The organism is Acinetobacter sp. YH16042, assembly GCF_013417245.1.
In the GTDB taxonomy this organism is placed as follows: Bacteria; Pseudomonadota; Gammaproteobacteria; order Pseudomonadales; family Moraxellaceae; genus Acinetobacter; species Acinetobacter amyesii.
The window spans coordinates 1-57671 of sequence record NZ_VPEJ01000014.1; the positions used below are offsets into that span (position 1 = coordinate 1).

The 57671-nt window shown below is 40.6% G+C and carries 53 protein-coding genes, 2 rRNA genes and 4 pseudogenes (1 of these 59 running past the window's edge); 29 read left to right on the plus strand and 30 right to left on the minus strand.

What is annotated here, in order from left to right; genetic code table 11:
- Together FTV37_RS10800 and rrf are read left to right on the plus strand one after the other, a co-directional pair.
- Positions 1-106 (plus strand): 23S ribosomal RNA (locus FTV37_RS10800); the annotation flags it as partial.
- Positions 107-295: 189 nt separating this feature from the next.
- Positions 296-410 (plus strand): 5S ribosomal RNA (rrf, locus tag FTV37_RS10805).
- Positions 411-534: 124 nt separating this feature from the next.
- Here rrf and FTV37_RS17915 read toward each other — a convergent pair.
- Positions 535-660: pseudogene (locus FTV37_RS17915) on the minus strand (hypothetical protein); the annotation flags it as partial.
- A 32-nt stretch (positions 661-692) separates the two neighbouring features.
- On the opposite strand from FTV37_RS17915, the pseudogene FTV37_RS10810 reads away from it, so the two are divergent.
- A pseudogene (locus FTV37_RS10810) lies at positions 693-1033 on the plus strand (IS3 family transposase); the annotation flags it as partial.
- A gap of 141 nt (positions 1034-1174) precedes the next feature.
- Here FTV37_RS10810 and FTV37_RS10815 read toward each other — a convergent pair.
- From FTV37_RS10815 to FTV37_RS10825, 3 genes are read right to left on the minus strand one after another with little or no spacing between them, the layout of a single operon-like run.
- On the minus strand, positions 1175-1816 hold the full coding sequence (locus FTV37_RS10815) for a hypothetical protein (RefSeq protein ID WP_180063836.1): 642 nt from the start codon (positions 1814-1816) through the stop codon (positions 1175-1177).
- 18 nt (positions 1817-1834) lie between these two features.
- Positions 1835-2263 (minus strand): ClpXP protease specificity-enhancing factor, encoded by a 429-nt coding sequence (locus FTV37_RS10820; RefSeq protein WP_180041717.1) that lies wholly within the window; start codon positions 2261-2263, stop codon positions 1835-1837.
- Between the two features lie 27 nt (positions 2264-2290).
- The gene (locus tag FTV37_RS10825; RefSeq protein ID WP_180022871.1) at positions 2291-2944 is read right to left on the minus strand and encodes a glutathione S-transferase N-terminal domain-containing protein; all 654 of its coding nucleotides are present in this window, start codon (positions 2942-2944) and stop codon (positions 2291-2293) included.
- 164 nt (positions 2945-3108) lie between these two features.
- On the opposite strand from FTV37_RS10825, the gene FTV37_RS10830 reads away from it, so the two are divergent.
- Positions 3109-3351, plus strand: coding sequence for a hypothetical protein (locus FTV37_RS10830; protein WP_180063837.1), 243 nt, complete (start codon positions 3109-3111; stop codon positions 3349-3351).
- Between the two features lie 64 nt (positions 3352-3415).
- Here FTV37_RS10830 and rpsI read toward each other — a convergent pair whose 3' ends face one another.
- The gene (gene rpsI / locus FTV37_RS10835; protein ID WP_078190115.1) at positions 3416-3802 is read right to left on the minus strand and encodes a 30S ribosomal protein S9; all 387 of its coding nucleotides are present in this window, start codon (positions 3800-3802) and stop codon (positions 3416-3418) included.
- A gap of 12 nt (positions 3803-3814) precedes the next feature.
- Positions 3815-4243 carry a 50S ribosomal protein L13 gene (gene rplM, locus FTV37_RS10840; RefSeq protein ID WP_004722943.1) on the minus strand — a complete coding sequence of 143 codons (429 nt, stop codon included), beginning with the start codon at positions 4241-4243 and terminating at the stop codon, positions 3815-3817.
- 662 nt (positions 4244-4905) lie between these two features.
- On the opposite strand from rplM, the gene pdxA reads away from it, so the two are divergent.
- The 4 genes from pdxA to FTV37_RS10860 all read left to right on the plus strand — a co-directional run bounded on the left by pdxA (position 4906) and on the right by FTV37_RS10860 (position 8463).
- On the plus strand, positions 4906-5889 hold the full coding sequence (gene pdxA / locus FTV37_RS10845) for a 4-hydroxythreonine-4-phosphate dehydrogenase PdxA (RefSeq protein WP_180063838.1): 984 nt from the start codon (positions 4906-4908) through the stop codon (positions 5887-5889).
- 69 nt (positions 5890-5958) lie between these two features.
- Positions 5959-6768, plus strand: coding sequence for a pilus assembly protein PilJ (locus tag FTV37_RS10850; RefSeq protein WP_180063839.1), 810 nt, complete (start codon positions 5959-5961; stop codon positions 6766-6768).
- A 30-nt stretch (positions 6769-6798) separates the two neighbouring features.
- Positions 6799-7611: a 16S rRNA (adenine(1518)-N(6)/adenine(1519)-N(6))-dimethyltransferase RsmA gene (gene rsmA, locus FTV37_RS10855; RefSeq protein WP_078190111.1), complete on the plus strand. Its 813-nt coding sequence runs from the start codon at positions 6799-6801 to the stop codon at positions 7609-7611.
- 6 nt (positions 7612-7617) lie between these two features.
- Positions 7618-8463 (plus strand): symmetrical bis(5'-nucleosyl)-tetraphosphatase, encoded by an 846-nt coding sequence (locus FTV37_RS10860; RefSeq protein ID WP_180063840.1) that lies wholly within the window; start codon positions 7618-7620, stop codon positions 8461-8463.
- A gap of 53 nt (positions 8464-8516) precedes the next feature.
- Here the strand turns inward: FTV37_RS10860 and FTV37_RS10865 are convergent, their stop codons facing one another.
- From FTV37_RS10865 to hflX, 6 genes are all read right to left on the minus strand, one after another.
- Entirely contained in the window at positions 8517-8963 is a 447-nt protein-coding gene (locus FTV37_RS10865; protein WP_180009211.1) for a DUF2147 domain-containing protein, read from the minus strand.
- Positions 8964-9116: 153 nt separating this feature from the next.
- Positions 9117-9566, minus strand: a complete 450-nt coding sequence (locus tag FTV37_RS10870) for a DUF2147 domain-containing protein (protein WP_180009209.1) — start codon at positions 9564-9566, stop codon at positions 9117-9119.
- Between the two features lie 60 nt (positions 9567-9626).
- On the minus strand, positions 9627-10079 hold the full coding sequence (locus FTV37_RS10875; RefSeq protein ID WP_111884999.1) for a DUF2147 domain-containing protein: 453 nt from the start codon (positions 10077-10079) through the stop codon (positions 9627-9629).
- Positions 10080-10327: 248 nt separating this feature from the next.
- Complete coding sequence (locus FTV37_RS10880; RefSeq protein WP_180009207.1) at positions 10328-11002, minus strand: LrgB family protein; 675 nt, start codon at positions 11000-11002, stop codon at positions 10328-10330.
- A gap of 11 nt (positions 11003-11013) precedes the next feature.
- The gene (locus FTV37_RS10885) at positions 11014-11385 is read right to left on the minus strand and encodes a hypothetical protein (protein WP_180009205.1); all 372 of its coding nucleotides are present in this window, start codon (positions 11383-11385) and stop codon (positions 11014-11016) included.
- Between the two features lie 43 nt (positions 11386-11428).
- Positions 11429-12763: a ribosome rescue GTPase HflX gene (hflX, locus tag FTV37_RS10890; RefSeq protein ID WP_180009203.1), complete on the minus strand. Its 1335-nt coding sequence runs from the start codon at positions 12761-12763 to the stop codon at positions 11429-11431.
- Between the two features lie 412 nt (positions 12764-13175).
- Between hflX and FTV37_RS10895 the strand changes: the two genes are divergently transcribed.
- On the plus strand, positions 13176-14000 hold the full coding sequence (locus FTV37_RS10895) for a 1-acyl-sn-glycerol-3-phosphate acyltransferase (RefSeq protein WP_180009229.1): 825 nt from the start codon (positions 13176-13178) through the stop codon (positions 13998-14000).
- A gap of 44 nt (positions 14001-14044) precedes the next feature.
- Here FTV37_RS10895 and FTV37_RS10900 read toward each other — a convergent pair whose 3' ends face one another.
- Entirely contained in the window at positions 14045-15664 is a 1620-nt protein-coding gene (locus FTV37_RS10900; RefSeq protein WP_257224302.1) for a phospholipase D family protein, read from the minus strand.
- Positions 15665-15768: 104 nt separating this feature from the next.
- On the opposite strand from FTV37_RS10900, the gene FTV37_RS10905 reads away from it, so the two are divergent.
- Complete coding sequence (locus tag FTV37_RS10905) at positions 15769-16779, plus strand: metallophosphoesterase (RefSeq protein ID WP_180041733.1); 1011 nt, start codon at positions 15769-15771, stop codon at positions 16777-16779.
- A gap of 293 nt (positions 16780-17072) precedes the next feature.
- Here FTV37_RS10905 and FTV37_RS10910 read toward each other — a convergent pair whose 3' ends face one another.
- Entirely contained in the window at positions 17073-18386 is a 1314-nt protein-coding gene (locus FTV37_RS10910; protein WP_180026703.1) for an MFS transporter, read from the minus strand.
- 145 nt (positions 18387-18531) lie between these two features.
- Positions 18532-19173 carry a hemolysin III family protein gene (locus FTV37_RS10915; RefSeq protein ID WP_180011623.1) on the minus strand — a complete coding sequence of 214 codons (642 nt, stop codon included), beginning with the start codon at positions 19171-19173 and terminating at the stop codon, positions 18532-18534.
- Between the two features lie 107 nt (positions 19174-19280).
- Here FTV37_RS10915 and FTV37_RS10920 point away from each other — a divergent pair.
- A pseudogene (locus tag FTV37_RS10920) lies at positions 19281-20484 on the plus strand (SAM-dependent methyltransferase).
- A gap of 11 nt (positions 20485-20495) precedes the next feature.
- Positions 20496-20921, plus strand: a complete 426-nt coding sequence (locus tag FTV37_RS10925; protein ID WP_373683575.1) for a GNAT family N-acetyltransferase — start codon at positions 20496-20498, stop codon at positions 20919-20921.
- Positions 20922-21001: 80 nt separating this feature from the next.
- Here FTV37_RS10925 and FTV37_RS10930 read toward each other — a convergent pair whose 3' ends face one another.
- The 3 genes from FTV37_RS10930 to FTV37_RS10940 form a co-directional block, all read right to left on the minus strand.
- On the minus strand, positions 21002-21340 hold the full coding sequence (locus FTV37_RS10930) for a hypothetical protein (protein WP_180063843.1): 339 nt from the start codon (positions 21338-21340) through the stop codon (positions 21002-21004).
- Positions 21341-21524: 184 nt separating this feature from the next.
- A complete protein-coding gene (locus FTV37_RS10935; RefSeq protein ID WP_180063844.1) occupies positions 21525-23657 on the minus strand; it encodes a 3-hydroxyacyl-CoA dehydrogenase NAD-binding domain-containing protein in 2133 nt (710 codons plus the stop codon).
- A gap of 307 nt (positions 23658-23964) precedes the next feature.
- Positions 23965-25170 (minus strand): acetyl-CoA C-acetyltransferase, encoded by a 1206-nt coding sequence (locus FTV37_RS10940; RefSeq protein ID WP_180063845.1) that lies wholly within the window; start codon positions 25168-25170, stop codon positions 23965-23967.
- A 204-nt stretch (positions 25171-25374) separates the two neighbouring features.
- On the opposite strand from FTV37_RS10940, the gene FTV37_RS10945 reads away from it, so the two are divergent.
- Positions 25375-25644 carry a hypothetical protein gene (locus FTV37_RS10945; protein ID WP_180005121.1) on the plus strand — a complete coding sequence of 90 codons (270 nt, stop codon included), beginning with the start codon at positions 25375-25377 and terminating at the stop codon, positions 25642-25644.
- Positions 25645-25693: 49 nt separating this feature from the next.
- Here the strand turns inward: FTV37_RS10945 and FTV37_RS10950 are convergent, their stop codons facing one another.
- The gene (locus FTV37_RS10950) at positions 25694-26704 is read right to left on the minus strand and encodes an AraC family transcriptional regulator (protein ID WP_078190094.1); all 1011 of its coding nucleotides are present in this window, start codon (positions 26702-26704) and stop codon (positions 25694-25696) included.
- Between the two features lie 210 nt (positions 26705-26914).
- On the opposite strand from FTV37_RS10950, the gene FTV37_RS10955 reads away from it, so the two are divergent.
- The 5 genes from FTV37_RS10955 (at position 26915) to FTV37_RS10975 (ending at position 34454) form a co-directional block, all read left to right on the plus strand.
- A complete protein-coding gene (locus tag FTV37_RS10955) occupies positions 26915-28036 on the plus strand; it encodes a CaiB/BaiF CoA-transferase family protein (RefSeq protein WP_180063846.1) in 1122 nt (373 codons plus the stop codon).
- A gap of 216 nt (positions 28037-28252) precedes the next feature.
- Entirely contained in the window at positions 28253-29491 is a 1239-nt protein-coding gene (locus FTV37_RS10960) for a carbohydrate porin (RefSeq protein WP_257224306.1), read from the plus strand.
- A 170-nt stretch (positions 29492-29661) separates the two neighbouring features.
- Complete coding sequence (locus FTV37_RS10965) at positions 29662-32067, plus strand: glucose/quinate/shikimate family membrane-bound PQQ-dependent dehydrogenase (protein WP_180063848.1); 2406 nt, start codon at positions 29662-29664, stop codon at positions 32065-32067.
- Between the two features lie 265 nt (positions 32068-32332).
- Entirely contained in the window at positions 32333-33976 is a 1644-nt protein-coding gene (locus FTV37_RS10970) for a nitrite/sulfite reductase (RefSeq protein WP_078190090.1), read from the plus strand.
- The gene (locus tag FTV37_RS10975) at positions 33969-34454 is read left to right on the plus strand and encodes a DUF934 domain-containing protein (RefSeq protein WP_168379542.1); all 486 of its coding nucleotides are present in this window, start codon (positions 33969-33971) and stop codon (positions 34452-34454) included. The genes FTV37_RS10970 and FTV37_RS10975 overlap by 8 nt, the downstream gene beginning before the upstream one ends.
- A gap of 69 nt (positions 34455-34523) precedes the next feature.
- On the opposite strand, the gene FTV37_RS10980 is transcribed toward FTV37_RS10975, so the two are convergent.
- The 3 genes from FTV37_RS10980 to FTV37_RS10990 all read right to left on the minus strand — a co-directional run bounded on the left by FTV37_RS10980 (position 34524) and on the right by FTV37_RS10990 (position 36990).
- Positions 34524-34973 (minus strand): VOC family protein, encoded by a 450-nt coding sequence (locus FTV37_RS10980; RefSeq protein ID WP_180063849.1) that lies wholly within the window; start codon positions 34971-34973, stop codon positions 34524-34526.
- Between the two features lie 206 nt (positions 34974-35179).
- Positions 35180-36355 carry an acetyl-CoA C-acyltransferase gene (locus FTV37_RS10985; RefSeq protein ID WP_180063850.1) on the minus strand — a complete coding sequence of 392 codons (1176 nt, stop codon included), beginning with the start codon at positions 36353-36355 and terminating at the stop codon, positions 35180-35182.
- Positions 36356-36468: 113 nt separating this feature from the next.
- Positions 36469-36990 (minus strand): GspH/FimT family pseudopilin, encoded by a 522-nt coding sequence (locus tag FTV37_RS10990; RefSeq protein WP_180063851.1) that lies wholly within the window; start codon positions 36988-36990, stop codon positions 36469-36471.
- A 378-nt stretch (positions 36991-37368) separates the two neighbouring features.
- Between FTV37_RS10990 and omp38 the strand changes: the two genes are divergently transcribed.
- Positions 37369-38421, plus strand: coding sequence for an outer membrane protein Omp38 (gene omp38 / locus FTV37_RS10995; RefSeq protein ID WP_180063852.1), 1053 nt, complete (start codon positions 37369-37371; stop codon positions 38419-38421).
- A gap of 433 nt (positions 38422-38854) precedes the next feature.
- Positions 38855-40976, plus strand: a pseudogene (locus tag FTV37_RS11000) (TonB-dependent receptor).
- Between the two features lie 65 nt (positions 40977-41041).
- On the opposite strand, the gene FTV37_RS11005 reads toward FTV37_RS11000, so the two are convergent.
- Positions 41042-42106, minus strand: a complete 1065-nt coding sequence (locus tag FTV37_RS11005; RefSeq protein WP_180063853.1) for an aldehyde reductase — start codon at positions 42104-42106, stop codon at positions 41042-41044.
- Between the two features lie 346 nt (positions 42107-42452).
- A complete protein-coding gene (locus FTV37_RS11010; protein WP_180008171.1) occupies positions 42453-43208 on the minus strand; it encodes a hypothetical protein in 756 nt (251 codons plus the stop codon).
- A 435-nt stretch (positions 43209-43643) separates the two neighbouring features.
- On the opposite strand from FTV37_RS11010, the gene rlmF reads away from it, so the two are divergent.
- Together rlmF and bfr are read left to right on the plus strand one after the other, a co-directional pair.
- Positions 43644-44618 carry a 23S rRNA (adenine(1618)-N(6))-methyltransferase RlmF gene (rlmF, locus tag FTV37_RS11015; RefSeq protein WP_180008172.1) on the plus strand — a complete coding sequence of 325 codons (975 nt, stop codon included), beginning with the start codon at positions 43644-43646 and terminating at the stop codon, positions 44616-44618.
- Between the two features lie 347 nt (positions 44619-44965).
- Positions 44966-45430 (plus strand): bacterioferritin, encoded by a 465-nt coding sequence (bfr, locus tag FTV37_RS11020; RefSeq protein ID WP_067762676.1) that lies wholly within the window; start codon positions 44966-44968, stop codon positions 45428-45430.
- 57 nt (positions 45431-45487) lie between these two features.
- On the opposite strand, the gene FTV37_RS11025 is transcribed toward bfr, so the two are convergent.
- Positions 45488-46021, minus strand: a complete 534-nt coding sequence (locus FTV37_RS11025) for a peroxiredoxin (RefSeq protein WP_373683576.1) — start codon at positions 46019-46021, stop codon at positions 45488-45490.
- Between the two features lie 193 nt (positions 46022-46214).
- On the opposite strand from FTV37_RS11025, the gene FTV37_RS11030 reads away from it, so the two are divergent.
- From FTV37_RS11030 to FTV37_RS11055, 6 genes are all read left to right on the plus strand, one after another.
- On the plus strand, positions 46215-46976 hold the full coding sequence (locus FTV37_RS11030; protein ID WP_180063855.1) for a YqiA/YcfP family alpha/beta fold hydrolase: 762 nt from the start codon (positions 46215-46217) through the stop codon (positions 46974-46976).
- Between the two features lie 86 nt (positions 46977-47062).
- Positions 47063-48355 carry an adenosylmethionine--8-amino-7-oxononanoate transaminase gene (gene bioA / locus FTV37_RS11035; protein WP_180063856.1) on the plus strand — a complete coding sequence of 431 codons (1293 nt, stop codon included), beginning with the start codon at positions 47063-47065 and terminating at the stop codon, positions 48353-48355.
- The gene (locus FTV37_RS11040; RefSeq protein ID WP_180022675.1) at positions 48352-49509 is read left to right on the plus strand and encodes an 8-amino-7-oxononanoate synthase; all 1158 of its coding nucleotides are present in this window, start codon (positions 48352-48354) and stop codon (positions 49507-49509) included. The genes bioA and FTV37_RS11040 overlap by 4 nt, the downstream gene beginning before the upstream one ends.
- Before the next feature lie 7 nt (positions 49510-49516).
- The gene (bioC, locus tag FTV37_RS11045; RefSeq protein ID WP_180063857.1) at positions 49517-50305 is read left to right on the plus strand and encodes a malonyl-ACP O-methyltransferase BioC; all 789 of its coding nucleotides are present in this window, start codon (positions 49517-49519) and stop codon (positions 50303-50305) included.
- On the plus strand, positions 50302-50946 hold the full coding sequence (gene bioD / locus FTV37_RS11050) for a dethiobiotin synthase (protein WP_180063858.1): 645 nt from the start codon (positions 50302-50304) through the stop codon (positions 50944-50946). The genes bioC and bioD overlap by 4 nt, the downstream gene beginning before the upstream one ends.
- 39 nt (positions 50947-50985) lie before the next feature.
- Positions 50986-51444: a nucleoside deaminase gene (locus FTV37_RS11055; RefSeq protein ID WP_180063859.1), complete on the plus strand. Its 459-nt coding sequence runs from the start codon at positions 50986-50988 to the stop codon at positions 51442-51444.
- Between the two features lie 104 nt (positions 51445-51548).
- Here the strand turns inward: FTV37_RS11055 and FTV37_RS11060 are convergent, their stop codons facing one another.
- The 5 genes from FTV37_RS11060 to FTV37_RS11080 form a co-directional block, all read right to left on the minus strand.
- Positions 51549-51962, minus strand: coding sequence for a biopolymer transporter ExbD (locus tag FTV37_RS11060; protein WP_078190075.1), 414 nt, complete (start codon positions 51960-51962; stop codon positions 51549-51551).
- 18 nt (positions 51963-51980) lie between these two features.
- Positions 51981-52406, minus strand: a complete 426-nt coding sequence (locus FTV37_RS11065; RefSeq protein WP_078190074.1) for a biopolymer transporter ExbD — start codon at positions 52404-52406, stop codon at positions 51981-51983.
- Between the two features lie 14 nt (positions 52407-52420).
- Positions 52421-53275 (minus strand): MotA/TolQ/ExbB proton channel family protein, encoded by an 855-nt coding sequence (locus FTV37_RS11070; protein ID WP_373683577.1) that lies wholly within the window; start codon positions 53273-53275, stop codon positions 52421-52423.
- Positions 53276-53312: 37 nt separating this feature from the next.
- Positions 53313-54011, minus strand: coding sequence for an energy transducer TonB (locus FTV37_RS11075; protein ID WP_180063861.1), 699 nt, complete (start codon positions 54009-54011; stop codon positions 53313-53315).
- 149 nt (positions 54012-54160) lie between these two features.
- Positions 54161-56872 (minus strand): TonB-dependent receptor, encoded by a 2712-nt coding sequence (locus tag FTV37_RS11080; RefSeq protein ID WP_180063862.1) that lies wholly within the window; start codon positions 56870-56872, stop codon positions 54161-54163.
- 773 nt (positions 56873-57645) lie between these two features.
- Here FTV37_RS11080 and FTV37_RS11085 point away from each other — a divergent pair.
- A protein-coding gene (locus tag FTV37_RS11085) for an ABC transporter substrate-binding protein (protein ID WP_180063870.1) crosses the window boundary here: on the plus strand, positions 57646-57671 show its beginning. 1702 nt of this gene lie beyond the right edge of the window; only the first 26 of its 1728 coding nucleotides appear in the window; it begins with the start codon at positions 57646-57648; its stop codon lies beyond the right edge, outside the window.

Consider the following 57671-nt stretch of genomic DNA (forward strand, 5'->3'; position numbering starts at 1 on the left):
ATGTCCACTAAAGAGCCGTTGAAGACTACGACGTTGATAGGTTGGATGTGGAAGTGCGGTGACGCATGAAGCTGACCAATACTAATTGCTCGTGAGGCTTGACTATACAACACCCAAACAGTTGTATATATAGCATCAATTGATTCGATATTAAGCAAAATAACCTGATTTAGTTAACGCTTAAGAACAAAATACTGCAACTCAGATATGATCTGTTAATAACTCATTTGGTAGAAAACTTAGCACGAAGAGCACTGCTCTGAGATTAGACTAAGCAAGTATCCATAACAGTTGTGCTGGCGACCATAGCAAGAGTGAACCACCTGATCCCTTCCCGAACTCAGAAGTGAAACCTCTTAGCGCTGATGGTAGTGTGGGGTTACCCATGTGAGAGTAAGTCATCGCCAGCTCATTATTCGAAACACCCCCTGATATCTCAGGGGGTGTTTTTTTATGTGTGGAGAAAAAAGATAGAAGGGGGCGAAAATAAAGCGTTGGAAATCCAACGCTATAAATCGACCTAAAACGATAAAATTATCTTAACTGACGTCGTGCATGCTTTAATGCAGTTCTTAACCCTTCTTCTAAAGTTGGATGATAAAAGGGTTTATTTAAAATTTCATGAATGGTTCGTTCTTCTGAAATCATCCAAGCTAACATAAGCCAATGACTGCATAATTTGAATTGTGGGCGGGTATCCAACGAATATCATGGTCCATTCTGACCAAGGCTCACAGCACTGTAGTCGTGATTTTAGAGCGCTATTATTGATGAATAACTGCATCCAAAGCATGTCTAGACGAGGCCTTGCGCAGTATATTGCTCATGGGATAATGCAGTAACAGAAAGCTTCTTTCACACATTTAAAGGTCATGTGGTACATGGCAGTGTATTTTTGACCCGAAAAGAAGCCAATGTTGTCTTGTTTGACTATATTGAGATTTACTACAATCGAGTGAGAAGGCACTCTGCAAATGGTTGGTTAAGCCCAGAAGCCTTTGAGCAGAAATATTTTAAGAATTTAGAGGGATAGGTTGTCCACGATACTGCCTGGGATCATTATTTGGCTACCTTTATCGGGTAAATTTTATATTTAAAATATCAATATCCTAAATATTCGATTAAAAAAAACCTGCTTAAAAAGCAGGTCATAGATTTAGAGAAATGAAGTCAATTAAGCAAGAATATTACATGCTGCAGATGCCAAAATCCATAGAATCACCACTGCAACTACTGGCTCTACAATTTTTGACCAAGTCGGTACTTGTACTTCAGTTGTTACGTCTTCTTGTGTATGTTGTTGATTAACCATTTGATTGAACTCCTTCATTGATGCCTCTAATGATATCTCTTCTTGAAGATTTGGTTTAGAACCAAGGAGCTCTGTTAGGTTGTTTGTTGACCAAACCCAATCATCCGCTTGACCAGAAAGATGTTCAATTTGTCCGTTGAGTAATTCTCGAATACTTTGCGGTGAATGTGAGCCTGTATCATGAAGTTGTTTTAATTCATTTAATTGTAAATGAAAAACTTCTGTAGTTAGGTTTTCGAGTTCAGAGCGTTCTAATGTTGATGCATTTGAAGGGTTGGTGGTGAGATGACGTGAAACTTCCTGAATATAGAGTTCATCAGGCTGAGTAATTTCTTGATAAACCTTTTCACCATTAATGCGTAGCTGATGAATCAATTCACCTAAGGTTAAAGCATTAATTTCACGTAAATGTTGTCGTTTTTCTTCACGATTTAAATGACTTAAAAGCGTAGGCTTTTGAGATTCTATTTGTTCGACAAAATATTGTACTAAATCAAAAGCCATTATTCGCTTCCTTATTCTTTAATCGAGCAACCTTAAACCCGGTTTTTTCTTCGGTTGCTCTTGTTGTTCTTGGTCGTTTGATTTTAAAGCATTTTGATCATTCTGAATACCTTCATATTCTTGAGGATCGAAGAACATGCCTTGACCATTTTCACGTGCATAGATGCCTAGAACAGCAGAAAAGGGGATATAGAGGTTTTGCGAAACGCCACCAAAGCGTGCAGAGAAAGTAATCGTCTCATTACTCATGTGTAGCGCATGCGTTGCATGAGGTGCGATATTCAGGACAATTTGGCCATCTTGAATATATTGAACTGGCACCATCGTACCATTCTGTGTCGCATCGACAAGTAGGTAGGGGGTAAGTTGGTTTTCACAAATCCATTCATAAAGTGCCCGTGTTAAGTATGGACGTGTTGGAGTGAGTTGTAGTTCCTGTTCAGACATAATGCTTACTCGAATATTTATGGAAAATTAATTTTTTACTAAAAGCTCGCTATAGCGATTTTTTTCCTGCAATGTCATTGATTTGATAAATGCTGGACGGCTAAAGATGCGCTGGCAATAGAGAAATATAGGGCGGCATTGCTGTTTGGGAAGCTCAATCCCCATGGCTTTTAGGCGCAGAAATATAGGTGCGAGCATACAGTCTAACATGCTAAATTGTTCAGACATAAAATAAGGATAATGCTGAAACAAGGGGGTTAGTGAAATGAGTGTATCACGTAATTGTTTTTGTGCTTTTTGTTTGGCTTTTTCATCGAGGGTATCGGGATGGCGAAGCATAATATCGGCAAGTCTTAACCAATCTTGTTCGAAGCGCCATACATATTGACGTTGCTCTGCACGAGGCATGGGTGCATCTGCATACAGTTTATTTTGACGATATCGGTCATCCAGATATTCGGCAATAATACTGCTTTTATAGAGTTTTAGGCCATTTTCAATCATCATCGGAAGTTGATTGTAGGGATTTAAACTCGCAAGATCTTCGTCTTCATCATCAGCAATAATTAAATTATGTTTGATTTGCTTCTCTGCAAGTACATAGCGTATCCAGTGTGAGCGAAAGTCATCCGCATGACTGTAAAGCGTAATCCCTTGGAGAGGTGCATTTTCGACTGACATAATCCGAGACGATGAGAAATGAATAAGATAGGATACTAAAATTAGACAGTAAAATCACGGAGACTTTAGCAATATCAATGCAGCTACAGTGAAAATTACAGTTTTGTTTTATTTGATTTTATCTGATAGCTTTTCATATCATTCATTTACCTGATCATCACCGCATGATGACCATTGCACTTGTACAAAAATTATTATTTTTCGCTTCTGTTATTTTTATGGGCATTGGCTTTTATACGGCACTCGCTGGAGGTTATGCTTCTGATTATGGAGCAGAGGATGATAGTCCTGAACAAAAAAGCAAAATGACCATTTGTACAATTACACTAACACTGTCGGTTATATGCTTTATTGCGAGTTTGAGTCTCTTTGTTTATCGGATCGTTATTCTATTTGATTTATCTTGATAAAAATCAAGACATAAAAAAACCTTGGCATAAGCCAAGGTTTTTGTCCGATTCGGTAAACGAATTAACGTTTAGAGAATTGAGGACGTTTACGAGCTTTACGTAAACCAAGTTTCTTACGTTCAACTTCACGAGCATCACGAGTAACGAAACCAGCTTGACGAAGAGCAGGTTTAAGAGTTTCGTCAGAAGCAATCAATGCACGAGTAATACCGTGACGGATAGCGCCTGCTTGACCGCCGATACCACCACCAGCAACAGTGATGTAAAGGTCATATTTCTCAGTAGCTTCTAAAAGCTCAAGTGGTTGATTAACAACCATACGAGCAGTTTCACGACCGAAATATTGTTCTAAAGAACGGTTGTTGATTACGAGTTTACCAGTACCAGCTGATAGGAAAACACGTGCAGTTGCGGTCTTACGGCGACCTGTACCATAGTTAGTAGCCATGTGCTGTATCCCTTAGATGTCCAAAACTTGTGGCTGTTGAGCAGTATGTGGATGCTCAGTACCAGCGTACACTTTCATTTTCTTGATCATTGCATAACCAAGAGGACCTTTTGGCAACATGCCTTTTACAGCACGTTCGAAGATTTCTTCTGGTTTGTGAGCAACTAATTTTTCGAAATTAGTTTCACGAATACCACCAGGGAAACCAGTGTGGCGATAATATTTCTTATCAAGTGATTTTTTACCAGTCACTTGAACTTGCTCAGCATTGATAACAACGATGTAGTCACCAGTGTCAACGTGAGGAGTATAAGAAGTTTTGTGCTTACCGCGTAAACGACGAGCGATTTCAGTCGCAAGGCGACCTAAAGTTTTGCCAGAAGCATCAACAACGTACCAGTCGTGTTGAACTTCAGCTGGCTTAGCGCTGAGAGTTTTCATTAAACCACTACCTATTATAGTTGGTTTGGACTATGGAAGCTGTCCAAACAAAAGGAGACGCGATTCTATACGAATACGTGAAGAATCACAAATGAAAATATAAAATTTCAAGCGCTCTATTGTAGTATATTTCTTCAGCAATAAACAGCAGATAATCCAGAAATTATAAAAAAAGCGGATGAAAGTAAATCATGTCGAATTCTAATCTGTTAAAAAACACATCTGAACCCTCATTTTGGCGACATTGGTGGTATTTAATGGGCTTATGTAGCGCCTTGGTTTTAAGCCCAACTTTTTTGTATTTGGTGTATTTGCATGGGGCGGATGGCGCAATCATCGTTTTGTTGATGATGCTCACGTTATTTTTCCTTAGTTATTTATTTGTTTATCTGCTGATTGGATTATTGCTTCTGGGTGGTATGTCTTTTTGGCTGATAACGAAGAATCCACAACATGTGTCAGCAGTTCAGCGCGGCATTATGATTCTTATTTGCATTGATTTGGATCATTGGCATTTCAGGTTTTGCTTTCGGTTTCATTCCATACAATGTCGCACAACGCGCTTATTTTTGAGTTTTGTCAGGTATTTTTAGTCAATAAAATTAGGTCTGTCATGTGCATCACACAGTATAATAATGTTATTGCACACACAGGATAAACCCATGCTGCCTTTATATATCACGAGCGGTGAACCCGCAGGTATCGGACCTGATATTTGTTTGAGCTTAGCCAATCGAATAGATGAAAGGCCAATTGTGGTTCTTATTGATAAAGATTTGCTACTCAAGCGCGCTCAACAATTAAAGCTCGAAGTTGAACTGATCGACTATGTTGGGCAGGATGAGTCGGCAGCTCTAGGTCAGCTTTATGTGGAACATGTACCTGTGACTAAACCAGTTATTGCAGGTCAGTTAGATGTGAATAATGCAGCTTATGTGTTGGAGCAATTACGACGTTCTGCAGATTATGCGATGTCAGGCAAAAGTGTTGGTGTTGCCACAGCGCCTGTGCAAAAGTCGATTATCAATGATGCTGGTATCCATTTCAGCGGACATACGGAGTTTTATCAGGAATTTGCAGGTGTACCACGTGTTGTGATGATGCTAGCAACCAAAACCTTGCGTGTTGCTTTAGCGACGACCCATCTAGCTTTACGTGATGTGCCAGATGCCATTACTCAAGAACGCTTGCATCAGGTCATTGATATTCTGATTCATGATTTAAAAACCAAATTTAAGAAAGATCATCCGCATATTTTAGTCTGCGGTTTAAATCCGCACGCGGGTGAAGATGGCTATTTGGGCAGGGAGGAGATTGAAGTGATCAATCCGGTGCTAGAGCGTTATCGCGCTCAAGGGGTGAATATGAGCCTGAGCTTACCTGCTGATACCTTATTTACCCCTGAAAATTTAAAAGATGCCGATGCGGTTTTGGCGATGTATCACGATCAGGGCTTACCTGTGTTAAAGTCGCAGGGCTTTGGCGAAGCCATCAATATCACTTTGGGCTTACCGTTTATTCGGACTTCAGTGGATCACGGCACAGCACTGTCACTGGCTGGAACTGGTCTTGCTAAAAGTTCGAGTTTACAGGTGGCGGTTGATTTGGCTTTAGAATTAGCACGTGCGAAAAATAACGAAACTTAATAATAAATGTTTGAATTTTATATGAATATTAGTAAAAAATTATCAAAAACAATACAGGAAAATAACAAGATGCTTAGGGCGAAATCGATCATTCGCCCATTTTTTGGGATTGCGTTAGCGTTGATGCTGTCAGCATGCTCAACGCTCGCTACAGATCATCATTCTTGTGAATTAAAAGTATTATCGCTGCAAATTCCAAAACAGACGGAAGGATTTATACGTTTTGCATCACCGGCTGCCGTGGATGGCTTTAAACATAATCAGCAAAAATTTAATCAAGCGCTGACTGCGGTGCATAAAAAATATGCGAATCGTGATGGTGCTGATAAAATGCTTCAAGATGGACAGGCAATCAATGCTAATATTGATCTGCTTGTACAGCATCAAAATAGCCTGAGTGCGCTATATGAATCTCAACTTCTTGTAAGTGAAACCATTCCGGGTATTCAAGCTGAATATAACCTTCTGGCTGATATGATGGCTAGAGCAAACAATTCAGCAATGCAAGCGATTATTGCTAAAAATCAAGTCTTTATTTCGGGACGGCTGTTGGATTCTTTGCTGAATTTAACTGATGTGAATTCTATTCATCCAGACGATTTAGATGACTTTTTAGCAGATTTTGAAACTTTCAATATTTATTTGAAGGCTCAACTGAATGGTAATCCTGAACTGGGTGTAGAGCGCGTAAACAATGCTGAAATGCGCGAAAGTTTGCTCTCCATTCAGGCTGAAACTGAAGAAATGATGAAATCTGAAACAATGGCTTTGTTGAAACAAAAAGAGCCATTGCTCAGTGTAATTAAAGCGGCTCGGGATAATGTGACCAAGTCCGAAGAAATTTTTGCTCGCTTGAGTGAATTTGAATCAAGTCAGTAATCGTTGTAATAAACCTATGCGGAGAATTTTATGTATCAAATTAATGCCCTAAACCCAAAAGATGAAGGGCATCACACGCGTAAGCGGTTTGGACAGAATTTCTTACATGATCAACGTGTTATTGCCAAAATTGTACGTTCGGTAAATCCGCGTACTGGTGACAATATTGTCGAAATTGGTCCCGGTCTTGCTGCGCTTACATCGCCGTTAATTGGTGAATGTGATGCTCTAACTGTGGTTGAGCTGGATCGTGACTTAGCCGCAGGTTTGCCGGGCCGTGTGCCGCATCCTGAGCGCTTGACCATTGTTGAAACTGACGCGCTGAAATATGACTTTACCGAGCTGTTTGCCGAAGGCCGTCCACTGCGTGTGGTTGGTAACTTGCCGTATAACATCTCGACACCGTTGTTATTCCATCTCTTGGAATTCGGGGACAAAGTCAAAGACATGCACTTCATGTTGCAAAAAGAAGTTGTGGACCGTATTACCGCTTCACCGAATACTAAAGAATACGGCCGTTTATCGGTGATGATCCAATACTTCTGCAAACCGACATTTTTATTTGAAGTACCGCCGGGCTCATTTAATCCGCCGCCAAAAGTCACCTCTGCGGTATTCCGTTTAGAGCCTTATGCTGTTAAACCGATTGTGGCGAAAGATGAAAAAGCGCTTGCGCGTTTGGTTTCACATGTCTTTACTCAGCGCCGTAAGACCTTGCGTAACAGCTTAAAAGGCATGCTGGTTGAAGATGGTTTTGAAAATGCAGGGGTTGATCCAATGGCGCGTCCGGAAACTCTAACACTTGCAGAATTTGTCGCATTAGCAGATCAAATGGTGGCTTAAATAATTATGACTCGCTCTATTCGCTATAACTATGTCATTGGTGATGTTCAAGGCTGTTTTGAAGCATTAAAAGCTTTACTGAAAGAGATCAAGTTTGATGCAGACCAAGATTTTATATGGTTTGCCGGTGATCTCGTCGCACGGGGTGAAAACTCGGTAGGCGCTTTGCGGTTCATCAAAAAATTAGTGGATAGTGAAGTTGCGGCGACGGTACTGGGCAATCATGATCTGACTTTGCTGGCATGCGCTCGTGGTATTAAGGATATCAATCCTAAAGACAATATCGATGATGTGATTCACGCTTTAGAAAGTGATGATTTGATTGATTGGTTACGCAAGCAGCCGCTGTGTCTATTTCCGAATGAGCAAACCATTTTGACTCATGCGGGTATTCCTTTGAATTGGACTGCGCAGCAAACCGCAGACTTGGCAAAGGAAGTGGAAGCGGTGATTGGTCATGACGACTTTGATGTGGTCGATGCGTTTCTTCAAGTGATGTACGGTAAAGAGCCGAACCTATGGTCGGATGATTTGTCTGGTCATGCGCGCTTACGCTGTATTACCAACTATTTGACCCGCATGCGCTTAACCGATGCAGAAGGTCGATTAGAGTTCAGTTTTAAAGATTCACTCGATGACCCTATGCCGAAGGGTTTTAAGCCATGGTTTGAGTTTGAGTCACAAGCAGCTCAGACCCATCAAATTCTTTTTGGTCATTGGGCTGCTTTACAAGGAAAAAGCATTTCAGCAAAAATCCAAAATGTGGATGGCGGATGTGTTTGGGGCAATCAGTTGATGGCCTATCGTTTAGAAGATCAGCGCATGTTTGCGGTCGATAATCCTGTAATGTAAGTATTTAAAAATAAAAAAGCCGCATTGATGCGGCTTTTTTATTGGTGTGAGGATTAGTCTAAACGAATCCAAGTTTGGTTACGGCCAAGTACTGAAACACCAATACTTGCACGTAAAGTGAGACGTTTCCCCGTGCTATTCAAACGAATTTTTGCATCGTAAAGTTTACCTGCCAATGGGTCGATAACACGGCCTTTTTCATAATTATTTGTGTCATTAACTTGTTTTAAACCTTTAATAATCTCCATACCGAGAATTGGTTGGTTGGTATAAGGCGCAGGGCACTTATTACAGTTTTTTTGCGGTGTATAGCCCGGACGTGGCGTAATTTTAATAATTTTACCGGTATATGTATTATTTGATTCTTTGTGAATCGAAATAATCGCTTTGGCCGCCCCTGTTTTATCGTCAATTTGTTGCCACGTGCCGGCAATGTCATTTGCAAATGCGACATTCATCAAACCCAATGTGCATAGGCTGAATAATATTTTTTTAAACATAATCGCTTTTCCCCGAGAAGCGTGATTTATGAACATGTATGTTAGAAAGTTTATGAGAATAGTCAACTTTAATTTAAAAATAATTTGAAGATGTTCGGCATAAAAAAGCCACCCTGAAGGGTGGCTTTTTTTTAACTTATTTTTAAGTGAGGGTTAATTGATGCGAATCCAAGTTTGGCTACGTCCCAAAGTCGATACACCCATATAAGCACGTAAAGTCAAACGTTTGCCTGAAGCATTCAGACGAATTTTAGTATCGTAAACTCGTCCCGCTAAAGGATCAATAATACGTCCTTTTTCGTAATTGTTGCTGTCATTCACCTGTTTTAAACCTTTTAAGACATCCATGCCTAAAATAGGTTGATTGGTGTAAGGAGCAGGGCATTTATTGCAAAGTTCACGTGGAGTGTAACCTGGGCGTGGAGTGACTTTAACAATTTTACCTGTGTAGGTTTGATTGGCTTCTTTACGAATTTCAATTACCGCTTTAGGTGAGCCTGTTTTATCGTCGATTTGTTGCCAAGTACCTGACAAATCTTGTGCGAAGGCAGAACCACTCATTACAGCAGCTAAGAATAAGAGGCTCACTTTTAATTTTTTCATCAGATATTCCCTGTAGGTGGTTCACCTATATCAAATCAATGAACTAAATAAAGTTAAAATTTATTCAGCGCGAATCCATGTCTGTGTACGACCAATTGCGGAAATCCCTAGATATCCACGTAAATGTAAGCGTTTACCATTGGCAGAAATTTTGCCTTTTAAGCTATAAATTTTGCCTGCTAAAGGATCAATAATTTTCCCTTGAGAGTAAGTGTTTTCGCTTTCAAGTTTTAGCCCCTTAAACACATCCATGCCTAAAATAGGTTGGTTGGTATAAGGTGCAGGGCAATTCACACATTTTTCCTTTGGTGTATAACCCGGACGAGGCGTCACTTTGACAATTTTTCCGGTATAGGTGTCTTTGGCATCTTTTCGAATTTCGATCAGTGCTTTAGGAGAGCCGGTTTTATCGTCAATTTGTTGCCAAGTCCCTGTAAGATCTTGAGCATAGAGTGCAGAGCTTGTTACTACAGCACCGAATAATGCAGCCCATTTCAAGCTTTTTTCGATCATATTAATAATCCTTTATCAATACACTTTGTGAGGGTTTATTGATCATACTAGGTAATATTTGAACTTAGAGCAACTACTCTAAGCATAAATATTTACATTTTATGCGGGAAAGTTGACATGTTGCACAAAAGTGCCTTTACCAAAAATGTAACATCCACAGCACATCATTCAATGTGTTGTGGTGTACCATAGAATTTATATTAAGTTTGTTTTTTATACAAAACAATCATTTTAAAGTGATTGCTCAGTCACATATTTTGTAGATAGAGTATGAAGGTTGGCAGCCAGATCGCTGTAAATACTGCATTGACGGCCATACCAAAAGCGGCATAGCGCCCCGCAACACTTCCGCGCTGCCAAGCTTGTGCAGTTCCAATAGCATGTGCAGCAAGTCCCAAAGCGAGTCCTGAGGCACGCTCATCATGAATGTTTTTGAGTATGATGGGTGAAAATGCTGCACCAATCACCCCTGATAAAATTACAATCAAAATCACCAAAGGAATCGGGGAATGCAGCAGCGTGGCAATGTTGATGGCAATAGGGGTCGTCACAGCTCGTGTAGCAAAAGCCATAATGGTTGGATCAGACAGATGCAGTAAATAAGCCAGCCCCATAGGGAGGGCAACGGCACTGATACTGGCAAAGACTAAAATCCCGCCCACGGCTTTTAATGGTAAGTCATCGTAACGCATCGCTGCTAAAGGAATGGCCAAGGCCACTGTGACATAGCCGAGTAAGTTATTGAACAGTGGATTCACCTGTGCCATATAACTTTCATAGGAAATGCCAAAAAGATAGAGCATACCAATGACGAAAAACATCCCAATCACAATCACGGGGATTTGCGGTAATTTTTTATTAATGGGTTTTGCGACAAGATAGGCGATCAGGGTAATGATGAATCCAGAGATGATTGAAAGCATGTTGATTCTCCTTATAGCCATTTCTTAGACATTTTTGCGTAGACCCACAGCGGTATGAGGGTGCTGACAAAGAGAACAATCAAAAACATTGGAATTTCATCACCTAAATGCATCATCATCAGCAATGAGCCTGCACTAATGGGTAAGAAGGCAAAGGCACTTTCTTTCATGATTTTATTATTGGTGTCGACCAAACTGGCCGGAATTTTGTTGAATTTTCTCCAAAATGAAAGCACGATCAGTAAGCTAATCAGTCCGACGAGATTGCCTAATTCGGGGTGATTGAATTGCTTCATGACCCAGACCGCGCCTTCACGGAAAAGAATAATTAATGCAATAGTGCCTATCCAGGCTTTCCAGTCGATGCGCTTGATCCAGTCCATTTTTGTCTTTCGTTAAAATTATACAAATCAAGTTTTAACCGATTTAATCTTTAATTTCAAATTCTTCAAGAGGACGTTGGAATTGTTGCGCACGCGTTCCCAAAATTTCATCAATGGGTAAATGCGCCTGTTTAATCAGCTGTTCTAACTTATGCGGGGCAATGATGACGTGCAGAATCAAGTTGCCTTGTTCATCATAATTTTCATTTTGGATCACATTGAGCGCATACAGTTGTGTTCTTAATTTGCCATAAGCCGGTTTTAGACGGACTTCAAAGCTTTGAATCTGTCCCATTAAGCATTCTTGAACCGCTTGGCGTAATAAGGGTAGACCTTTACCACTATGTGCTGAGACATAGACACGTTCCGGCTGATGCGGCTTGCCATAGATGATTTTAGGATCTTCGCCACTGACATCAATTTTGTTATAAACGCGCAGAATCGGAACATCGACACCAATTTCTTTCAGTACTTTTTCGACAGCCTCGATTTGTTCCATCATGTCTGGACTACTGGAGTCAATGACATGTAACAATAAGGTCGCCTCCAAGGTTTCTTCTAAGGTGGCTTTAAATGACTCGACCAATGAGTGCGACAAATTACGCACAAAACCTACAGTATCGGCGAGCACTAAGTTGCCGATACCATCCCAATGTAGACGGCGTAAGGTCGGATCCAGTGTTGCAAACAGTTGGTCTGCTGCATAGACATCGCTTTTTGCTAAATTATTAAATAAGGTCGATTTACCCGCATTGGTATAACCGACCAATGACACGGTCGGAACTGCGGCTTTTTGACGTGCCACACGACCTTGCATACGTGTTTGGCGGACTTTCTCAAGTTTTGCTTTGAGTTGTCCCATGCGGAGCTTGAGTAGACGACGGTCGGTTTCTAGCAGGGTTTCACCCGGGCCACGTAAGCCAATCCCGCCTTTTTGACTATCGAGATCGCCGCGACTACGAATCAGTCGTGAAGCCATATGCTGTAATTGGGCCAATTCAACTTGCAATTTACCTTCATAGGTACGTGCGCGTTGGGCAAAAATATCTAAAATTAATTCTGTACGATCGACCACACGACAACGCATGATGCGTTCAAGATTACGTGCTTGGGCAGGGGTGAGTGCATGATCAAAGATGACCAATTCAGCTTCATGCTCTGCAACCACTTCTGCAATTTCTTCAGCCTTCCCTGAGCCAATAAATAATTTGGCATCAGGCTTAATACGCTGAGCATGCACATGTTGCAGAATATTGGCACCTGCAGATTGAGCAAGTAAGTGGAATTCTTCGGCATCAAGGTTTGCGAGCATTTGTACTGCCACGCTGACTAAAATAACGCGTTCACCGCTCGCTTGATGTTGATTTAAATTTTCCACTCAGCACACACTCCTGTTTAAAGATTCATTTTAGGCGAAAATGGAGTGCGAGGGTTAATCTAAGTGAGGGATTAATGGCTAAGTTGCTGTATGTCGTGCTATTCAATTAGAGAAAGCTGTGAAAGCTCAGTGCCAGTAAAAAAAGCACACTCATATATATCAGTGAAAAACCAGCAATGGCTTTTAAAGCTTGCCATGAAGAAATAGGAGGGGGATCTGAATGTGAGTGATTCATAATGCATAACCTTTAAAATCGATATAAAAATGATATTTGATTTTTAAAAACGATTAAAATGGAAAAATATTATCTTCGACTTCGGTTTTTATGATCAATGCAAAAAAACTGTCTTCGGTATATGATGATGAAAATTTACGCCAAATTGTGGCACCGTGTCATTTTAGTGAACCGTTTATGAATCAACCTCAAATCGTCAATACACCGCAAATTAATGTGTTTTCAAAATTTTATTTGTATTGTAAAAAAGTCGGTGCAGCAGCTGTTGCCGTGACGCAGGGTTTTTATTTGGTTTATCGTCATCAATTGTATAAAGACCCGAATAACCCGCAAAATACCCGCTATGTGCAGTATTTTTGTCGCAAGTTATGCAAAGTATTTAATCTTGAAGTCAAAGTGCATGGCGAAATTCCACGTCAACCAGCCCTTTGGGTAAGTAATCATATTTCATGGTTAGATGTGGCAGTTTTGGGTTCTGGCGCACGTGTTTTCTTTTTGGCGAAAGCTGAAATTGAAAAATGGCCAGTGCTGGGTAATTTGGCGAAAGGCGGTGGTACCTTATTTATTAAGCGTGGCTCTGGCGACTCGATTAAAATTAAAGAACAAATTACAGGCTTCTTAAAACAAGATACGCCGGTACTCTTTTTCCCAGAAGCCACCACTTCAGATGGCAGCAAAATTAAAAAAATTCATGGTCGTATTTTAGGTGCGGCGATTGAAGCCGAACGTCCAGTCCAAATTTGCTTAATTTGCTATGTGAATCAGGACGGTGAACTCGATAATATTGCACCCTATGTCGGAGACATTAGCTTTGATCGACATGTCAAAAATGTCTTAGAAATGCCGAAAGTCACAGCGCATCTGATGACATTGCCCGCAATTGATTCGGCAGGTCATACTGTTGACAGTCTGACACAAGAAGTGCAGCAAAAAATGAATCAGGGATTAGCAGAGCTTCAAGCTAAAGTTCTTAAAGCGCCAGTTCCAGTTGAAGCTAAATAATTTAATGATACAGGCTGCAAGGGGATGCCTTTGCAGCACAATCCTTACATAAAGCCTTCGAGCGGCAACCAAGAGATAAATTTCACCCCCGCTTTTTGCCACCACTTGATTTTCGGTTCACGTGGATAAATACGCGTTTGACCATTTGACAGCTTAATTTTCCAATTGATCTGTTGGTCTGCATTGAGCACTAACTTATAGGCATATTTACTTAAATTTTCATCCATGGTGTAGTGGACGGCTTTGGCTAAGCGTGGGCTATTCAGTAATACCCCAATTTCAGTATTTAAATATGCTGAACGTGGATCAAAGTTAAATGAGCCGATAAAGACTTGTTTTTCATCAATTGCCATCAGTTTGGCATGCAGGCTTGAACGGCTTAAACCTTTTAGACTAACTTTAGATTTTTCCGCCAACTCTTTGGTATTGGTGTTGAGGTTTTCTGCATCAGGTCTAGAGAGAAATTCATAGAGTTGAACGTCGTGTTCCAAGAGATCTTGACGATATTTGCTATAAAAAGCATGAACCAATGGTACGTCATTGGCCTGGAATGAGTTGGTCAAGACTCTGACTTTTACGCCATCTGCACGAAGGTTTTTTAGGCGTTCAGCCCCTTTTTTTTCTGGGACAAAGTAGGCTGAAACGATATCGACACTTTGTTCCGGTTTATCTAAACGGTTGAGGAGCTGAAAGTTAAGGTGCTCTTCTTTTTTGGCTTTAGATTTGATTTTGCTCGGGGAGTCTTTGACGACTTCGGCTTTGACCCAGTCAAATTGGATTTTATTATTGAGCCAGTCATCAAAGGCATGTGAACGATTGGCTAAGTCCAAATAATTGACCACAGTGGCTTCTTGGTTATAGTCATCGAGTTGTTGTTTGAGACTGTCAAAGCGCAAGCTATAGTGGCGTGGATTAACCAATTGGCGTACTGGAAAGGCATAGTCATCATTCCAATATTCGTCAAAAGAATGAATGATTTCATCGGATGCCGCACCGACCAGCATGACGTCAACATCGGAAAATTGATAGTTATCACTGACGTTATAGTATTGGTTACTCATATTGCGACCACCAATCAGTGCGATCTGATTGTCTGCAATAAAGCTTTTATTGTGCATACGGCGGTTGATGCGTTTTAGATCCAGCACCATATCGACAGGGCGGAAATGTCGGAAGCGGTAGGGGTTATACAGTTTGACATCAATATTGGCATGTTGGTCGAGTGCCATATAAATGCCTTCCATTTTTTTGGCATTGTTGTCATCGACCAATAAACGAATTTTCACCCCACGATCTGCAGCTTTGATCATGGCATGTAGGGCCAAAGCACCAATTTTGTCGTTATCCCAAATATAGTATTGTAGATCTAAACTTTTTTCGGCCTTATTGATTAGCTCGATTCGAGCTGCTAAGGCCTCTAATGGGTCATAAAGAACGTGGTAACCGGTTAAGTCTGGATTTTGTTCACGTAGCGGCAGCACAATTTTGGCGAGGCTAGTATCGTCTGTAGGGGTATTAAAGGCATATTCCACAGGTTGTGGTTGCTGTTTAGGCAAGGTACTACATGCAGATAAAGTCAAAACAAGGCTACAACTCAGCAAAACCGCCTTAGCGTGGTTGTGTATGAAGGGCAAATTTTGCTGTTTCAGTGTAGCTAAGTTCATACTGTTAGACATACTAAAAAATTTGATTTGAGTATAAGTGTCAGCTGTGAAAAGATAAATACAATGACCGAGTTTTCTTGTTAAACAAATTGTAGAGCAAATGTATGTGGGAATTAGATTCCGTAGTGATGTATTTTTATATCGGATTGGCTGTGTTAGGCGTTTGGGCAATTTCCCAAGCTTGGCTAAGTCAGTCGCGCACGGAAACGATTCATCCATTTAAAGCTTTCGTACATTTGTTGGCATTTTATCTTTCTTATTTACTTATCCCTTTATTCTTCTTTAGCTTTTATGCAGGCTGGAGTGGCTATTATTCACTACATGAAGCGATTTTTGTCGGTGCTGTTACGGGGCTTTTGTGCTATGCCCGATTTATCGAGCCGCACATGATTCAGGTGAAAAAATGCCAATATCAATTGCATGAAACACGACAATTATTAAAGCCTGTACGCATTGCCTTAATTGGTGATTTACATATTGGTTTATTTTCGGGTCATGAACGTCAGTTAAAAATGATCGTCGATAAAATCAATGCACAAAATCCTGATTTGGTCGTGGTTGCAGGGGATTGGACTTATGAGCCTGAAAATAAGTTGGCTGAAGAACTGGCTGTACTGAAAAATATTATTGCGCCGATTTATTCGGTGAATGGTAATCATGATGAGCAATATCCCGGCCCGCCTATTCAAGCGTTATTAAAACATGCATTAGAAAGTAATCATGTGGTGGATATCGAAGGGCAAGTGGTGGAATTTAATGAGTTTCGCTTATTAGGCGTTGGGGACTTATGGGCTGGTAAAGCCGATATGCGCTATTTGCCAGAATTGCCACAAGATAAACCTTGGATCATTTTGTCGCATAATCCAGATACCGTTGATATGGTACCTAAACTGCCAGGACGACCATTGATGTTGTCGGGTCATACACATGGTGGACAAGTGGAATTGCCATGGTTGACCGATTATGTAATGAAAAAAGTGTCGATTTTAGGTCATAAAAAAGGGCTATATCAGCATGACAATGCAGATGTCTTTGTCACTGTTGGTACGGGCATGGTTGGGGTACCTTTCCGTTTTCTTGTGCCACCGACCATTGATATTATCGAGTTGGTTTAATCAAAAACTACCGTTCATTATCGCTAAACGGTTTGGTGACTGTTCCTCTTGATGAAGAGCTACAGACCTTGCTTTGTTAATAAAATTGAACCGTGCCATTAAACATTTGCTGTTTGAAGTTGAGTGAATGACCGTGTCTTGAAACAGATGATGTGTATTGCTCAGTTGGATCTAAGCTGCATTCATGAATTACATCAAAATGCTGTCAACTACAGAGTATTCATCAGTTCATTGACTCAATTTGAGACATAAAAAAGCCAGCAATAGGTGCTGGCTTTTTTATTATGTGCAGATTAAACCTGATTATTCACATCATCATTTTTAGTTTCACGAATCATTAAGAACGCGATCAATGAAAGGATTGATGCTGCAGTTAGATAGTAACCTACTGCATATAAACCATAGCCAGTTGCAAGTTTAGTTGCGATCAGTGGCGCGAAAGATGCACCAAAAATACCAGCCATGTTAAAGGTTAAAGCTGAACCTGTGTAACGTACAGAAGTTGGGAAGATTTCAGACAATACCGTACCAATTGGACCATAGGTTAAACCCATGATCGCAAGACCGATACATAGGAATAAGAACACCATCGCAGTACTGCCAGACTCAAGCATGCTTGAGAAGACTAAGCCAAACAATGCAGATACAACACATACCGCAATCGAAGTCGTTTTACGACCAAATTTTTCAGCAAATACAGCAGAAAGTGGAATGAAGGCAGCGAAACAAAGTGTGGCAACCAGTTGAAGTTTTAAAAATTCTTCACGTGTGTAACCAAGCTGGGTTGTACCCCATTGTAAAGCGAATACTGTGGTTAAGTAGAACACTACAAATGTACAAATCGCGGCAATCGTACCGAGAATTAACATCCCCCAATGCTTGATGATCACTTCTTTGAATGGAATGTTAACTTCTTTTTGCTTATCCAAAACTTTTTGGAACGCAGGTGTTTCATGTAATTTTAGACGAATCCACAGACCGACAATAACCAATAGCGCACTTGCAATGAATGGAATACGCCAACCCCATTGCATAAACTCAGCTTCAGACATGAAGTGACCTAAGGTCAAGAATGAGCCTGTTGCAAGAATAAAGCCGATTGGCGCGCCCAATTGAGGGAACATACCATACCAAGCACGTTTGCCTTCTGGCGCATTTTCAGTTGCAAGTAGCACGGCACCTGACCATTCACCACCTAAACCAAGACCTTGACCTAAGCGACAAAGTGCAAGCATGAGCGGAGCAGCGATACCAATTTGAGCATAGGTTGGAAGCAAGCCGATACATACTGTCGAAATCCCCATGGTGAGGAGAGCGGCAACTAATGTGGCTTTACGACCGATACGGTCACCTAAATGGCCAAAGAATGCTGCGCCAATCGGGCGAGCAATAAAGGCAATCGCAAACGTTGCTAAAGATTGAATTGTTGCGGTTGTTGGATCTGTACTTGCAGGGAAGAACAGATGCGGGAAGATAATTACAGCCGCAGTTGCATAGATGTAGAAATCGAAGAACTCGATTGTGGTACCTACAAGACTTGCTGTAAGTACGCGGAATTTTGAATTTGTTGGTTGCTGTTCAGTGGCAGCAGCACTTGAAGACGCCATGGTGGACCTTACACTTACTAAAAATAATTGAACTTAGTTTTAAAAGCGTAATCTTTTTAAAAAAGGCGTAATTTCTTAAAAAAATACGAAATACCAACTTACGAACTGCGGAATTAGGGTCACTAAAGAATGCAGTGTCAGTGGGTTATATCACGTAGAGATAAATCGACAGGAAATGTGATCCTGCACCTATCAATACAAAAATATGCCAGATAGCGTGTGTATATCTTACCTTTTTTAAGGCATAAAACAATGCACCGATTGTATAAGATAGCCCGCCAATGATCAGGTAGGTTAAAGCTTGATCAGATAAAAAGCGTTGCATATCATCCATTACCAGTACCGCAAGCCATCCCATCACCAAATAGGCAATCAACGAAATCTTTTGAAAACGATGAATGAAAATTAATTTGAATAGTGTCCCAATTGCGGCAATGACCCACAGTGCAATGAGTAAATAATGCGCTTTTGCGGTAGGCAGTGCGATTGCCAGAAACGGGGTGTAAGTGCCTGCAATTAAATAATAGATTGCAGTATGGTCGAGTTTTTTGTACCAACCACGGCGCTCAGGAGACTCTGCGAAGTGATATAGACTCGATGCTGAAAACAATAACAGCATACTGAATGCATACACCCAAAGTGCAAGCCATTGTCCAGTTGGAAGGTAGGAGCCTTTTAAAATCAGTAGGATACCTGCGATGGCAGACAAAGCCGCACCGAAAGCATGGGTATAGAAATTCAGTCTTTCTTCAGCTGGGTCATAAGCTAAAAGATGGGGAGCATTCATAACGTATCTTTTATAATAATTTAAATATACACATGTATAGTAATTCAATTTTGCTTTTGGTGTAAGAAGATTTAAAATTGTTTTGCAAATTTATCTAGGTTTATATTATGTCATCTTTGGCTTCTCCCTCTACGCAAGAGCAGCAATTTTTAGCAGCCTTTCAGCAAGCCATTGAAACACAGCGTTTTGATCGCATGATCTTGAGTCAGTATAAAGGTGAATTAGAGCAATTAGAAAAAATGACCTTGCGAGTCATTTCTCAGCTGTTTATATCGTTACAAAACCCAAGACATCACCAAAAACTATCCAATCGCATCCGCATATCAACAAGTCGAAAGTTTATTGAGTTGTTGTAAGCAAGCCAACCTGATGACCTTGGATGAAGAAATTCAGCTCAAAAAAAATAAAAAGAAAGCGATGCTAAGCATCAGCAAAAAGCAGCCAGCCTTAGGGAAAATTCCTACGGAGCAGCAAGGACATGATCGAGCGAAACATCGCTATGTCGATCAAAACAGTTATTTCTTACAGCCACTCGGTATTACGGATGCAAAAGCACAAATTATTCCGAGCATGGCACGTAAATGGAAACAAATTAATAAATTTGTAGAAATTTTTTCAGGCGCTTTAAGCCAGATCAAAGAGACCGATCAATCTCTACATGTCGTGGATTTTGGTTCAGGTAAAGGCTATCTGACTTTTGCATTATATGATTATTTAGCAAAACACCAGCAAGTGCCTAAAGTGACAGGGGTTGAGCTAAATCCGAAAATGGTGGAATTTTGCCAAAGCGTTGCGCAGCAGTCGAATTTCAGCCAACTGGATTTTTTCCAAGGCGATGTTCGTACATATGCGCCTGAGCGCTTAGATGTCATGATTGCACTGCACGCTTGTGATGTAGCAACGGACTTTGCGATTCATACGGGTATTCGATTAAATGCGCAAATGATCATGTGTGCGCCGTGTTGTCATAAAGAATTGCGTCCGCAATTGAAAGCGCCGCAAGTGCTCGTACCGATGTTGCAATTTGGTATTCATGCAGGCCAGCAAGCAGAGATGCTTACTGACACGATTCGTGCACTTTTTTTGAAAGCTTATGGTTATGAAACCAAAGTCTTTGAATTTGTGGCACTTGAGCATACCAGTAAAAATAAAATGATCTTGGCAACCAAACGTGCAGACTATGTCGAGCCTGATCAAGCGGTATTGGCACAGATTCAAGCTTTAAAGGACATGTATGGCATTCAAAAGCATTCGTTAGAATTATTGTTAAATGATCAATGGGACCAGCAAGATATTGGCTGTAAATGCTAAAGGATGAAGGGATGCCGCAGTTAAATATTCAATTCGGTCCGTGGGAGCAACTAGCATCTGCAGCTCGGCCGATACGTGAACAGGTCTTTATTTTAGAACAGCAGATATCGCCCGAAGATGAGTGGGATGCAGAAGATGCGATTTCACTGCATTTTATTGTTCATGATGGGATAAAAGCTGTTGCAACTGCTCGTTTGTTGAAAAATAACAGTATAGGCCGTGTTGCTGTTTTAAAGGCCTATCGCGGTCAGGGTGTCGGTAAATTCTTGATGCAAGCCATCATCGAACAAGCGAAATTAGAACAACGTGAATATTTAAAACTATCATCACAAGTGCATGCCATAGCGTTTTATGCCGCGTTGGGTTTTGTTGTTGAAGGTGATGAATATTTAGATTGTGGTATTCAGCATCAAGATATGTATATGGCTTTGGCTTAAATACTTAAAATTCGAAGTTTATAAATAAAAAAACGCTTAATATTTTAAGCGTTTTTTTATTGCATAGATTGGGTCAAAGCTTAGTGGCCATGATCATTCGATGCAGTAGGTTCAGGGCTCATGTCATCCATATGTGCATGTTGTTCTTCAGTCATATGCATATCTGCTGCAGTCGGCGCAGAAGCTTCACGAGCTGCTTGATCAGCTCGCGCCTTTTTCAAGGCTTCTTCTGACATCACAGGGGCATTTTTAAATGCATGCTGTTGAGTATTGTCTTTTTTCTGTTGGCTCGGCATATAGTCTGGTTCATTGGTCACAGCAAGCCAGAAAATACCCATGAATAGCGCACCTAAAATACAGAAGATAATCAGTGCTTTCCAGCCCCATGGTGATTTTTCAGGAGAAGTATGATCAGTCATAACAAGCTACTCAATCGGATAAAAAGAAATCAAAAAACTTGTTACTTTATAACATAAAACAGATGAGAGTTCGCGTAAAATCTAGACTTGTTTGCAAACACGCGAATGCGAAGGAAAATTAAAAGGAGCCGAAGCTCCTTTTGATGTGATTGAACAGCAAAATTTGCATGCTCAAAATGAATAATTAAATCTGCTCAGCTTTCGCCACTTTGTCTTTCAGCAATTGCGGTGCTTTGAAGCGTTCGCCATATTTTGCTTCTAGTGTATTGGCACGCAATAGCGCTTTTTCCAAACCATATTGATTTAAAAATTGAAGTGCACCACCTGTCCAAGGGGCAAAACCAATCCCGAAGATTGAACCGACATTGCCATCGACAGTCGATTCCAAAACACCTTCTTCTAGGCAGCGTAGCGTATCGAGCGACTGTACAAATAGGAAGCGGTCAATCATTTCCTGTTCAGAAATAGCATTATCTTTCTGCCATTTACTCAAGCCTTCCCAGAGGTGCTTTTTACCGCCTTCAGGATATTCATAAAAACCTGCACCAGCTACTTTACCTTTACGTCCGAACTCATGAATCATCGTTTGAATAACGTCATCCGCACCTGAACGTGGTAGGTCTTTGCCTTCGGCTTGCAAGGCTTTACGTGTCTCGGCCGCAACATGCTCAGACAGCGTTAAAGACACTTCATCTTGAATCGCCAATGGGCCTACAGGCATGCCGGCTTTTAGTGCAGCCATTTCAATGCGGGCAGGGTGTACGCCTTCAGACAGCAGACGTAAACCTTCTTGCACAAAGGTGCCAAAGACACGGCTGGTAAAGAAGCCACGGCTGTCATTCACTACAATTGGCGTTTTGCCAATTTGCTGCACAAAGTCAAAGGCTTTAGCCAAAGTTTCAGCCGAAGTGTTTTTACCTTTAATAATTTCCACTAATTGCATTTTGTCGACAGGACTAAAGAAATGTAGACCGATAAATTTAGCTTGATCTTGAGATGCATTGGCCAAGCCTGAAATCGGCAAGGTTGAGGTGTTGGATGCAAAAATACCGCCATCTGCCAAATAGGCTTCTGCTTCTTGTGTCACTTTGGCTTTGAGTTCGACATTTTCAAATACCGCTTCAATGATCAAGTCGCAGCCTTGTAAGTCGGCAGCATCTGCAGTGGCATGAATCAGTCCTAAAACTTGATCACGTTTTTCTGCACTTAAACGGCCTTGAGATACTTTTTTATCTAGCAGTTTTTGGCTATAGGCTTTGCCTTTTTCAGCAGCTTCAACAGAAACATCTTTGAGTACAACTGCAATGCCTTTTGATGCTGTGGCATAAGCGATGCCTGCACCCATCATGCCTGCACCTAAAATACCAACTTTGGTGGCTTGCCATTTCGCGACGTCTTTTGGACGGCTTGCACCAGACTTAATAGCGTTGAGACCATGCCAGAAGGTGCCGATCATATTTTTAGAAATTTGACCGGTTGCAAGGTAAGTAAAGTAACGTGATTCAATCGTGAGCGCCGTATCAACATCGACCTGAGCGCCTTCAACAGCAGCCGACATAATGGCTTCAGGCGCAGGGTAACAGCCCTTGGTTTTGTCACGTAGCATAGCGGGGGCAATGGCGAGCATTTGCGCCACAGCAGGAGTCGATGGCGTACCGCCCGGAATTTTATAGCCTTTTACATCAAAGGGCTGCTGTGATTTTGGATTGGCTTTGACCCACGCAATCGCTTTGTCCATCAGGTCTTCAAGGCTATCTGCAGTGTCTTGAATCAGCCCGAGCGATTTGGCTTTTTCGACACCAACTTGTTTGCCTTCCATCAAGAGCGGAAAAGCATTTTGCAGACCCAATAAACGTACCATACGTACAATACCGCCACCGCCCGGTAGTAAGCCTAAAGTTACTTCTGGTAAGCCAAATTTCGCCTTAGCATCATTCAGTGCGATTCGATAATGACAACCGAGTGCTAACTCCCAACCACCGCCCAGCGCTGTGCCATTTAAGGCTGCAACAACAGGAATGCCGCGTGTTTCGATATAACGCAGTTTGGCTTTCATTTCTTCAATCATATTGAAGAATTCAGTTGCATGCTCAGGTGTAGCTTGAATCAGTTCGTCTAAATCACCGCCTGCAAAGAAGGTTTTTTTTGCGGAACGGAAAATAATCCCTACAATATTTTCATCTGCTTGCAGTTTGTCTACCGTTTCAGCCAGTGCCGTGCGGAAGTCTGCATTCATGGTGTTGGCAGATTGGTTTGGAGAATCTAAAGTTAAAATGACGATATTGTCGGCATTTTTTTCAAATTGAATTGCGCTCATAAATTTTATCCAAATATTTTTATGACTTTGCTAGTGATTTTTGAGATTTAAATTATTCATCGTCACTACGGAGTCTTTACAAATTTGTTTATTACTGTTTTTTTCATTTCAGCTAAAGCAGTGCTTTAGCTTCATTCAGGTTCGACCTACTTTTGTTTCGGCAAAAGTAGGCAAAACCATTTGTCATCCACAAAACCTGTCAACTAATGTCTTTTTTCTAAAAGTTCGCAGAAACATTATTTTCAATTTTTGGTCAGGTTGTGGATGACACATACCAAGTATCAAATGCTGTGTACGGTTCGGTTAATTAAACTAGCTCAATAATCGTTGCGATGCCCATACCACCGCCCACACACAAGGTTGCTAAACCGCGTTTTTTACCTTGGCGTTCTAGTTCATCCATCAGGGTGCCTAAAATCATGGCGCCTGTTGCACCCAGCGGATGTCCTAATGCAATTGCACCGCCATTCACATTGACTTTGGTAGGATCAACCTTGAGTTCGGTAATAAAACGCATCACGACTGCTGCAAAAGCTTCGTTCACTTCAAATAGGTCAATATCATCAATGGTTAAGTTAGCTTTGGCTAAGGCTTTACGCGCAGCAGGTGCAGGGCCAGTCAGCATAATGGTCGGATCAGCACCTACCAATGCTGTTGCCAGCACTTTGGCGCGTGGTTTTAAACCTTGTTCTTTGACTGCTTTTTCAGAGGCAAGCAACACCACGGCAGCACCATCTACGATGCCCGATGAGTTGCCTGCATGGTGTACATGGTTGACCGCACCCACTTCAGGATATTTTTGTAAGGCGATGGCATCAAAGCCCATTTGACCCATCATGGCAAAACTTGGGTTGAGTTTGCCTAAGTCTTCTGCTGTGGTCGTTGGTTTAATAAATTCATCTTTGGCTAAAACAGTGACGCCTGCTTTGTCTTTAACTGGAACGACAGATTGGTCAAAGTAACCATTGGCTTGCGCTGCGGCGGCTTTTTGCTGAGAGTTGGCTGCAAAGGCATCCACATCTGCTCGGCTGTAACCGTCAATGGTGGCAATTAAATCTGCCCCAATGCCTTGCGGAATAAAATCACAGGCCATATTGGTTTCAGGGTCGAGCGCCCAAGGGCCGCCGTCACTGCCCATTGGCACACGAGACATCGACTCTACACCGCCAGCCACCACAAGGTCTTCCCAGCCAGAACGCACCTTTTGCGCTGCCATATTCACAGCTTCTAAACCTGATGCACAAAAACGGTTGATTTGAACGCCTGCTACATCATTGTCCCAACCTGCTGCAATGGCTGCGGTTTTGGCAATGTCTGCGCCTTGGTCACCAATTGGAGTTACACAGCCCAGTACAATGTCGTCTACTGCAGCGGTGTCAAATTGATGGCGGTTTTGCAATTCGTTCAATAAACCGGTCAGTAGGCTGATGGGTTTAACGGCATGCAGTGAACCATCTTTTTTTCCTTTGCCGCGCGGTGTGCGAATGGCATCAATGATGTAAGCCTCGCTCATAATCCTGTCCCTATGATCTATAAATTTTTATTGGTTTTTTGAGTGTACGGATTAATCAAGCCAGTGCAATGATGAGAACGGGTGAGTCGTTTGATATTTTTGGTCAACGCTTGCTGCTGAATAAGATAAAAATCAACCTGCATATTGAAAGCGAGGATCGGTTAAGATCAGTTGCTATCGATTCAGTACATATTGAAGATCTGCATGCATAAAAATGTGAAGCGAGTATTGAAAGGTCTGGCTTGGCTTGTTTTTGCAGGCTGCTTAGGTTTTGTATGCTTGATCGGTTTTTATATTTATATGATCTATGGCATTCATCCCGCAGATGAGGGGACGGGCGGTTTAGCCTGTGAGTATGATCGAAATGATCATGTGACCAAGGCAGAAATGTATCGGATACAGGATGGCAAACGAGTGATTACGCCTGTCGATCCATTGCTTTGTCAAAAACAACGCGCAGATTTTCCGAAATAAAAAACCTGATCGAGATCAGGTTTTAGAGAATGCTAGTTTTGAATGATGCTTAGTGATAACCATGTAATTGGCGGTATAGGCCTGGTGTTACACCGGTCCACTTTTTAAATGCACGGTGGAAAGTACTGGTTTCACTAAAGCCGACTTGCTGTGCAACATCTTCAAGCGTTAAGTCTGGATTAAGCAATAAGTGAATTGCAGCATCTCGACGTAAGGCATCTTTCACACCTTGGTAGCTCTTACCTTCAGCGGCTAAACGACGACGTAGTGTTTGCGGAGATAGATACAGCATTGAAGCAACATCGTTCAAGGTTGGCATTTCTTCGCCAATTTGACTCTTCAGCACATCACGGATACGAGACGTTAATGAATTGGTATTTTTAAATTTAACCAATAACTGTGCAGGAGCCGCTTTTAAGAATTCTTCAAGCGTTTCTTCGTTTTGACGAATGGGTAAATCTAAATAATCCGCTGCAAATGTAATTTCAGTTCGCGGTGTATCAAACTGCATTACAGGTGCAAAAAACAAGGCATCATATTCGTCAGCATGTTCAGGACGTTCATAACCGAAGTGTACGCGTTCTAAAGGCAGACGACGTTCAATCAACCAAGAAGCGAGACCATGCCAAATCATCAGCATACTTTCTGTAATGAAATGGTCTGGGTCCATAGATTTTGGAATTTGAGGAACTAAACGTGCTTCGTGTTTATCACGTTCTAGTGTCACTGACCATTCATCACCAAACAGTTTGTAGAACTGCGAAGACAATTCAAGTGCATCACCAAGGGTTTTTGCATGAATAATCAATTGGCACATAATGGCAAAAGTACCCAAGCGGCGCGGTTGAATATCAAAACCGACATGTTCGTCTTGGGTCACCATCCACAACATTTTAATAAAACGTGTGTATTGTTCAGGTGAAATACGGGCTTTGGGTTGGCGTAGAAGTTCAGCCTCAATGCCAACATGAGACAATAAAGTTTCGACATCCATGCCGAGACGTTTCACACCAGTTAAGGCTGCGTTGACGAAATGGATACTGATCGTATCACGACTCATGTTTAATCCTTCAGTCTCTTTAATGTTCACAAATGTTTGACCTAAATGACGCTAAAAAAAGAAATCATGGCAATTTACAACAGCGGTTTTGCCATTTTTACATGGTAAATTGCCGAAACTATCAAGGTAAATGGCTGAACATGACATTGTTTTAATCATTTTATATTTCTACCATGGATAAAAAATCTACACAATTAGAGAAAAATATCCATGGAAGCTGCTTTAAAAGGATTGAAAGTACTCGACTTTTCGACATTACTCCCAGGACCATTTGCGACCTTGTATTTGGCTGATATGGGTGCGGAAGTTGTGCATATTGAGTCACCGACGCGTCCCGATCTGGTTCGTTTGATGCCACCTTATGCCAATGGGCAAGCCACCGCGCATAGTTATTTAAATCGCAATAAACAATCCATCGCATTGGATTTAAAAGATCCGAAAAGCATTGAATTGATCAAAGCGAAAATTTCAGATTTTGATATCGTGGTAGAACAATTTCGTCCAGGTGTCATGCAACGCTTGGGTTTGGATTATGCAGATTTGGCCGAAATTAATCCCCGACTTATTTACTGCTCGATTACGGGTTATGGTCAAACCGGGCATTACAAAGACCGCGCAGGGCATGATATCAACTACTTGGCTTTATCGGGTATTTCAGGTCATAGCGGACGCCAAGATAGTGGCCCGCCACCGATGGGGATTCAAATCGCCGATGTGGCAGGCGGATCAATGCATTCAATTACTGGCATCTTAGCTGCGGTGATTGAGCGCTACCGTAGCGGTTTAGGACAATATATTGATATTTCCATGACCGATTGCGCTGTCGCATTGAACAATATGGCTGCAGCTGGAGTATTGGCTGCCAATACGGTAACCGCGGCAGAGACGGCACATCTGAATGGCGGCAGTTTCTATGACTACTATCGAACGCAAGATGGTCGTTATCTGTCTATAGGTGGTCTAGAGCCGCAGTTTTTACATGGATTGGCGCAAATTCTAGATTTACCCGCTTTAGCGACGCAAGGCATGTCATTTGATCCACAGGATCAGACTGAAATTAAGCATGCAGTTGCCAGCAAGATACTGACCAAAACATGGGCGGAGTGGAAAATGATTTTTGCCTCCCAAGATGTCTGTGTGGAACCAGTTTTAAGTTTGGATGAAGCCCTAAATTCACAATTGGCCCAAGAGCGGCATTGGCGTGTTGAAGTTCCGCTACAAGAAGGCGACACAATGACACAAACTCAACTGGCATGCCCGATTAAATTTTCTAGATCAGCATTGATTTATACCCATGTGGGTAAAACTTTAGGTGCGGATAATTGGTTATGAATGGTATAAAAAAAGGTGATAGGTTAAACAATAAAACCTTTAAAATCTCTTAATTAGATAAACATCCATGTAAATATTGAGAGTTGTTAACAAAAAAATAAATAAATTATACAAATGTGAGAGTATTATATGAACTATTAACACAATTGGTATATAGGTCTCCAAATGAAAATAGCTGTGAGTAAACTTGGATCTTTATATCTTAGCCTCGGCATAATGCTTGCGGGTTCAGCAACCCAAGCGGCAACTACTGCAGATGCTTTCAGTTCTGAAAGCCCATGGATGTTCGGTGATTGGAACGGTCAACGAACAGCTCTCCAACAGAAAGGTTACGATTTTAGTTTTAGTTATGGTGGCGAATTAGCCACTTTGTTAGATGCAAAGCATGCTTCTGGCCATGGCACTGAATATGCGGACCAATTCGCGATCGGGGCACATCTCGATTTAGAAAAAATTGCGGGTTGGAAAGATACCGAAGCGCAAATCAATATCACTGAACGTAATGGTCGTTCATTGTCTCAAACTTCAGATGCATTAAATGGTCATTTAAGTGCAACACAAGAAGTGTGGGGTCGTGGTCAAACTTGGCATTTGACTGATTTTTGGATCAAGAAAAAATTCTTAGACCAAAAATTAGATATTAAAGTCGGTCGTTTTGGTGAAGGTGAAGATTTCAACAGCTTTGACTGTGACTTTCAAAACTTAGCACTTTGTGGTTCACAAGTGGGTAACTGGGTCGGTGACCAATGGTACAACTGGCCAGTCAGCCAATGGGCTGCTCGCGTGAAATATAACATTCAGCCTGAACTCTATGCACAAGTCGGGGTTTATGAATACAACCCTGAAAATCTAAAACGTGGTAAAGGTTGGAACTTGAGTACTGATGGTTCTAAAGGTGCGATTATTCCTGCTGAAGTGGTGTGGACTCCAAAAGTGGGGACACAAAAGCTTCCGGGTGAATACCGTGCAGGTTACTACTACAGTACCGCTGATGCCGATGTCATTGATAGCCCAATAAATGAAAAAGATCACCATCAAGGTGGTTGGATTGTGGCGAAACAACAACTGACAGCACACAAAGACGATGCCTCACGTGGTTTGAGTGGTTTTGTAAATGTCACAGTGCATGACTCAGACACCAACAATGTGAGTGATATGCAAAACATTGGCTTGGTATACAAAGGCGCATTCGATGCACGTCCTCAGGATGAAATCGCGATTGGCTTAGGACGTATCAGCATTAATGATGATGTGAATGACGCCAATATTGCCAATAACAGCGTTGATGCACGCGGTCTACAAAGTGAAGAGTATGACGCAGAAATTTACTACGGTATTCATGCAGCAAACTGGCTGACTATTCGTCCTAATATTCAATATATCCGTCACGTCGGTGCTTACAAAAATGGTGAGAATGCGTGGGTCGGCGGTATCAAATTTCAAACAGCATTTTAATTGATGTCAAATTAGAGTTCTTATAAAAGCAATTCGGTAATTCTGAGAAAAATTACGATATTTCCCCTTGAATTGTTTTTGTAACAACTTCTCTTTGCGACATAAAAACGGTGGTGTGTTGAATGTGTTTCACGCACCAAATACAACATTCGACAATAGAGGTGGTCAACATGAGCAACCCATCTACCGGAACTGGGATGCGAACATTTACCGTCGTTGTGATGGCAATTTTCGCCTTGGTTCTATTGATTGGTGGTATCTGGCTGGCAGTCCTTGGCGGTTCTTGGTACTACATTATCGCCGGCCTGTTAATGCTGGCTTCAGCAATATACTTAAGAAAAATTCAAAACAGTTCTTTATACATTTATGCAGCGTTGATGCTGGGTACAGTGATTTGGGGACTTTGGGAGGCAGGTTCTGACTTTTGGGCACTTGCACCGCGTTTTGATATTTTAGGCTTATTGGGCCTTTGGTTACTGATTCCTGCCGTGACACGCGGTATGGAAAATGGCAAAACTGCGAAAATTACATTATCAGGCACACTGGTGATTGCGATTATCGTGATGATCTATTCAATTTTTAATGATCCGCAAGAAATTCACGGTGAAATTAAAAATGCACAACCTCAAACAGCCAAAGCGATTGAGGGTATTGCTCCTGAAGATTGGCCTGCCTATGGTCGTACACAAGGTGGTGTACGTTATTCTCCACTCACCCAAATCAATAGCGACAACGTTAAAGATTTAGAAGTAGCATGGACTTTCCGTACAGGTGAGTTACCAACAGAAAATGACTCAGGTGAAACCACAAACCAAGTCACTCCGATTAAAGTCGGCAATGACATGTTTATGTGTACAACTCACCAACGTTTAATTGCACTTGATCCTGCGACAGGTAAACAAAAATGGGCATTCGATCCTAAACTTAAAGCGGACAATACCTATCAACATTTAACATGTCGTGGTGTGTCTTATTTTGACGCTGCAAATACCACTCAGTTTGCAAAAAGCTTAGAGAACAAACGCTCGACTTCAACTGAATGTCCGCGCAAAGTGATCTTGCCTGTAAATGATGGTCGTTTGGTTGCAGTCAATGCTGACACAGGTAAAGCATGTAGTGATTTTGGTCATAACGGCGAAGTCGATCTACAAAAAGATATGCCTTATCCGTATCCGGGCGGTTATATCCCAACTTCACCTCCAGTGGTTACTGGCACAACCATTGTGATTGGCGGTTCAACAACTGATAACTTCTCGACTAAAGAGCCATCTGGTGTCATCCGTGGTTATGATGTCAATACCGGTGAATTATTGTGGATCTTTGATACAGGGGCGGAAGATCCAAATGCCATGCCAGGCGAAGGTCAAAAATACTCTGTAGCCTCACCGAATGCATGGGCACCTTTAGCATATGACGAAAAACTTGACATCGTTTATGTGCCAACAGGTGTAGGCACACCAGACATTTTTGGTGGTCACCGTACGCCATTAGATGAACGCTATGCAAACTCAATGCTTGCGATTAATGCATCGACTGGTAAATTGATTTGGAACTTCCAAACCACGCACCATGATTTGTGGGATATGGATGTACCATCACAACCTTCATTGGCAGATATCAAAGATAAATCAGGTAACACTGTTCCTGCGATCTATGTCTTAACCAAAACAGGTAATGCATTCGTCCTTGACCGTCGTACCGGTAAAGCGATTGTACCAATCACTGAAAAAGCGGTTCCACAAACTGTAAAACGTGGTCCACAAACTAAAGGTGAGCGCTACTCAGCAACTCAACCGTTCTCGGATTTTGATTTAGCACCAAAAGATAAATTGACTGATAAACAAATGTGGGGTGCCACTATGTTTGACCAGTTGATGTGTCGTGTGTATTTCAAATCATTAAACTACGACGGTATTTATACACCACCTTCTGAAAATGGCACATTGGTATTCCCAGGTAACCTTGGGGTATTTGAATGGGGTGGTATGTCGGTGAACCAAGACCGTCAAGTCGCTGTGATGAACCCAATTGGCTTGCCATTTGTGACTAAGTTGATTCCTACAGATCCAAACCGTGAGCAAACTGCGAAAGGTGCGGGTACTGAACAAGGTGTTCAACCAATGTATGGCGTGCCTTATGGTGTGGAAATCAAAGCTTTCTTGTCACCACTTGGCTTACCTTGTAAACAACCTTCATGGGGCTTTACTGCAGGTGTAGATTTAAATACACATGAAGTGGTCTGGAAAAAACGTATTGGTACAATTCGTGATAGTTTACCGAAATTGTTCCAATTACCTGCTGTGAAAATTGGTGTACCAGGTCTTGGTGGATCAATCTCGACTGCTGGTAATGTCATGTTTGTAGGCGCAACACAAGATAACTATATCCGTGCAATCAATGTAACGAATGGTGATACTTTGTGGGAAGGTCGTCTACCCGCAGGTGGTCAAGCGACTCCAATGACTTATGAAGCAAATGGTAAACAATATGTTGTGATCATGGCTGGTGGTCATGGTTCATTTGGTACAAAACTTGGTGATTACCTTGTTGCGTATGCTTTACCAGATAAAAAATAAGTGATTTTACATCGCTAAATAAAAAGCCCGATTTATCGGGCTTTTTATTAGCTGAAATTCTTTATGTAAATTTATGCTAAGTAATAGAAAAATAATTCAATATATTAATAAATAAAAAGTAAAGGACCGAAATCCGCTATATCAGTGAAATTGCGACAGTCTTATCAATAAAATCGCTATTAAATATGTAAAAAACGCATTTTCTTGATAGATAAAATCTCGTTATGCTGTGCATTGTTATAATAGAAATTACTAGCTGTACGCCATGTATTTATATACTGATTTTGACCAGCAACTGGTTAATGAACGTGTTGCACAGTTCCGTGATCAAACGGAACGTTATTTAGCAGGTAAATTGACGGAAGATGAATACCGTCCACTGCGTCTTCAAAACGGCCTTTATGTACAACGTTATGCACCGATGCTACGTATTGCAGTACCTTATGGCCTGATGAATTCTAAACAATTACGTAAAATTGCGTCATTGGCTCAGGACTATGACCGTGGTTATGCGCACGTATCTACTCGTCAAAACATTCAGTTTAACTGGCCTGCACTAGAAAATGTGCCTGATATGTTACAAGAGCTCGCATCTGTTCAAATGCATGCGATTCAAACTTCGGGTAACTGTATTCGTAACACAACCACTGACCAATATGCAGGTGTGGTTGCGGGTGAAATTGCTGACCCACGCCCAACGTGTGAATTGATTCGTCAATGGTCAACTTTCCACCCAGAATTCGCTTTCTTGCCACGTAAGTTCAAGATTGCAGTTTCAGCACTGGAAGAAACTGATCGTGCGGCAACGTCTTTCCATGATATCGGTGTGTATATCGTGAAAAATGAAGCAGGCGAGATTGGCTATAAAATCAAAGTTGGTGGTGGTTTAGGCCGTACACCAGTGATTGGTAGTTTTATTCGTGACTTCTTGCCACGTGAAGATTTGATTGCTTATTTAGAAGCGGTACTTCGTGTATACAACTTACACGGTCGTCGTGATAACAAATATAAAGCACGTATCAAAATTTTGGTGAAAGCATTAACACCAGAAGTATTTGCAGAGAAAGTGGAAGCTGAATTTGCACATACCATCAAAACTTTAAAAATTGATGCTGATACCTTGGCGAAAATGGATGAGAACTTCACACCATTTGATTACCAAGATTATGCGGATGAAGATTTTGCAGAGCAATTTGCCGCAGAGCCGAAATTTAAACAATGGTTCAACATCAACACCAATGCACATAAAGTCAAAGGTTACCGCATCGTTACGATTTCTTTGAAACGTGCGGGTATTGCACCGGGCGATATGACTGTTGAAGAAATGAACCTGATTGCTGACTTGGCTGACAAATATACCTTTGGTGAGTTCCGTACCACACATGAGCAAAACATTGCGCTTGTTGATGTACCGCAAAAAGATTTGTTTGATCTATGGAAAATCCTTGATCAACATAATCTTGCACGTGCGCATATTGGGTTCTTAACCGACATCATTTGCTGCCCAGGTGGTGATTTCTGTTCATTGGCAAATGCGAAATCGATTCCAATTTCTGAAGCGATCTCTCGTCGTTTTGATGACTTAGATACCATTTACAATTTAGGTAAATTGGATCTGAACATCTCTGGTTGTATGAATGCATGTGGTCACCACCATGTCGGTAATATCGGTATTTTAGGTGTAGATAAAAAGGGTGCTGAGTTCTATCAAATCACTTTGGGTGGTAATGCCGACCATGATGCATCAATTGGTGACATCTTAGGCCCATCATTTGCAGCCGAAGTTGTACCAGACATCATTGAAGAAATCTTAAATACTTATCTAGACCTTCGTGCTGAAGGCGAAGAGTTTATTGATACTTACCGCCGTGTTGGCATCCAACCATTTAAGGAGCGTGCATATGCTTAATACAGCACTACAAGTCCTCTCTAAAGATGGCTCGATTGCAGACAATACTTACCAAGTCATTGGTGAAGATGGTGTGTTGCCACAAGGTGACGTGGTTTTAACAGTTGAGCAGTTAGATCAACTTGCGAATGTGTCTGGTAAAAAAGCACTTTTCGTAACGGTGGATGCTTCACCTGAAACCAATGAATTCCCGCTTGACCAGTTAGATGCTATTTTCATCGAATTTGCCGGTTTTAACGATGGTCGAGGTTACTCATTTGCTGCATTGTTACGTCGCCAAGGTTTCCAAGGCGAACTACGTGCGACAGGTGATGTATTCAAAGATGTGTTGAACTACATGAAGCGTTCAGGTTTTGATACATTTGTGGTGAAAGAAGGTAAAGATATTGCTGAAGCTGCTGCTGGCTTAGGTGATTTTACCAATCCATACCAAGCTTCAACTGCTGTGCCGCAAGCGCATTATCAAACAGGTGCTTAAGTGCCTTGATCAATAAAAAAGCCTCCATTCGGAGGCTTTTTTATTGATCGAAATACTTTTAATGAGTGATTATTCATTTTTAAGCTGGCAATTGACCATCCACTTAATACCGAACTGATCGGTAAATGCGCCATAGAGTGCACCCCAAAAGGTCTTTTCGAGAGGCATTTCTATAGAGCCACTTTTGGACAATGCATCAAACAATCGTTTGGCTTCAGCTTGTTCACTGCTTTCTAAATTAATCGAAATATAGTGATTGCTGCCTAAGGTAAAGGGTTGATTGGATTGCGCACAGAATTGTTCGTTGACATCTGAGGCCATCAGCACGGTAAATTCATTGATCGGTAGGGAAATATGCATAATCTTTTGCTGATCTGCATCGGATAGTGAAATGCCTTCCTCAGCAGGCATATCACCATAACGCATCACATTGAGGAACTCTCCACCAAATACAGAACGATAAAAATTAAAGGCTGCCTCGGTATTGCCTTGAAAATTCAAGTAGTGATTGAGCTGCATGGTGGTCATCCATTTTTATTATGTCGACATTTATTTTAAGAGCCTTTGCTGACCTGTATGTGAACAATTTATGTCTAAAATGTAAGCATAAAAAATCCCTCTTACAGAGGGATTTTCAGTCTCCCTCCTTTATTAAAGGAGGAGTTAGGGGAGGATTAAAGAATATTCCCTCTAAATCGCCCTTTGCGAAGGGAGTCTACAGAGCATTAAAGCAATTCAATCGCCACAGCAGTTGCTTCACCACCACCAATACACAGCGCTGCAATACCACGCTTACCACCTGTACGTTTTAATGCATGGATCAGCGTTAAGATAATGCGTGAACCGGTAGAACCAACAGGATGTCCAAGCGCACAAGCACCACCATTGATATTTACTTTTTCAGCATCTAATTTAAATTCATCAATAGGGCACATCGTGACCATGGCAAAGGCTTCATTAATTTCCCATAAATCTACATCAGCAACATTCCAACCCGATTTATCTAGAACTTTTTGAATTGCGCCTACAGGTGCAATGGTAAACTCGGATGGATGTTGTGAATTTGATGCATAAGCCACAATTTTTGCGAGCGGATTTAAACCTTTTGCTGAAGCTTGATCTGCTGAAGTTAAAACTAAAGCAGATGCACCATCAGAAATAGAACTAGCATTGGCAGCGGTAATCGTTCCATCTTTAGCAAAAGCAGGGCGTAACGTTGGAATTTTTTCGATATTAGCGTTAAAAGGCTGTTCGTCTTTATCGATAATCACATCACCTTTACGACTCGAAACAGTGACAGGCACGATTTCGTCAGCAAAATAACCCTCAGTAATTGCAGTTTGTGCACGTTTAAGCGAGCGAATGGCGAAGTCATCCATTTGTTCACGTATATAGCCTTTTGTATTTGCCATATCCTGCGCAAAAGAACCCATGAGTCGGCCCGTTTCTGCATCTTCTAGGCCATCTAAGAACATATGATCTTTAACATCACCATGGCCCATACGGTAGCCAGCTCGTGCTTTGGTCAATACATACGGCGCATTGGTCATTGACTCCATACCACCTGCAACCACGACTTGAGCCGAACCTGCCTTAATCATATCTGCCGCTTGCATCACGGCCTTCATACCTGAACCACACAGCTTGTTGATGGTTACGGCACCAGTTGAATCTGGAAGACCAGCTTTACGCATCGCTTGACGGGCAGGACCTTGTTTCAGACCAGCCGGAAGCACACAGCCCATAATGACTTCTTCAACATCTGTCGGTTGTAAACCCGCGCGTTCGATGGCTGCTTTAATCGTAACTGCGCCTAATTCAGGTGCAGTGACAGCGGCTAAACTCCCTTGAAAACCACCCATTGCTGTACGGGCACCATTCACGATGACGATATCAGTCATTACATGTCTCCATTTTCTTATACATTAATTTTTGAATACGTCAGCAGTATAAGTAAAATTGAACAGGAATAAAGCAAATTTAGAAGGCTGCTTTGGACTCGCCGGTTCTCAAATTAGCAACTGGCTGGGTTTTCAAATCGTAAATGTCCCATTCGACTTAAGACCGCTCGGATCGGTTGAAGCGTTGATTTTGAACAGTAGTAGAAACTACCATTTGAACCATTGGGTAAACCGGAGCTGGCCTGAAAGGTTAGGCTCGGAATGTGTAAAGTCCCACGCCAAGACAGATCGCCATATTTTAAATTGAGTTTATCTTGCAGCAATATTTTTTCATTTGCGTCGACTTGGCGGTTTTTATTACTGTCAATAAATATGATCAGTCCATTGTTCCAGTTGTTAGGTTGGCAAAGTTTAAAGTCAAGACTAGGACAAATCACAATATTGGAATGATAAATAGTGGCCTGAGCCCGTGCGAATGCATTGTGATTTTGAATAGTCAATTTGATGTTATTCGCTTCGCGCTGCGCCATTAAATTGTTGAAATGTGGTAAAGCTATCGTCACGATAATGACCATAATCGCGATTGAGACTAAAAGTTCAAATAACGTAAAGCCGGTTTCTTTGTTGTAAAGCATTGATTTAATCCAAAATTTAATATTATTTTTATATGTCTAATGTTATATGTGTTTTTAATGGCGATATTAATTTTGAGTATAGAATTTTATTACTCAATTTTAGATAAAGCTGTTAAAATGAAAATAGCAAGTGACAATAGGCGATTCACTGCTCAAAATTGAGTAAAAATTTACCGAATTACAACGGAAATTGTAAGTAATTTTGTCAATAATTTACTTGATTAGATTAATCAAGCACTTGGAAAAAGAAAAAAGTGTTTGTATGATTCAGCGTGAATAGCTTAAAAAAAAAACTGGGGTATAAGAAAGCCTATCTCAGGATAGCCAATTTTTCGGCTTGAGCTTGAACAACAATTGTTATCTCTGGAGGATAAATCCATGAAAATGAGTCGTATTGCATTAGCAATGCTCGTAGCTGCTCCTTTAGTAGCTGCAAACGCAGGCGTAACTGTTACTCCATTAATGCTTGGTTACACTTTCCAAGATTCTCAACACAACAACAGCCGTGGTAACCTTACTGAAGGTCCAGAGCTACAAGACGACTTGTTTGTTGGTGCAGCACTTGGTGTTGAATTAACTCCATGGTTAGGTTTCGAAGCTGAATATAACCAAGTTAAAGGTGATGTAGACGTTGATCACGGCGAATACAAACAAACCCAAATTAACGGTAACTTCTATGCTACCTCTGATTTGATCACTAAAAACTATGACAGCAAAGTTAAGCCATATGTATTGTTAGGTGCTGGTCACTACAAATACAAATTTGACGAAGCTCGTGCTCGTGGTGTTGCTGGTGTAGATCGTGGTACTACTGAAGAAGGTACTTTAGGTAATGCTGGTCTTGGTGCTTTCTGGCGCTTAAATGATGCTTTATCGCTACGTACTGAAGCTCGTGCTACTTACAACATCGATGAAGATTTCTGGAACTACACAGCTTTAGCTGGTCTTAACGTAGTTCTTGGCGGTCACTTGAAGCCAGCTGCTCCTGTAGTAGAAGTTGCTCCTGTAACTCCAGTTGCTCCAGTTGCTCCAGCTCCTCAAGAGTTGACTGAAGATCTTAACATGGAACTTCGTGTGTTCTTTGATACAAACAAATCTAACATCAAAGATCAATACAAACCTGAAATCGCTAAAGTTGCTGAAAAATTAGGTGAATACCCTAATGCTACAGCTAACATCGAAGGTCACACAGATAACACTGGTCCACGTGCTCTAAACGAACGTTTATCACTAGCTCGTGCTAACTCTGTTAAATCTTCACTTGTTAACGAATACAACGTTGATCCAGCTCGTTTATCTACTCAAGGTTTCGCGTGGGATCAACCGATCGCTGACAATAACACTAAAGAAGGCCGTGCTATGAACCGTCGCGTATTCGCTACGATTTCTGGTAGCCGTACTGTAGTGGCTCAACCTGGTCAAGCTCAATAATTTGAGTTTAACTTCGGTTAGAAAAAAGCGGCTCTTTTGAGTCGCTTTTTTTTATGTCAAAAAATTAAAAAAGAGACTTAAATTTGGCTAAAAGGCACTAACCAAAATGCCTTATTAACTTTTGAATAATCGTAGGATGTAAATGGATATATCTATTCAAGGGACAATAAAGCATGTAAAAATTCAAACTATTTGTATATTAATTAATCATTTGTTTACCTTAGAGCTTAAATTGAACATACACAGGCTATATTTTTATTTTTTACAAAAGTAATTAAAAACAATTATTTACATTGTTTAATCTACAATTTATAAAAAAATTAATATTTATATTTCTCATTAAAAAAGTATAATCATCGGGATTCATAATGCAGTTGAGAATTATTCTAAACATAATAACGATTCTTATTCAAATAAAACTAATCTTGAAATGATGAATAATTTTGCAAAAACACACTTAGTACGTTCAATAACTATGGTGCTACTCGGTGTTGGAGGGGCTACATCTGCGCTTGCAGCGGATACAACGGTACTAGAGACGATTGAGGTTGAGGTTCCTGCGGAGAAACAAGTTGCGAATGGTAAGTTAAAAGCAAATACAGACCTAGGTGCTTTGGGAAATCAAAAAATTGTTGATACGCCATTTAGCGTAACAGCATATAGTGAAAAACTGATTGAAGAACAGCAAGCGTCAACTGTAGCACAAGTTTTAAAAAATGATGCGAGTATTCGTATGACCACGAATCAGGGGCATTTATATGAAAATTTCCAAATTCGTGGATTTGGTGTGCATGGTGATGAAATTGCTTTAGATGGTTTATACGGAATGGCACCGGTCAGTCGTGTACCCACAGAAACCTTAGAGGCTGTAATGGTCTTGAAGGGGCCAAATGCCTTGGTCGCTGGGATGGCACCTAATGGAGGGGTTGGTGGTGTGATTAATATTACGCCTAAACGTGCACATGAAGATTTAACTAGACTGACTTCTACTCTGGAAGATGAAGGTTATTACCAAAGTCATCTTGATGTTTCACGCCGTTTCGGTGAACAAAAAAAAATTGGTGTTCGCACGAATTTAGTCTATGGCCAAGGTAAACGTAATATTGATGGAGAAGAAGATACTAAAGCACTGGGTTCAATTGCTGCAGACTATACTACAGATCAATTACAAGTAAATTTTGATGCCTATGCAATACATGAAGATCGTGAAAATGGTTCACCAGCCATGGTTTCGTTTGCAAAGAATAAAAAATGTGATTGCGGCACCGGAAGGTGGGTTAAATTATTTTAATGATTTAGATACTCAAATAGATAGTAAGTTTGTTGGTTTAAAAGCGAAATATGCATTAACACCGAATGCAAATATCTTTGCTGGTGCCGGTTATGCAGATAAAAAATATAAAGGCTTTGTATTTGGCACACGTATGGTTCTGAATAATGAACAAGGTGATGCGACTACACAGACTTATGGTCAATACGCGCACTTTAAAAATACATCCGCAAATATTGGCGGTGATTATAAATTTAATACGGGTATTGTTTCACACAAATTAGGTCTTCGAGCAGATTATCTTAATATTCAGACAGATCAGCATAACCCTGCTACATCCAGTGGATATTCAACTAACTTATATAACCCCGGTCAAAATGGATTAATGGCGGTCGCACCAAGTGTCATGCCATTAAATGACAATACGTTTGCAAGTTATACTTTGAGTGATCAAATTTCATTACTTCAAGACAAACTTCAATTTATTCTCGGTTTACGTTACCAAGATATGGATTTGAAGAATTTTAGTTCACAACGTAAAAATAGTGCTGATTGGCGTTATGAAGAAAATGCTTGGTCACCTAGTTTAGGTCTTGTAGTTAAACCTTTTGGTGAAAATCTTTCTTTATATGCCAATTATGTAGAGGGTTTGAGTCAAGGTAAAACAGTTACAGATGAAAGTGATCTGAATTTTGGAAAAACTTTTGCACCTTTTAAAACCGAACAATATGAAGTGGGTGCTAAATACCAAAATGGATCATGGTTAAATACACTTGCTTTGTATGAGATTAAAAAGCCTGACACTATGGTAATTGATGGGGCGACTACTGATGGTGCAGAAACACGTGCTCGAGGCATTGAATGGAGTTTCTCAGGACAAGTTCGTGATGGTTTAACGATATTAGGTAACATGGCTTATCTTGATACGGAATATACCAAAGCATTAGTCAATAAAGGCAATGAGCTTCTAGGTATGCCAGATCTTACAGCGACAATTGGTTTGGATTATGCGTTACCTTTACTCGACGGTTTATCTGTGAATGGTCGAGTAAACTATGTAGGTGAACAATATGTTGATTCAGCAAATACCTTACAATTACCTGATTTCACGACAGTGGATTTAGGTGCACGTTATAAAACAAATTTAGGTGGTGTATCTACAACATTTATGGCAAATGTCGACAATGTGACCAATAAAAAATATTGGGAGGGCGTATTTAATGAAAACTTTGCCACGATTGGTGCAGACCGTACCTATAAAGTTGGTGTGACTTTTGATTTCTAAGTTAGATTAGTTTTTTAATATAAAAAGCCACCTATTTAAGGTGGCTTTTTTTGTTGATGAGGGATTCACGGAATATATTGCTTCACCACACCATCATCGAGGAGTTGTTGGAAATGCTCAACCACACTGTTTTGAATATCACGGTATTCGATCCCTAATTCTTTCTTGCTCTTATCTGCATTAAAGTAAATTGGGTAACCCATATTGAGTTCAACAAATTTACGTGGGAAGCCGGCAAGAGGGCCAAATGCCTTAAAGGCAAACTTCGGTAAGGTATTACGTGGAAAAGGAAATTTATTACCAAAATGCGAGCGTAATATTTTCCCCATTTCTAATAAACTTAAAGTACCACCGCTAATGATATAACGACCTGATGCTTTAGGGTTTAATGCTGCTTGTACGTGCGCTTCGGCGACATCACGGACATCGACGATACCATTCCACATTGGTGGAACACCGGCCAAAGTCATACCATTGGCAAACTGTTGTAGAACTTCAACGCTTCCTGACTGTGTTGACGCTGTTAAAGATGGCCCCATGACCAGTGCTGGATTGACACAAACCAGATCCCAACGGTTTTGTGCTTTTTGCATATCCCACGCTTTGCGCTCTGCCATTACTTTTGAATATGGATAAGGCTGATGCGTCTCAGAGCTAGAAGTGTTCCAATGCGATTCATCAAATTCATTATGCTCGGTCTGTAGAATATCAATGGCATCACCATAAGTTGATGCAATACTTGACGTTACCACCACTCGCTTAACGGATTCAGTTTTATTTACACTATTGAGTACATTTTCAGTGCCTATCACCGCAGGCTCAATAATGTCTTTAATTGCGTCTTTATAGTTGGTCACAACAAAAGGGGATGCCATATGGATCACAATGTCACAACCTTGCATGGCTGAATCAAATGCACCCTCATCCAATAAATTGGCTTGAAACAGTTTTAAAGCGCCAGTTGTTTTAGCTGCAATTTTTTCGAGATGTGCAAATCCTGATGTTTTATTGAGATCACGAACTGTGGCATGCACTGTATGACCTAATTCAAGTAAGTTCTTAATGACCCAACTGGCAATATAGCCTGTCGCGCCTGTGACGAGTATCTGTGTTGTTGTCTTGCTATTCATATTCTTCAACTTTAATTGACGCATTTTTTATCATATTGAAAATATTTAGTTTTGTCTTTGATTGATTTGAAAAAATATATGTTGATGATTGGGTTTAATGCGCACTAAATTCAGCAGAGAATACATGTGAACGCTGCAAAAGTACTTTTTTATGATCTTAAAAGCGTGAATATGGGATGAATGTTGGATAGATGCATATTCTTATGATTATGAACGCAAAATCTCACAGAAAAATGGACAAAGAATCATATCTAACTTGTGCGCTGTAATTTAAAGCCTAGAACTTAGGTCTAGGCTTCTTCATTTCGTATAAGAGATTTTATGTTAAATGCTCATCAAAAGATGGTTATGTGTGTCTAGAATTTTGGTGGCTATTCAGTTGATTTAAAAATAGAAGATATGGAATTAAAAATACAAAGATTAATGCAGGTATAATGGTAAAAAAGATCATATACCACACATAGCGTTGATTGGTTTTATATAAATGAACATGATAATCAATCCCTCGGTAAAAGTCGGGTGATTTGATTTCATAGATTAAAGTCATATATTTTATAGGATAACCAAAACCTTTAACATATTGGATATCAAAACTTTGATCCATCATATAGCCATATTCACATTGATCTATTAATATCAAATGACATAAAGGTATCCATCCATTATCGCCTTCAATAACATCCATTACAGGCCACGTTGAGGCTGCTCTTCTAGGTCCTCCTGCACTTAGTTTCGATCCCCCCTTCATAATCACTTTTGCTTGTTTGAGTTCATTTACATAACCCTCTATATCCAAAAAAAGAATAGCGACCTTTTTATTTAAACCTGTTGCCATAGCGACTACCACGACAGTCATCACACCAACTTTGATATGCTCCCATAGCAGCTTTTTCTTTTGTACTTTAAGCTCTTCAATCGGGGTCGTCGCATAAAAATGACCTAACCAAAAACCAAAAAATAAAGTACTGCTAAAGAACCAAATGGTTAACCATTTCATGCCATCAAAATTGGCATCGGCAAAAACCCAGTACAGCATCCCACAGGTGTAAAAAATAATAGCCGTAAGCGCTAGTGTGTAACGGTTAATGTTAAAAGCACTCATAAATTACGATTATCCTTAAAATTTATTTTCAATATCTTCTTTATTTTTTAGAAACATATTGCACTCAAGTTTTCAGTTTTTCTAAAATTAACATAATGCACGTTATACGAAATTCTATTTTTTATTTCATATAAATCATTATCTTATGTTGATGTGAAAAGTTCTATTATCACCGATTGGGCTTTTTTGTTGATTATTCATGTTCCATGATCGCTATTTAATCAATGTTCCACGGCCTTGTTTAATGATATAGCAAACAAAAATGTCTAGATAAAATAAGAATAGATTTCCAAGTGGTTATTGATTTGCAGAAAGACAAATAAAAGGATAGGGGCGTCATTGAGCATTAAATTCACGTACAATATCGCTTAATTTGCAGGTCTAGATCCTGCCTTATCAGATGATTCTGTTCTCCCGTTGAATATTGGCATACACATGGCGCAAGTAAAGAAATCTTTTCCGCAGCAAAAATCGGAATTACATGCACGAAATCTGCATCGCAGTCGTTACGATTTTCCTCAGTTAATCACGAGCTGTCCGGAACTTACGCCTTTTGTCAGCCCAAATAAATATAACGATTTATCGGTAGATTTTTCAGATCCGCACGCTGTGAAAATGCTGAATAAAGCATTGCTCAAGCATTTTTATGGCATTCAATATTGGGATATTCCCAAAGATTATCTTTGCCCGCCTATTCCGGGGCGAGCGGACTATATTCACTATTTGGCTGACTTGCTGAGTGCTAACAACAAGGGGCAAATTCCAACAGGACACGCCGTTCAAGTCTTAGATATTGGCGTTGGCGCGAATTGTATTTATCCGATCATTGGTCATCGGAGCTATGGTTGGAAATTTGTCGGCTCAGACATTCATTCTGCATCGGTTAAAAGCGCTCAATTTATTGTGGAGGCCAATCCGAATCTGCGTAAAGGCATTCAGATTCGATTGCAGACGACTGCGAGCAATATTTTCAATGGTGTGATTAAACCTTCAGATCGTTTTGATTTGACCATGTGTAATCCGCCATTTCATGCCTCTCAAGATGAAGCCGATGCGACCGCAACGCAAAAATTAAGAAAACTGGGCAAGCCAGTTGATAGGACTAAGGTGGTGTTAAACTTTGGCGGTCAAAAAAACGAACTCTGGTGTGATGGAGGCGAAGAACGATTTGTCTGCCAAATGGTGCAAGAGAGTATTCATTTTGCTGAGCAATGCCTTTGGTTTAGTACGCTGGTTTCCAAGAAAACAACATTGCCAGTGCTTTTAAAGGCCTTAGCGAAGAGCGGTGCAGTGGATGTGAAAACTATTAAAATGACTCAGGGACAAAAAGAAAGCCGTTTTGTCGCTTGGACTTTTTTAGATTCAAAGCAGCAGCAAGCATGGAATAATGCACGTTGGACTTCAGCTTAAGTCTGTCTTCTTTGGAAATTTGGGTCATCGGTGTACTATTCCATGAATAGAGGCGAGGCAGTGCAAGTATGGCGTCTTGGATCAATCCGGCGATTTTTTTGCTAAACAAGACGCATTGTTAATTGTTACAAAAAACAGCATCTAGCGATTTTTTATTATTTCGTGTTCTAAATGCATGGAATATTCTGCAAGGGCTTCTTTTATATGTGAAAAATGCGCGGAATTGAACTGCAAATGCGTATGTTTATCATTTAAATTTTATATAAATCATAAACTTACAAAAATTATATTTTGCATTCATTTTGAAACTTGTCCATAATATTTGAAAAGGGTATGGAGTGAAGAAAATGCGTGGCAATCCAGAAGTCGTAGACTACTTAAATATGCTGATCGGTGGCGAACTGGCTGCTCGTGATCAATACTTAATTCATTCCCGTATGTATGAAGATTGGGGCTTAAGTAAAATCTTTGAACGTATCGATCATGAAAGCCAAGAAGAAGGCTCACATGCAGATGCATTGATTCGTCGCGTATTGTTCCTTGAAGGAACGCCGAATATGAATCGTGATGATATTGAAGTCGGTACAGACGTTGTGACCTGTTTAAAAGCGGATTTGGCGCTTGAATATCATGTTCGTGAGAAACTTGCACAAGGTGTAAAATTGTGTGAAGAAAAGGGTGACTATGTGACCCGTGATATGCTCCGTCAGCAAATGTCAGATACTGAAGAAGATCATACTTACTGGCTTGAAAAGCAAATGCGTTTGATCGAACTCATTGGCCTACCAAATTATATTCAGTCTCAAATGTAATTTAAAAAATATCCAAAAAACCCAGCTTCTGCTGGGTTTTTTATTGGGGCATGAAAACTATTGTTGTAGTCTTTTAATATCTGCCAAGACTTGCGCAGCATGTGTCTGTGTATTCACACTGGTATATTGATAAACAATAATACCTTTCGGATCAATGAGAAAGGTTTCACGTTTGGCAACTTTCAAAATCCCTAAGTTTCGTACAATACCTAGCTGAGTCGCCAGCTTATGCTGTTGGTCGGCAAGAATTGGAAAGGGAAGTCCGAGTGCTTTAGAGAACGTTTGATGTGATGCAACATCATCTAAGCTTGCGCCCAAAACAACCGCATTAGTTTTTAAAAATTGTGGATACAGGGTTTTAAATTGATTGGCTTCTTCTGTACAACCGGGTGAGTTGTCTTTGGGATAAAAGTACAGAACAAGCCATTTGCCTTGATATTGCTTCAGTTCGTGCCATTTTCCATTTTGATCTTGTAATTTAAAGTTGGGTGCGGGTGTGCCTACCCATTGTTTTTGTTTGTTTTGACTGGTGCTGAGTATTGATGTTTCAGCAACTGTGATTTGGGTAGTTGCTATTAAAGCACATGTCATGAAACAGATTTTTAGCAATGAAGAAACTTTCATAGAGCATCAGTTTATATTGTTCTTTATTCGATCTTAACAAATTTTAAAGCGCTGTAGGCTGGCTGATTTTATATTTATTGAAGTCGATTGCGAATGTCTTTTGGCAAATCGGTTGATGTGCTGAAATGCCACTATCAAACTTGCTTTGAACTTTTATACTATGTGGAATCGTTTAATTTTAGAGTTTGTATTGAATCAACATATTTTACTTATTACTGGCTGGGGCGGCGGTCGTAAATTACTTGCTCCTTTACAGCAGGCATTGATCGCTCAAGGTTATCAGGTCGAATTATGGAATATTTTTGATGCCTTAAATCTAGCAGTGCTCGAACAGAAAGTTGCATTGGCGAAGCAATTTGATGTGATTATTGGCTGGTCACTTGGTGGTCAATTGGCGACGATTTTGGTAGATGAAATTCAAAAAAAATATCAACAACAAAAAGTGCTGATCACACTTGGCTCAAATCCAAGTTTTGTGGCTCATGAAAAGTGGTCTGCTGCGATGGATCAAGCGACTTTTCAAAGCTTCAAACAATCTTTCGAGCAGGATACGATTTCTACCTTAAAGAAGTTTGGTTATATGGTTTGTCAGGGTACTGATAGCACCAAGCAAGATTTCATCACCTTGCAAAGTTTGATTCAAGCGCAAAATTTAGATGTGCTTCGAGCAGGATTGAACTGTTTGGAGAAGCTTAATAATGTCAGTATCTTGAAAAATTACACTGGTCATCAATACCATTTGTTTGCTAAGCAAGATTTTTTAGTTAGTTACAAAGTTGAACGCTTACTGCGTAATTTAGCTGTAAAGTTTTTGGAGAGTGAATTGGTTTCTGGCTCACATGGCTTTCCATTGTTTCAATCTGAAGTCATAAGTTGCAAAATCTGCCAATATTTAAAGAAAATAGAACAAATCTCTGAATAGCTGGGCTTTATGGCAATTTATTTTTCCTTGCCGTGGGTTTAACATCTTGCCACATTGATGTTTAAGCCTGATACATGGAGTGAGGGATGGCCAATTTAACCGATCTACAATTTGATCAGCAGCATATTTGGCATCCCTATACATCGATGACTCAGCCCCTTCCAACGTTTAAAGTGAAACGTGCGCAAGGGGTGATAATTGAGCTTGAAGATGGTCGTCAATTGATTGACGGTATGTCTTCATGGTGGTGTGCAATTCATGGTTATAACCATCCCGAGCTAAATCAGGCAGTGACCGATCAACTGCAACAGATGTCACATATCATGTTCGGTGGATTGACACATGATCCCGCGATTCAACTGGCTAAATTACTGTTAAAAATCACACCGCCCAGTTTAGATAAAATCTTCTTTGCCGATTCAGGTTCGGTTGCTGTCGAAGTAGCCTTGAAAATGGCAGTGCAGTATTGGGCGTCTTTGCATCAACCGAATAAAACCAATTTTATCACACCACGTTCTGGCTATCATGGCGACACTTGGAATGCGATGTCTGTGTGTGATCCAGTGACAGGGATGCATCAAATTTTTGGCCCAAGTTTACCAAATCGAATTTTTGTTCCTGCGCCTCAAGTTGGCTTTTATGATGCTTGGGATCAGTCGGATATTGAAGAATTAGAAATGACTCTTTCTAAACAGCATGAAAATATTGCGGGATTAATTCTTGAGCCGATTGTGCAAGGTGCGGGAGGCATGCGTTTCTACCATCCTGAATATTTGCGTCAAGCTAAATTACTCTGCGAAAAATACAATATCTTGCTGATCTTCGATGAGATCGCGACAGGTTTCGGGCGTACAGGAAAACTCTTTGCTTGGGAATGGGCCGCAGTTGAGCCAGATATTATGTGTATTGGTAAAGGACTGACAGGCGGTTATATGACCTTGTCTGCAACCCTGACTACGCAGAAAGTCGCGAATACGATTAGCCAAGGCGAAGCCGGCGTGTTTATGCATGGCCCAACCTTTATGGCAAATCCTTTGGCTTGCGCTGTGGCTGTAAAAAGTACCGAACTGCTGCTGTCTCGAGATTGGCAAGCGAATATTCAACGTATCGAAGCTCAATTAAAGTTTCATTTACTAGCACTTTCATCGCTTGAACATGTCAAAGATGTGCGAATACTTGGTGCTATTGGTGTGGTGGAATTGACCTTTAATGTCGATATGAAAACGCTACAACAGGAGTTTGTTCGTCGTGGTATTTGGATTCGTCCATTCGGTAAGCTAGTGTATGTGATGCCACCCTATATTATTTCTGAGTATGAATTAAAAATTTTGCTAGAACAAATGGTTGAGGTGGTGAAAAACATGGGGCAGTCGGTATGAATCTGCTTAGCCATTTTTCAGATCAACTTGATCAACTGAAACAGCAAGGCAACTTACGTCAGTTCACTTCTAATCTTCAGCACGATCATTGCATCAGTATTCACAATCACAATATGTTGAATTTAGCGTCAAATGACTATTTAGGTCTGGCTTCAAACCTACATCTACGTGAACAGTTTTTTGATGAAACCCCGAACGCACAGCGTTGGATGAGCTCATCCTCTTCGCGTTTATTAACTGGAAACTTTCCTGAATATGAACAACTTGAATCAACATTAAGTGATGCCTTTCATGGCCGATCAGCACTGTTATTTAATAGCGGCTATCACATGAATATCGGGATTTTACCTGCACTGGCAGACAGTAAAACCTTGATATTGGCGGATAAGCTGATTCATGCCAGTATGATTGATGGCATCCGATTATCGAGTGCGAAATATGTACGTTATCGCCATAATGATTTGGCGCATCTTTCTCAGCTTTTATGCAAATATCATGAAGATGAGGCTTTTGAGCGGATCATTGTGGTGACTGAATCGATTTTCAGTATGGATGGTGATGAAACCGATTTGGCTGAACTGGTACGGATCAAAAAACAATTTCCCAAAGTGATGTTGTATGTCGATGAGGCGCATGCAATCGGTGTGCGCGGTGAGCGTGGTTTAGGCTGTGCTGAACAATATCAGACGATTGATGATATTGATCTTTTAGTCGGGACATTTGGTAAAGCACTGGCTTCAATAGGGGGGTATCTCATCTGTCATGCGATTATTCGTGACTATTTGATTAACTCGATGCGACCGTTGATTTTTAGTACTGCACAGCCCCCGATCTGTATGGCGTGGACAGATTTTATTTTCAAGAATGTTTTAAATTTAAAAGCAGAGCGTCACCATTTACAGCAAATCAGTCAAAATTTGCAACAAGCGGTGCAAGACAAAGGTTTTGATTGTCCATCTACATCACATATTGTGCCCGTCATTATTGGCGAGTCGAATAAAACTGTTGCCAAGGCTCAAGCTTTGCAAGCGGCAGGTTTTTATATCATGCCTGTACGTCCGCCCACTGTGCCGCAGCATAGTTCGCGCTTACGCATTTCACTCACTGCTCAGATTACACAAACTGATTTGGATCAGTTGACTCAATTGTTGTGAGTGACTTGTGAATAATTTTGAGATTGATAAATCCCAAGTGGCGTTACGCTTTGCTCAGGCAGGGCACAGCTATGCTGAACATGCCGTAGCACAAAAAGAGATTGCTCAACATTTATTTGAGTTGATGCAGCAGTATTGTCCAAAGTTGCAAAATTATCCTGTGGAAACGCTTTTTGAAATTGGATGTGGCCCGGGGAATTTAAGCCATTTAATGCTGGAAAATATGCAAATCAATCGTATGGTTTTAAATGATCTATATGCAGAAATTCAACAGCATTTTCCGTCAAGTCCACAGATTCAGTACAGACTTGGAGATATCGAACAACTTGAATTTCCACAGCATATCGACTTGATCGCATCGAGTTCGGCTTTGCAATGGGTAGGGAACTTTGCGGGCATTGTCGAAAAAGCCTTTCAAAGTTTAAATCCAGAGGCATATTTTTGTTTTTCGACCTTTGGACAGCAGAATTTACAGGAAATAAAAGCTTTGACTGGGCAGGGTTTGGACTACCTCGATATCGACATGCTTCAAGCTATATTAAGTCAAAATGGTTTTGAAATTCTGCATCTTTCAGAGCAGACAGCGGCATTATATTTTGATCATCCAAAGCAGGTTTTGCAGCATTTAAAAGCGACAGGTGTGACTGCGACAGCCTCACATTTTCGTTGGACGAAACAATCGCTCTTTGATTTTTATTCAGCATATCAACAGTTTTCTTTGCGTGATGAGTCTGGGCAGATGCGTTATACACTGACCTATCATCCGATTTTTTGTATTGCACGGAGAATGCCATGACAGGGCAAGTTTATTTCATTAGTGGGATCGATACAGGCATCGGTAAAACATATACCACGGGCTATTTGGCTAAAATATGGAATGAACAAGGGGTGCGAACGATCACGCAAAAGTTGATTCAAACAGGCAATGTCGATATTTCTGAGGATATAGAACAACATCGTCAAATTATGGGTACGGGGTTGTTGGTCGAAGATGAAACCAAACTTACGATGCCTGAAATATTTAGTTATCCTGCGTCGCCACATCTCGCCACCAAACTCGATGGACGTGACATTGATTTTGCTAAAATTGAATACGCGACAAAACGTTTAACTGAAAAATATGACAACGTTTTACTCGAAGGTGCGGGAGGGTTGATGGTGCCATTGACTACGGACCTTTTAACCATCGACTATGTTGTAGAGAAGCAATATCCCGTTATTTTGGTGACTTCGGGGCGTTTGGGCAGCATTAACCATACGATTTTAAGTTTGGAAGCACTAAAAAGTCGTGGCTTGGCGCTTTATGCACTGGCTTATAATTTAAATGATGAATCGCAAGATGCATTGATTTCTAAAGATACTGCTGAATATTTAAAAGCATATTTAGCGAAACACTTTCCAGAGGCGTTATGGATTGATGTTCCTGTATTGGCATAATGGGCTAACTCTTTATATTGACAATAATTGGGCGTATTTATGACGGATCATGCGTTTATAGAACTTGCGATTCAACTTGCGAAAGAAAATATTGAGCAAGGTGGGCGACCATTTGGTGCTGTGATCGTTAAGCATGGTGCTGTGGTGAGTACAGGGGTGAATGAAATATTAATCTCAGGCGATCCGACATCTCATGCCGAGTTAAATGCATTAAGACAAGCCGCACAAAATTTAAATACGACGTCTTTGAAGGACTGTGTCGTTTATGCGAGCGGACAACCGTGTCCAATGTGTTTGGCAGCTCTGCGAATGGTTGGAGTTGAAAAAATTGTGTATGCCTATTCAAATGCTGATGCAGAAGCCTATGGCTTATCTACAGCAGAGATTGCCGAAAAATTAAGACATGAACCTTATGAACAGCAAGGGTTGAGTTTTAGTCAGTTAAAGCCAAACTGTGATCATGAGCTATATGAATTTTGGAAGCAGAAAAATACTTAATAAATACTAAGAGTTTCTTTCTGAGTCACTAACTGTATAGATTTCTGTGAAGAATTAAAAAAGCCAACTGAGGTGATCAGTTGGCTTTTTTTGTTGGGGAGCAATTATTGATTTGCTGAGACCCCAATTTTTTTGACATTCAAACGTTGTGCTGCTGCCATCACCATAGCGACATCTTTATATTCTGTCATTTTGTCAGGTTGCACTTTGATCGTATCTTGATCTGCTTGTTGTGCAACACCAGCAAAAAGTGTTTCTAAAGCTTGCTTATTGGCAACGGGTTGACCATTCCAAAATAATTTACCTTGCGCATCAATCCGTAAAGTGACCGGCTCAGGCGGCTTTTCATTGGTTGGCGGTGGCGTACCGTTTGGCAAATCAATATTGATCGAGTTATTTGGAATTGGAATTGTGATAATAAACATAATGAGCAAAACCAACATCACATCGATCAATGGCGTCATGTTGACGTCCAACATAACATCATCGTCTTTATCGGAACCAACATTCATTCCCATACCTTGTCCCTCATCCGATTATGGTGCGGCAACAGGGGTGGTGACAAAAGCAATTTTGCCAATTCCTGCTGCTTGTGTTGCACTAATGACTTCATCAATCGCTTCATATTTTGTCACCTGATCGCCACGGATATGAACTTCAGGTTGCGGACGCTTTTTAGCTTCCGCTTGTAGTCGACTGATCAGCGTATCTTTATCTGCAATGTATTTTTCATTCCAGAAGATATCGCCATTTTTATTGACAGCAATCTGAATATTGATCGGTTTAGTTTCATAAGGCGTATTCTTTTCCTCAGGCAACTTCACCGGAACTGTATGGATTGCAACAGGTACTGTAATTAAGAAAATAATGAGCAGCACCAACATAATATCAACCAAAGGTGTTGTATTAATGGCTGAAATTACATCATCTTCGTCACCATCTGAATTGACCATCATTCCCATGGCTGATGCCTCTCTTATTTTGTGTCGTTATTATTGTTTTTGATCTCACCGCTTAAAAGTACGGTGTGTAGATCTGAACCAAAGGTACGAACATTATCTAGAACTGCTTTATTACGACGCGTTAACCAGTTATAGCCAAGAACCGCAGGTACTGCTACAGCCAAACCAATTGCCGTCATAATTAGGGCTTCACCGACTGGGCCTGCAACTTTATCAATAGATGCTTGACCTGAAATACCAATTGCCGTTAAAGCATGGTAAATACCCCAAACTGTACCGAACAAACCCACAAATGGTGCAGTCGAACCTACAGTTGCGAGGAAAGCTAATCCACCACTTAAATGGCTTTGAATTTTATCGATAGCACGCTGGATTGAAATAGTCACCCATGTGTTGAAGTCGATACGTTCCAGCAGATTACCGCCATGTTTTTTGGTTGAATTAATGCCTTTTTCTGCAATAAAGCGGTATGCACTCGATTCGTCTAAGGTTTCTGCTGCGCTATCAATTGAAGCAGCATCCCAAAATTTAGCTTCGGCTTCTTTGCCTTGACGTTTAATTTTAGCTTGTTGAATAAATTTAGTGACCATGATGTACCAAGTTCCAATCGACATCAGGACCAAGATAAAGAGTGTCGATTTAGCAACGATGTCACCTTCACGCCATAGTGCTTCTAAGCCATACGGGTTATAGACTTCTTTGGTTGCTGTAGGCATTGGTGGCGGTGCAGGTGTATTTGTTGTATTCGTAGTTTCTACTTGTGTTGTTGCAGTATTTGCAGATTCTTCAGCAAATGCTGCTTGCAGTGGGAGTAATGTACTTGTTGCTAAAACTGTAGCAGATGCAAAAATACGCGCAGATTTCATCATTTTATTCATTTATATTCTCCAAATTTTTGTAGATTTATTAATCAAGTTTAAATTCGTATTCAATATCAAACCAATCTTCAACTGGCTCACCATTTTTGAGTGCAGGCTTAAATGTACATAAGCTGAATGCTTTGCTAGCAGCCTTATCTAGAGATTTAGTACCACTCGATTTTTTGACCTTCACTTGTTTCGCACTGCCGTCAGGCCCAACCAATACAGAGATGCGGACAGTTCCTACTTCTTCTGCCATTGCAGCTTCACGAGGGTAATCTGGTTCTTTACATCCAACGCTTCCCTCAGATGCACCACGTGTTTCCCCAGCTGGTTTTGGAGCAGGGGCAGGAGCGGGTGCTGCCGCAGCGACTGGTGCAGGTTCTGCAACAGGGCTAGGAGATGGAGAGGCTGTAGGCGTAGGTGTTGAAACGGCTTTAACTGTTTGTGTTGGTGCAGCTTTTTCAACAACCTTTTGTTCAGGTTGAGGGTCTGGTGTTTTGAGCACTTCCTTAACGAGTTTTGGTAGTTCAGGTGGTTTTTCAATTGGTTTCGGTTTTTCTGGCTCAGGTTTTTTATCTTGAATAATGATTAATTCAACAGGTTCTTCTACAGTTTTCTCACCTTTTTTGGACAGGCCAGTAATTAATCCGTAGAGTACAATGAGATGCAGAAGAATGACTGCCCCAATTCCGATCAGGCGTTTGCCGGAATTATTTTCTAATTCGGAAAAGCTTTTGCCCATTACTACTCCTGAAATGTGAGACAAACAATCAATAGTGAAATTGGCACTTGAGATATAAGTGTTTTTTGCATTTTTTTATGTTTGACTAATTAATTAAATAAATAGTGCCAGTACAATTCCAGTTGGAATCGTACTGGCAAATTTAGCTTTTAGAACTTGTAAGTACCACGGACATAGAATGTACGACCAGTAGGATCGCTATAACGAGGGTCATAACCATATTGGAAGTTATCTAATACGTTCGATGCAGCAGGCTCTTCAGCAAATAGGTTTTTGATACCACCAGTGATTTCTAAGTTTTTGAAACCACTGTATGTTCCTGCAACGTTATACAGTGTGTAATCAGGCACACGGTGTTTATCAAATTTTTCTTCGCCGATTTGGTTTTGGTCATCGTAGCCACGGAAGAACTGTTGTTCGAAGATGATTTTCCAGTTTTCATAGCTCCAATTTAGGTTCGCTGTGTGCTTCCAACGTAAAACAGCAGGGTCGTCATACACACCTACTAAGCCTTCCCAATCACCGCCTTTTTCTTCTTGGTAGTCATTTTTGATGACATAGGTACCATTAATGCCAAAGCCAAAACGACCTGTCGCGGTTAATGGTGAAAGATAATCTAAGCTAATGTCGATACCTTGAGTTTTAATACCCCCTGTATTCATTAGAATGGTATTGATGTATTCAATACGACCATCGGCACCACGCACGAATAATGAAGCATATTTCTCAGGATCTTCAAAAATTGAAGTTTCACCTACTTGACCAACTAATTCTTCAATTTCAATGTTGTAATAATCAACAGCTAAAACTAAGTTTTTAATTGGTTCGTAAACAAAACCTGCGGTAAATGTTTTAGATTCTTCTGGCTGAAGATCTGGGTTACCACCTTGCATACGGTAGAACTGAGTATTACATTCGGTTTGATATTGAGGTGAAGTTGGATTACCGCCTGGACAAAGGACAGGGTCGTTATATTTTGCGCCAGTGTAGGTTTTACTTTGTTGCGCATTAATTTCCCAAAGGCTTGGAGCACGGAAACCAGTACTGTAGGTACTACGGAACATAAGTTGCTTCATTGGTTCCCAACGAATACCGACTTTTGGATTGAAAGTGTCGCCAAAATCGCTGTAGTCGTCATAACGTGCTGCAAGTTGAGCTTCAATTGTTTTGGTAATTGGAATTTGAAGCTCAGCAAAAGCGGCAGTAATATCTCGGTCACCTTTACTCAGAGGTTTATCAGGGTCAATACCACTACCCGGTACAAGGCGTACTAACTCAGAGTTTACTTTTGCTTCCCAATCTTGAGTTGTAAAACTTCCACCAAATGCAAAACCAACATCACCAGCTGGTAAGGTGTAAATCGGGCGGCTCACGGTAAAGTCAAATGTTGTGGAATCAAGTGTTGCTTCGTTTGTTGTACCACTCACATTTAATGCGTTCCAAACGTTAGCATCTGCAGATGGACCAAATGGGTTGATTGTGCCGTCATTTAATCCTTCTTGTAGTTTGTTACGATTTAAGTATCCACTTACAAAGCTATCTGATGCTTCGCCTTTTGCGTAAGTTACGCCACCGTTGATATCCCAACCGTATGCTTCACCTTCAAGTCCGGCAAAAATACGATGTGATTCATTGATAGATTGTGAAACACGGTTGCCCGCTTGAGAGCGTAAGTAAAGTTGTAATGGATCACCACTTAGACCATCTACACCAGGGGTAATACCCTCGCCTGGATAATATTGACTGCTTTTAGGAATCGTGACAGAGCGGCTGTAGACGTCTGGAGCAATAGAAGTCGTCACTTTGCTTTTTGCATAGACATATTCACCAATAGCGTTGAAGTTATCGCTAAGTTTGATGGTTGCACGACCAATTGCAGACAAGTCCTCAGTTTCTGGCTGAATACCAATTAAAGCTTGCGTATTGAGGAAGCAGAGTCCGCCATCTTCAGTGACATTGGTTAAATTATTACAATTGGCTGCACCACCATACGGGTTCGCTAATACACCTTCAGGATTTCCGTCTGCATCTAAGGGCCCGCCGTTTGGATCAAGAAAGTTAGCAGGGAAGCCATTTGCTGAACCAGCATCGATACCTAACTCAGGTAGAAGGCCACCACGACGGCTGACTTTACGGTCTTTTGCCATAATTTCTTTGGCTTTACGGTAGTCAATTGCGCCATAAACGTTAAAACCTTGTTCATCTAAGTCGCCATAGCCACCAAAAATCGAAACATCGTATTCTTCGCCGCCTTTATCTTCTGGTTTGAGTAAACCACCGCTAATACCTAAGCCTGTGTATTGTTTTTTGGTAATAAAGTTAATTACACCTGCAATTGCATCTGCACCATAAGTTGCAGAGGCACCATCACGTAAAACCTCAATACGTTCAACCATTGCAAGCGGAATAGTATTTAAGTTGGTCTCAGATGTACTAAATGGGCTATAAGCCAAACGACGTCCATTAAGTAGGACAAGGGTTTTATCTGATCCTAGGCCACGTAAGTTCGCTGTTGAGCCTGACGTATTACTTGCACCAACGTTTTGCGCTGTACTGTAGCCCGCTTGGTTCGCACTAATTTTTATTAAGGCTTCTTCAGTCGTTGTAACCCCTTGTTTAGTTAATTCTTCAACTTTAATCACCGTAATAGGTGAAGAACTTTGAGTAGAAACCCCTTTAATGGATGAACCAGTCACAGTTACTTTGGCTACTTTTGTTGGCTTAACTGTTTCTTCTTCATTTGTTTCTGCTGCATGCGCTAAAGATAAACACAGCATACTTAAACTAAGAGTACTTAATTTAAGTATTGTTTTGCTAAATGGTGTGCCCCCCACAGATTTAGCATTTTTTTTCTCTTTCATAGTAAAAGTATTCCTTTTTGTTGTAGTTAGCGATATTGCTTGATTCTTTTTAAGCAATTCAAGTGCCATATTTATATTTAAATTATATTTTCAAATATAAAATACTGATAAATATCTACATTATTGATTTTAAATTGGAGAAATTTAAGATGAACGGTAAGTATATTTTTTTAAAGTTATCCTTTTGATTGGGGTTTATTGGGAATTTAACATTTGATCAAAAAAAAATTTAAAAACATGATTAGGTGCAAATTAAACCATAAAAAGTGTGATTTAATTCATATTTATGTGTTTGATTTATAAGGCTAATAAGAGAAATAAATAAAAAATAAAAACCATAAATTCAGTGGCTTAGTTGTCTGTTGTCTGTCATTTCATCTGAACATGATCCATTATGAATCAGGAATGTATTATATTTGTGCAGAATGTGCATGGATGAGTACACATCCAAGAGTTGAATTTTTGATAAAAACGAGCTTTACTCGGAAAGTCGCTATTAGTATAAATTTATCTTAAAAAATGAATTTAAAAGGATATTTAATTCAGATAACTTTCAACCAAGGAGTGGTGGCATGAATTTCGCTTTATATTAATGAGTGTATTAAGTTCTACGTTTAAAACTTAATTTAAACTGGTTCATTTTATTTTAGTGAGGGTGGCTTTATTTAAAGTCTGCTTGCGGCTTTGTATTATTAAAAAATCATCAGAAAGGAAAAGGTTTGGAAACTAGAAAATTTAAAATAGCGCTCCTTGCATTATTAATTTCAACAGGGATGATGGCCGAGGTTCAAGCTTCTGC

Bases quoted from the DNA above. Each gene is read 5' to 3' on its own strand.
- FTV37_RS10815 (WP_180063836.1), bottom strand. From the start codon at position 1,816: ATGGCTTTTGATTTAGTACAATATTTTGTCGAACAAATAGAATCTCAA.
- FTV37_RS10820 (WP_180041717.1), bottom strand. From the start codon at position 2,263: ATGTCTGAACAGGAACTACAACTCACTCCAACACGTCCATACTTAACA.
- FTV37_RS10825 (WP_180022871.1), bottom strand. From the start codon at position 2,944: ATGTCAGTCGAAAATGCACCTCTCCAAGGGATTACGCTTTACAGTCAT.
- FTV37_RS10830 (WP_180063837.1), top strand. From the start codon at position 3,109: ATGATGACCATTGCACTTGTACAAAAATTATTATTTTTCGCTTCTGTT.
- rpsI (WP_078190115.1), bottom strand. From the start codon at position 3,802: ATGGCTACTAACTATGGTACAGGTCGCCGTAAGACCGCAACTGCACGT.
- rplM (WP_004722943.1), bottom strand. From the start codon at position 4,243: ATGAAAACTCTCAGCGCTAAGCCAGCTGAAGTTCAACACGACTGGTAC.
- pdxA (WP_180063838.1), top strand. From the start codon at position 4,906: ATGCTGCCTTTATATATCACGAGCGGTGAACCCGCAGGTATCGGACCT.
- FTV37_RS10850 (WP_180063839.1), top strand. From the start codon at position 5,959: ATGCTTAGGGCGAAATCGATCATTCGCCCATTTTTTGGGATTGCGTTA.
- rsmA (WP_078190111.1), top strand. From the start codon at position 6,799: ATGTATCAAATTAATGCCCTAAACCCAAAAGATGAAGGGCATCACACG.
- FTV37_RS10860 (WP_180063840.1), top strand. From the start codon at position 7,618: ATGACTCGCTCTATTCGCTATAACTATGTCATTGGTGATGTTCAAGGC.
- FTV37_RS10865 (WP_180009211.1), bottom strand. From the start codon at position 8,963: ATGTTTAAAAAAATATTATTCAGCCTATGCACATTGGGTTTGATGAAT.
- FTV37_RS10870 (WP_180009209.1), bottom strand. From the start codon at position 9,566: ATGAAAAAATTAAAAGTGAGCCTCTTATTCTTAGCTGCTGTAATGAGT.
- FTV37_RS10875 (WP_111884999.1), bottom strand. From the start codon at position 10,079: ATGATCGAAAAAAGCTTGAAATGGGCTGCATTATTCGGTGCTGTAGTA.
- FTV37_RS10880 (WP_180009207.1), bottom strand. From the start codon at position 11,002: ATGCTTTCAATCATCTCTGGATTCATCATTACCCTGATCGCCTATCTT.
- FTV37_RS10885 (WP_180009205.1), bottom strand. From the start codon at position 11,385: ATGGACTGGATCAAGCGCATCGACTGGAAAGCCTGGATAGGCACTATT.
- FTV37_RS10895 (WP_180009229.1), top strand. From the start codon at position 13,176: ATGAATCAACCTCAAATCGTCAATACACCGCAAATTAATGTGTTTTCA.
- FTV37_RS10900 (WP_257224302.1), bottom strand. From the start codon at position 15,664: ATGAACTTAGCTACACTGAAACAGCAAAATTTGCCCTTCATACACAAC.
- FTV37_RS10905 (WP_180041733.1), top strand. From the start codon at position 15,769: ATGTGGGAATTAGATTCCGTAGTGATGTATTTTTATATCGGATTGGCT.
- FTV37_RS10910 (WP_180026703.1), bottom strand. From the start codon at position 18,386: ATGGCGTCTTCAAGTGCTGCTGCCACTGAACAGCAACCAACAAATTCA.
- FTV37_RS10915 (WP_180011623.1), bottom strand. From the start codon at position 19,173: ATGAATGCTCCCCATCTTTTAGCTTATGACCCAGCTGAAGAAAGACTG.
- FTV37_RS10925 (WP_373683575.1), top strand. From the start codon at position 20,496: ATGCCGCAGTTAAATATTCAATTCGGTCCGTGGGAGCAACTAGCATCT.
- FTV37_RS10930 (WP_180063843.1), bottom strand. From the start codon at position 21,340: ATGACTGATCATACTTCTCCTGAAAAATCACCATGGGGCTGGAAAGCA.
- FTV37_RS10935 (WP_180063844.1), bottom strand. From the start codon at position 23,657: ATGAGCGCAATTCAATTTGAAAAAAATGCCGACAATATCGTCATTTTA.
- FTV37_RS10940 (WP_180063845.1), bottom strand. From the start codon at position 25,170: ATGAGCGAGGCTTACATCATTGATGCCATTCGCACACCGCGCGGCAAA.
- FTV37_RS10945 (WP_180005121.1), top strand. From the start codon at position 25,375: ATGCATAAAAATGTGAAGCGAGTATTGAAAGGTCTGGCTTGGCTTGTT.
- FTV37_RS10950 (WP_078190094.1), bottom strand. From the start codon at position 26,704: ATGAGTCGTGATACGATCAGTATCCATTTCGTCAACGCAGCCTTAACT.
- FTV37_RS10955 (WP_180063846.1), top strand. From the start codon at position 26,915: ATGGAAGCTGCTTTAAAAGGATTGAAAGTACTCGACTTTTCGACATTA.
- FTV37_RS10960 (WP_257224306.1), top strand. From the start codon at position 28,253: ATGCTTGCGGGTTCAGCAACCCAAGCGGCAACTACTGCAGATGCTTTC.
- FTV37_RS10965 (WP_180063848.1), top strand. From the start codon at position 29,662: ATGAGCAACCCATCTACCGGAACTGGGATGCGAACATTTACCGTCGTT.
- FTV37_RS10970 (WP_078190090.1), top strand. From the start codon at position 32,333: ATGTATTTATATACTGATTTTGACCAGCAACTGGTTAATGAACGTGTT.
- FTV37_RS10975 (WP_168379542.1), top strand. From the start codon at position 33,969: ATGCTTAATACAGCACTACAAGTCCTCTCTAAAGATGGCTCGATTGCA.
- FTV37_RS10980 (WP_180063849.1), bottom strand. From the start codon at position 34,973: ATGCAGCTCAATCACTACTTGAATTTTCAAGGCAATACCGAGGCAGCC.
- FTV37_RS10985 (WP_180063850.1), bottom strand. From the start codon at position 36,355: ATGACTGATATCGTCATCGTGAATGGTGCCCGTACAGCAATGGGTGGT.
- FTV37_RS10990 (WP_180063851.1), bottom strand. From the start codon at position 36,990: ATGCTTTACAACAAAGAAACCGGCTTTACGTTATTTGAACTTTTAGTC.
- omp38 (WP_180063852.1), top strand. From the start codon at position 37,369: ATGAAAATGAGTCGTATTGCATTAGCAATGCTCGTAGCTGCTCCTTTA.
- FTV37_RS11005 (WP_180063853.1), bottom strand. From the start codon at position 42,106: ATGAATAGCAAGACAACAACACAGATACTCGTCACAGGCGCGACAGGC.
- FTV37_RS11010 (WP_180008171.1), bottom strand. From the start codon at position 43,208: ATGAGTGCTTTTAACATTAACCGTTACACACTAGCGCTTACGGCTATT.
- rlmF (WP_180008172.1), top strand. From the start codon at position 43,644: ATGGCGCAAGTAAAGAAATCTTTTCCGCAGCAAAAATCGGAATTACAT.
- bfr (WP_067762676.1), top strand. From the start codon at position 44,966: ATGCGTGGCAATCCAGAAGTCGTAGACTACTTAAATATGCTGATCGGT.
- FTV37_RS11025 (WP_373683576.1), bottom strand. From the start codon at position 46,021: ATGACATGTGCTTTAATAGCAACTACCCAAATCACAGTTGCTGAAACA.
- FTV37_RS11030 (WP_180063855.1), top strand. From the start codon at position 46,215: ATGTGGAATCGTTTAATTTTAGAGTTTGTATTGAATCAACATATTTTA.
- bioA (WP_180063856.1), top strand. From the start codon at position 47,063: ATGGCCAATTTAACCGATCTACAATTTGATCAGCAGCATATTTGGCAT.
- FTV37_RS11040 (WP_180022675.1), top strand. From the start codon at position 48,352: ATGAATCTGCTTAGCCATTTTTCAGATCAACTTGATCAACTGAAACAG.
- bioD (WP_180063858.1), top strand. From the start codon at position 50,302: ATGACAGGGCAAGTTTATTTCATTAGTGGGATCGATACAGGCATCGGT.
- FTV37_RS11055 (WP_180063859.1), top strand. From the start codon at position 50,986: ATGACGGATCATGCGTTTATAGAACTTGCGATTCAACTTGCGAAAGAA.
- FTV37_RS11060 (WP_078190075.1), bottom strand. From the start codon at position 51,962: ATGGGAATGAATGTTGGTTCCGATAAAGACGATGATGTTATGTTGGAC.
- FTV37_RS11065 (WP_078190074.1), bottom strand. From the start codon at position 52,406: ATGGGAATGATGGTCAATTCAGATGGTGACGAAGATGATGTAATTTCA.
- FTV37_RS11070 (WP_373683577.1), bottom strand. From the start codon at position 53,275: ATGATGAAATCTGCGCGTATTTTTGCATCTGCTACAGTTTTAGCAACA.
- FTV37_RS11075 (WP_180063861.1), bottom strand. From the start codon at position 54,011: ATGGGCAAAAGCTTTTCCGAATTAGAAAATAATTCCGGCAAACGCCTG.
- FTV37_RS11080 (WP_180063862.1), bottom strand. From the start codon at position 56,872: ATGAAAGAGAAAAAAAATGCTAAATCTGTGGGGGGCACACCATTTAGC.